The organism is Nocardia sp. bgisy134 (assembly GCF_965341865.1).
Lineage (GTDB): Bacteria > Actinomycetota > Actinomycetes > Mycobacteriales > Mycobacteriaceae > Nocardia.
Map to the genome: position 1 here is coordinate 1 of NZ_CBDQZP010000025.1, position 57,671 is coordinate 57,671.

The 57,671-nt window shown below is 67.1% G+C and carries 47 protein-coding genes and 3 pseudogenes (1 of these 50 running past the window's edge); 29 read left to right on the top strand and 21 right to left on the bottom strand.

The window, feature by feature from the left end:
• Positions 1-44 precede the first annotated feature (44 nt).
• The 4 genes and pseudogenes from ACRWNM_RS32340 to ACRWNM_RS32355 all read right to left on the bottom strand — a co-directional run bounded on the left by ACRWNM_RS32340 (position 45) and on the right by ACRWNM_RS32355 (position 2,831).
• Positions 45-1,676 carry a DUF4331 domain-containing protein gene (locus tag ACRWNM_RS32340; protein WP_431971949.1) on the bottom strand — a complete coding sequence of 544 codons (1,632 nt, stop codon included), beginning with the start codon at positions 1,674-1,676 and terminating at the stop codon, positions 45-47.
• A 181-nt stretch (positions 1,677-1,857) separates the two neighbouring features.
• On the bottom strand, positions 1,858-2,040 hold the full coding sequence (locus ACRWNM_RS32345) for a hypothetical protein (protein ID WP_431971950.1): 183 nt from the start codon (positions 2,038-2,040) through the stop codon (positions 1,858-1,860).
• A 37-nt stretch (positions 2,041-2,077) separates the two neighbouring features.
• Positions 2,078-2,281: pseudogene (locus tag ACRWNM_RS32350) on the bottom strand (hypothetical protein); the annotation flags it as partial.
• Positions 2,199-2,831, bottom strand: a complete 633-nt coding sequence (locus ACRWNM_RS32355) for an MMPL family transporter (protein ID WP_431971951.1) — start codon at positions 2,829-2,831, stop codon at positions 2,199-2,201. The gene ACRWNM_RS32355 and the pseudogene ACRWNM_RS32350, both read right to left, overlap by 83 nt.
• 1,211 nt (positions 2,832-4,042) lie before the next feature.
• On the opposite strand from ACRWNM_RS32355, the gene ACRWNM_RS32360 reads away from it, so the two are divergent.
• The 11 genes from ACRWNM_RS32360 to ACRWNM_RS32410 all read left to right on the top strand — a co-directional run bounded on the left by ACRWNM_RS32360 (position 4,043) and on the right by ACRWNM_RS32410 (position 16,633).
• The gene (locus tag ACRWNM_RS32360; protein WP_431971952.1) at positions 4,043-5,200 is read left to right on the top strand and encodes a polyprenyl synthetase family protein; all 1,158 of its coding nucleotides are present in this window, start codon (positions 4,043-4,045) and stop codon (positions 5,198-5,200) included.
• Positions 5,197-6,462, top strand: a complete 1,266-nt coding sequence (locus ACRWNM_RS32365; RefSeq protein ID WP_431971953.1) for a hypothetical protein — start codon at positions 5,197-5,199, stop codon at positions 6,460-6,462. Before ACRWNM_RS32360 ends, ACRWNM_RS32365 begins: the two co-directional genes overlap by 4 nt.
• A 58-nt stretch (positions 6,463-6,520) precedes the next feature.
• The gene (locus tag ACRWNM_RS32370) at positions 6,521-7,534 is read left to right on the top strand and encodes a fatty acid desaturase (protein WP_431971954.1); all 1,014 of its coding nucleotides are present in this window, start codon (positions 6,521-6,523) and stop codon (positions 7,532-7,534) included.
• Entirely contained in the window at positions 7,525-8,361 is an 837-nt protein-coding gene (locus ACRWNM_RS32375) for a methyltransferase family protein (protein ID WP_431971955.1), read from the top strand. Before ACRWNM_RS32370 ends, ACRWNM_RS32375 begins: the two co-directional genes overlap by 10 nt.
• A gap of 161 nt (positions 8,362-8,522) precedes the next feature.
• Entirely contained in the window at positions 8,523-9,530 is a 1,008-nt protein-coding gene (gene mvk / locus ACRWNM_RS32380) for a mevalonate kinase (RefSeq protein WP_431971956.1), read from the top strand.
• Between the two features lie 43 nt (positions 9,531-9,573).
• Complete coding sequence (mvaD, locus tag ACRWNM_RS32385) at positions 9,574-10,623, top strand: diphosphomevalonate decarboxylase (protein ID WP_431971957.1); 1,050 nt, start codon at positions 9,574-9,576, stop codon at positions 10,621-10,623.
• Positions 10,620-11,720, top strand: coding sequence for a phosphomevalonate kinase (locus ACRWNM_RS32390; RefSeq protein WP_431971958.1), 1,101 nt, complete (start codon positions 10,620-10,622; stop codon positions 11,718-11,720). Before mvaD ends, ACRWNM_RS32390 begins: the two co-directional genes overlap by 4 nt.
• Positions 11,717-12,802 carry a type 2 isopentenyl-diphosphate Delta-isomerase gene (fni, locus tag ACRWNM_RS32395; RefSeq protein WP_431971959.1) on the top strand — a complete coding sequence of 362 codons (1,086 nt, stop codon included), beginning with the start codon at positions 11,717-11,719 and terminating at the stop codon, positions 12,800-12,802. The genes ACRWNM_RS32390 and fni overlap by 4 nt, the downstream gene beginning before the upstream one ends.
• A complete protein-coding gene (locus ACRWNM_RS32400; RefSeq protein WP_431971960.1) occupies positions 12,799-13,857 on the top strand; it encodes a hydroxymethylglutaryl-CoA reductase in 1,059 nt (352 codons plus the stop codon). Before fni ends, ACRWNM_RS32400 begins: the two co-directional genes overlap by 4 nt.
• Positions 13,858-13,859: 2 nt before the next feature.
• The gene (locus ACRWNM_RS32405; RefSeq protein WP_431972025.1) at positions 13,860-15,026 is read left to right on the top strand and encodes a hydroxymethylglutaryl-CoA synthase; all 1,167 of its coding nucleotides are present in this window, start codon (positions 13,860-13,862) and stop codon (positions 15,024-15,026) included.
• A gap of 8 nt (positions 15,027-15,034) precedes the next feature.
• Positions 15,035-16,633: a flavin-containing monooxygenase gene (locus ACRWNM_RS32410; RefSeq protein WP_431971961.1), complete on the top strand. Its 1,599-nt coding sequence runs from the start codon at positions 15,035-15,037 to the stop codon at positions 16,631-16,633.
• A gap of 119 nt (positions 16,634-16,752) precedes the next feature.
• Here ACRWNM_RS32410 and ACRWNM_RS32415 read toward each other — a convergent pair whose 3' ends face one another.
• Together ACRWNM_RS32415 and ACRWNM_RS32420 are read right to left on the bottom strand one after the other, a co-directional pair.
• Positions 16,753-16,974 carry a hypothetical protein gene (locus ACRWNM_RS32415; protein ID WP_431971962.1) on the bottom strand — a complete coding sequence of 74 codons (222 nt, stop codon included), beginning with the start codon at positions 16,972-16,974 and terminating at the stop codon, positions 16,753-16,755.
• 220 nt (positions 16,975-17,194) lie between these two features.
• On the bottom strand, positions 17,195-18,016 hold the full coding sequence (locus ACRWNM_RS32420) for a class I SAM-dependent methyltransferase (protein ID WP_431971963.1): 822 nt from the start codon (positions 18,014-18,016) through the stop codon (positions 17,195-17,197).
• A gap of 273 nt (positions 18,017-18,289) precedes the next feature.
• On the opposite strand from ACRWNM_RS32420, the gene ACRWNM_RS32425 reads away from it, so the two are divergent.
• Positions 18,290-18,691, top strand: a complete 402-nt coding sequence (locus tag ACRWNM_RS32425; RefSeq protein WP_431971964.1) for a hypothetical protein — start codon at positions 18,290-18,292, stop codon at positions 18,689-18,691.
• 43 nt (positions 18,692-18,734) lie between these two features.
• Here ACRWNM_RS32425 and ACRWNM_RS32430 read toward each other — a convergent pair whose 3' ends face one another.
• Positions 18,735-19,328 carry an RDD family protein gene (locus ACRWNM_RS32430; protein ID WP_431971965.1) on the bottom strand — a complete coding sequence of 198 codons (594 nt, stop codon included), beginning with the start codon at positions 19,326-19,328 and terminating at the stop codon, positions 18,735-18,737.
• A gap of 95 nt (positions 19,329-19,423) precedes the next feature.
• Entirely contained in the window at positions 19,424-20,224 is an 801-nt protein-coding gene (locus ACRWNM_RS32435) for a response regulator transcription factor (RefSeq protein WP_431971966.1), read from the bottom strand.
• Positions 20,225-20,401: 177 nt separating this feature from the next.
• Here ACRWNM_RS32435 and ACRWNM_RS32440 point away from each other — a divergent pair, with 177 nt between their 5' ends.
• Positions 20,402-20,950, top strand: coding sequence for a hypothetical protein (locus tag ACRWNM_RS32440; RefSeq protein ID WP_431971967.1), 549 nt, complete (start codon positions 20,402-20,404; stop codon positions 20,948-20,950).
• Positions 20,951-21,426: 476 nt separating this feature from the next.
• Positions 21,427-23,166, top strand: coding sequence for an N-acyl-D-amino-acid deacylase family protein (locus ACRWNM_RS32445; protein ID WP_431971968.1), 1,740 nt, complete (start codon positions 21,427-21,429; stop codon positions 23,164-23,166).
• Between the two features lie 13 nt (positions 23,167-23,179).
• On the opposite strand, the gene ACRWNM_RS32450 is transcribed toward ACRWNM_RS32445, so the two are convergent.
• A complete protein-coding gene (locus tag ACRWNM_RS32450) occupies positions 23,180-24,136 on the bottom strand; it encodes a LysR family transcriptional regulator (RefSeq protein ID WP_431971969.1) in 957 nt (318 codons plus the stop codon).
• Positions 24,137-24,200: 64 nt separating this feature from the next.
• On the opposite strand from ACRWNM_RS32450, the gene ACRWNM_RS32455 reads away from it, so the two are divergent.
• From ACRWNM_RS32455 to ACRWNM_RS32505, 11 genes and pseudogenes are all read left to right on the top strand, one after another.
• Entirely contained in the window at positions 24,201-25,340 is a 1,140-nt protein-coding gene (locus ACRWNM_RS32455) for an XdhC family protein (protein ID WP_431971970.1), read from the top strand.
• 76 nt (positions 25,341-25,416) lie between these two features.
• The gene (locus ACRWNM_RS32460) at positions 25,417-26,307 is read left to right on the top strand and encodes an FAD binding domain-containing protein (RefSeq protein ID WP_431971971.1); all 891 of its coding nucleotides are present in this window, start codon (positions 25,417-25,419) and stop codon (positions 26,305-26,307) included.
• A gap of 2 nt (positions 26,308-26,309) precedes the next feature.
• Positions 26,310-26,828 (top strand): (2Fe-2S)-binding protein, encoded by a 519-nt coding sequence (locus ACRWNM_RS32465; RefSeq protein ID WP_431971972.1) that lies wholly within the window; start codon positions 26,310-26,312, stop codon positions 26,826-26,828.
• Positions 26,825-29,215, top strand: coding sequence for an aerobic carbon-monoxide dehydrogenase large subunit (locus ACRWNM_RS32470; RefSeq protein WP_431971973.1), 2,391 nt, complete (start codon positions 26,825-26,827; stop codon positions 29,213-29,215). Before ACRWNM_RS32465 ends, ACRWNM_RS32470 begins: the two co-directional genes overlap by 4 nt.
• Positions 29,216-29,240: 25 nt before the next feature.
• On the top strand, positions 29,241-30,134 hold the full coding sequence (locus tag ACRWNM_RS32475) for an XdhC family protein (protein ID WP_431972026.1): 894 nt from the start codon (positions 29,241-29,243) through the stop codon (positions 30,132-30,134).
• Positions 30,131-30,727 carry a nucleotidyltransferase family protein gene (locus ACRWNM_RS32480; RefSeq protein ID WP_431971974.1) on the top strand — a complete coding sequence of 199 codons (597 nt, stop codon included), beginning with the start codon at positions 30,131-30,133 and terminating at the stop codon, positions 30,725-30,727. Before ACRWNM_RS32475 ends, ACRWNM_RS32480 begins: the two co-directional genes overlap by 4 nt.
• Positions 30,724-31,611 (top strand): AAA family ATPase, encoded by an 888-nt coding sequence (locus tag ACRWNM_RS32485; RefSeq protein WP_431971975.1) that lies wholly within the window; start codon positions 30,724-30,726, stop codon positions 31,609-31,611. Before ACRWNM_RS32480 ends, ACRWNM_RS32485 begins: the two co-directional genes overlap by 4 nt.
• A 13-nt stretch (positions 31,612-31,624) precedes the next feature.
• Positions 31,625-32,266, top strand: a complete 642-nt coding sequence (locus ACRWNM_RS32490; RefSeq protein WP_431971976.1) for an SRPBCC family protein — start codon at positions 31,625-31,627, stop codon at positions 32,264-32,266.
• Entirely contained in the window at positions 32,266-33,465 is a 1,200-nt protein-coding gene (locus tag ACRWNM_RS32495) for a vWA domain-containing protein (protein ID WP_431971977.1), read from the top strand. Before ACRWNM_RS32490 ends, ACRWNM_RS32495 begins: the two co-directional genes overlap by 1 nt.
• A gap of 286 nt (positions 33,466-33,751) precedes the next feature.
• A pseudogene (locus ACRWNM_RS32500) lies at positions 33,752-33,945 on the top strand (LLM class flavin-dependent oxidoreductase); the annotation flags it as partial.
• A gap of 479 nt (positions 33,946-34,424) precedes the next feature.
• On the top strand, positions 34,425-42,905 hold the full coding sequence (locus tag ACRWNM_RS32505) for an amino acid adenylation domain-containing protein (RefSeq protein ID WP_431971978.1): 8,481 nt from the start codon (positions 34,425-34,427) through the stop codon (positions 42,903-42,905).
• 49 nt (positions 42,906-42,954) lie between these two features.
• On the opposite strand, the gene ACRWNM_RS32510 is transcribed toward ACRWNM_RS32505, so the two are convergent.
• Genes ACRWNM_RS32510 through ACRWNM_RS32520 form a run of 3 tightly spaced genes read right to left on the bottom strand, consistent with a single transcriptional unit; the run spans position 42,955 to position 47,503 of the window.
• Positions 42,955-44,667, bottom strand: coding sequence for an ABC transporter ATP-binding protein (locus ACRWNM_RS32510; RefSeq protein WP_431971979.1), 1,713 nt, complete (start codon positions 44,665-44,667; stop codon positions 42,955-42,957).
• Positions 44,664-46,502: an ABC transporter ATP-binding protein gene (locus ACRWNM_RS32515; RefSeq protein WP_431971980.1), complete on the bottom strand. Its 1,839-nt coding sequence runs from the start codon at positions 46,500-46,502 to the stop codon at positions 44,664-44,666. Before ACRWNM_RS32515 ends, ACRWNM_RS32510 begins: the two co-directional genes overlap by 4 nt.
• Positions 46,499-47,503: an alpha/beta hydrolase fold domain-containing protein gene (locus tag ACRWNM_RS32520; RefSeq protein WP_431971981.1), complete on the bottom strand. Its 1,005-nt coding sequence runs from the start codon at positions 47,501-47,503 to the stop codon at positions 46,499-46,501. Before ACRWNM_RS32520 ends, ACRWNM_RS32515 begins: the two co-directional genes overlap by 4 nt.
• Positions 47,504-47,566: 63 nt before the next feature.
• On the opposite strand from ACRWNM_RS32520, the gene ACRWNM_RS32525 reads away from it, so the two are divergent.
• The 3 genes and pseudogenes from ACRWNM_RS32525 to ACRWNM_RS32535 all read left to right on the top strand — a co-directional run bounded on the left by ACRWNM_RS32525 (position 47,567) and on the right by ACRWNM_RS32535 (position 49,514).
• Entirely contained in the window at positions 47,567-48,346 is a 780-nt protein-coding gene (locus ACRWNM_RS32525; RefSeq protein ID WP_431971982.1) for a helix-turn-helix domain-containing protein, read from the top strand.
• A gap of 293 nt (positions 48,347-48,639) precedes the next feature.
• A pseudogene (locus tag ACRWNM_RS32530) lies at positions 48,640-48,857 on the top strand (ATP-binding protein); the annotation flags it as partial.
• A gap of 204 nt (positions 48,858-49,061) precedes the next feature.
• Positions 49,062-49,514, top strand: coding sequence for a nitroreductase/quinone reductase family protein (locus ACRWNM_RS32535; protein WP_431971983.1), 453 nt, complete (start codon positions 49,062-49,064; stop codon positions 49,512-49,514).
• A gap of 493 nt (positions 49,515-50,007) precedes the next feature.
• Here ACRWNM_RS32535 and ACRWNM_RS32540 read toward each other — a convergent pair whose 3' ends face one another.
• From ACRWNM_RS32540 to ACRWNM_RS32570, 7 genes are all read right to left on the bottom strand, one after another.
• Entirely contained in the window at positions 50,008-50,880 is an 873-nt protein-coding gene (locus ACRWNM_RS32540) for a TIGR03621 family F420-dependent LLM class oxidoreductase (RefSeq protein WP_431971984.1), read from the bottom strand.
• A 227-nt stretch (positions 50,881-51,107) separates the two neighbouring features.
• Positions 51,108-52,034 carry an alpha/beta hydrolase family protein gene (locus tag ACRWNM_RS32545; RefSeq protein WP_431971985.1) on the bottom strand — a complete coding sequence of 309 codons (927 nt, stop codon included), beginning with the start codon at positions 52,032-52,034 and terminating at the stop codon, positions 51,108-51,110.
• Positions 52,035-52,063: 29 nt separating this feature from the next.
• Positions 52,064-52,417, bottom strand: a complete 354-nt coding sequence (gene frdD, locus ACRWNM_RS32550; protein WP_431971986.1) for a fumarate reductase subunit FrdD — start codon at positions 52,415-52,417, stop codon at positions 52,064-52,066.
• Complete coding sequence (locus ACRWNM_RS32555) at positions 52,414-52,806, bottom strand: fumarate reductase subunit C (RefSeq protein WP_431971987.1); 393 nt, start codon at positions 52,804-52,806, stop codon at positions 52,414-52,416. Before ACRWNM_RS32555 ends, frdD begins: the two co-directional genes overlap by 4 nt.
• Positions 52,803-53,546 carry a succinate dehydrogenase/fumarate reductase iron-sulfur subunit gene (locus ACRWNM_RS32560; protein WP_431971988.1) on the bottom strand — a complete coding sequence of 248 codons (744 nt, stop codon included), beginning with the start codon at positions 53,544-53,546 and terminating at the stop codon, positions 52,803-52,805. The genes ACRWNM_RS32555 and ACRWNM_RS32560 overlap by 4 nt, the downstream gene beginning before the upstream one ends.
• A 5-nt stretch (positions 53,547-53,551) precedes the next feature.
• Entirely contained in the window at positions 53,552-55,294 is a 1,743-nt protein-coding gene (frdA, locus tag ACRWNM_RS32565) for a fumarate reductase (quinol) flavoprotein subunit (RefSeq protein ID WP_431971989.1), read from the bottom strand.
• Positions 55,295-55,320: 26 nt separating this feature from the next.
• Complete coding sequence (locus ACRWNM_RS32570) at positions 55,321-55,554, bottom strand: hypothetical protein (protein WP_431971990.1); 234 nt, start codon at positions 55,552-55,554, stop codon at positions 55,321-55,323.
• 323 nt (positions 55,555-55,877) lie between these two features.
• Between ACRWNM_RS32570 and ACRWNM_RS32575 the strand changes: the two genes are divergently transcribed.
• Positions 55,878-56,426: a hypothetical protein gene (locus ACRWNM_RS32575; RefSeq protein WP_431971991.1), complete on the top strand. Its 549-nt coding sequence runs from the start codon at positions 55,878-55,880 to the stop codon at positions 56,424-56,426.
• A 225-nt stretch (positions 56,427-56,651) separates the two neighbouring features.
• Here ACRWNM_RS32575 and ACRWNM_RS32580 read toward each other — a convergent pair whose 3' ends face one another.
• Together ACRWNM_RS32580 and ACRWNM_RS32585 are read right to left on the bottom strand one after the other, a co-directional pair.
• Entirely contained in the window at positions 56,652-57,230 is a 579-nt protein-coding gene (locus ACRWNM_RS32580) for an ABC transporter permease (protein WP_431971992.1), read from the bottom strand.
• Between the two features lie 34 nt (positions 57,231-57,264).
• Positions 57,265-57,671: the 3' portion of a medium chain dehydrogenase/reductase family protein gene (locus tag ACRWNM_RS32585; RefSeq protein ID WP_431971993.1), read on the bottom strand. Its footprint extends 631 nt past the window's final position; 407 of the gene's 1,038 nt are visible here — the last part of the coding sequence; the start codon falls outside the window, past its right edge; the stop codon is at positions 57,265-57,267.

Genomic DNA, 57,671 nt, shown 5'->3' on the forward strand with positions numbered 1-57,671 from the left:
TTCCAGGGGGGGGGACCGCTCGCCCCCACCACCGGAACGAGATGTCAGGAGCTCGGCGGCGAGCTGGACGCCGATGCCCTGCGCGCCCGGCGGCGGATCAAGAGCCATCCGCCGCCCGCGACCACCGCACCCACACCGACACCGGCCGCGACGAGCAGCACCGAAGACGTGCGGTCGTCGGCGTCCTGCGGCACCGTGACGGCCACGTTGGTTGTCGCGTTCGTCGCCTTTGCCTGGACCGTGGTCTTGCCCGACGACGGCAGCGCGACGTACGGGAAACTGCTGGAGAACGACGCGTCGTTGACATCGACCGCGTCACCGGCAGCGAGCGCCTCGACCGGTTTGCCAGTCTGCGCCGCGCCCACCATCGCCTGCAGCGCGATGTCGACCACGTCGTCGCTCAGCCGCCGGCCGTTCGGGAATCCCTGGAGATCGCCGCCGATCACGCCGAGCCGGTTGGGCTGGGCGGTCACCGGCACCGACATGTTCAAACGCAACATCTCCGAGGGCTGGAACGCGGCCGCCTGCGCGTCGGCGTTGAGGATCTGCGAGTTCAGGTCGGCCTGGATGGGCGGGGCGCTGCCGTCCAGGGTCGGCGCCTTCTTCGCGATCCCGGTCAGGAAGATCTCCACGAGGTCGTTGCGCGGGGCCGTGGGTGCGGGCACCTTGTACAGCGACTCGATCAACTTCGGCAGCTCGGGATCGGTGACCCGCTGGACGACCTCTGGAATCGTCGCGTCCCTGCTCGGTGACAACCCGTTGAACGCGTCCTTCAGCCCGACCGGGACGACAACTTCGTTCACCAGCGGGTTGCCCAGCCGCGACACCTGCACGAAGTCACCGACCGAGGTCGCGGCGCCCGGGCTCAGTTGCAGCGAGCGGCGCTCGGTGTCGCTCCACACCCCGACCACAGGGTTGCGCGCCGGGTCGCCACGCAGCGCGAGATCGCGCTTCGGCACCTGGAGGACGACGGTGTTGACGTTGTACCCGGCGAGCGTGTCGGTACCGACCTCGGACAGATCACCGCCGTAGAGCAGGTCGAAAACCCGCAGATCGAGGAAGAAGGGGTCCTCCGCGGCGCCGACGTAGACCGAGCCGCCGCCCGGCAGATTCGCGGTCGCCTCCTTGCGCAGCCGACCGTAGTCCGGCATCGAAGCCGGACCGGTGAACGACGGAGCCGCCTGACCGTGCGCGATCGGCCGCCAGTCGTTCACGCCCTGACTCACCGACACCGTGTAGTTCTGCCGGAACAGCAGGTTCTCGTCCTTCAGTCCGGTGACCGGGCCGTTGTTGAACAGGAACGTGCTGCCACCGCGCCGATCCTCGGTCGCGAAGGTGATCCGATAGGTGATGTCCGGCTTTCCGTTGCCGTCGTTGTCGATGTTGATGTCGTAGTTGGCGTCGGTGGCCCACGGGTAGAAGTTCGGGCCACCGTTGGGCTCCTGTAACCCGAACCAGTTGGCGACGAGCGTCACCGTGTCCGGATTGTCGGGGCTGACGAACGCGTAGACGTCCGTGTTGTCCACCGCCGGATCGGCGGCGACCAGGGGAGCCTCGCGGTGGCTGGAGGCGCCCGCGGATTGCAGCGCGGGGCCTGCGGCCGTGCTGAGCGCGATAGCACCTACACCCACGAGAATGCCTGCGGCACGAGCGCCGCGGCGGAGTGGACGGGACATGAGTTTCCTTCGACGAGTGCGATGATGCTGCGCCGGAGCGCAATCGGACACGGCTCGACGATGAATCGGCAGTCGAGGCAACGCATTTCACGTGAACCGCCGATGACCGGTGTTCGTGTTCGTCAAGACCGTGCCGTCAATGGTGCGCGCCGACCCGTCCGGGCCACATCGGTCGATCGACCTATCTCGGATGGCCTCGCCTGCGTCCGGCCGCCGAAGCAGAACCGCCACTGCGCCGCGACCGACCGGCCAGTTCGGCGCTGCCCGCGCGCAGGGGCTCGGTCCCGGTGTCCAGCTGGGCCGCCCCGGCCACCAGCTGATCGATGTCGGTGGCCAGGGCGCGGGAGCCGTCGACGAGTTGCACGGCTCCCTGCCCGGGCCTGTGCGGAACCGGCGGCGAGACCGTCGAGTCCGGTGGCCAAGGCCCGAGCCCCGTCGTTCAGCTGCGTCGCGCCGCCGGACAGCCGTTGCACGTCGGGTCGCGCCGCGCGAGCTGCCCTGCCGCCGAGCCGAGCCGGTCGCTCAGGATGCCGAGCTGCCCGTTGACCGAGGCTTCCTGGATGGGGCGCCCAGCGAACGGGAGATCGACCGGACCGAAGCCACACCGGGGAGCCGGGAGATCCCGGTGGCGAGCGTTTCCAGCCCGGCGTAGTCGCGAGAGCTGCGCATGTCGTGGTCGGACCGGATGTACACGGAGATCGGCAGCAGCTCGTTTGCCGGGCAATGCCCCGCAGTGGCGGCATAGCCGCGGTCGCTCGGAGTGTCGGACGGCTGGGTGGCGCGCTCGTCGTAGCTGATGGCCAGTCGGCACCATCGCGACTCGTCGGCGAACGTGGCGCTCGGCTCGGTTAGGTCGGCTGAAAGCCCCTGCGGTCGTGAAATATTCGCCACAGTGGCACGCAAGGCGTCCACCGAGCGCGTGTCCTGGGTGGTGCCGGTGTCGCCGACCAACCGGACCTGCCTGCTCATGTCGAGCAGCGCCCTGGACACGGGGGTATCCTGCGGGACCATCGGGTACGAATGCTCGAAGATTGCTAATTCCAGCTGCGGCACAGCGAGATTCAGGATGCCAGCAGTTAGCAGCCAGATCGCCGCCACAGGGTGGCGGCAGCGCAGCACCAGTGCGCCGAGTCGGTCGAGTAGGCCGGTTCGCATCCGACTCTCTCCACACATCCGCGACGACCATGTGTCGAGCTGGCTCGAGAACGAGAGTCTCGTATTACCAACCCTTTTGAAAGCCATTGCGAATTCGATAGTACGCCTGGAGTTAGAACATCCTGGACCGCAGGCCAATTGGCGGACGATAGCGGCAGCGAACGAGCCGCGCAGAGGATTAAGGGCGACAAGCCAACTCTCCTCATCTCGAGGAGAGTTCACAAGACTTGAAGAACGTGCATGTAGCACTTAAAAGCTCTGTGCTACTTAGAGATTCATGTTAGGTCCGTCCCAGCCAGCAAGAACCCTCGCCGGGAGATCGCTCCACCAGCTCGGAGGCGATCCCCGCCCGCCCAGACGCGCGATCAACCAGTGTCTGTCTGGGTTGCGTTGTCTTTCAAGCTGTTACATACTTGCCCACCTGTATCGATCGCCATGAAAAGTTCCTGTCATTTTCAACGAGCGCTCAGTTGTGTTGTGGGGTAGCCTCTTCCGCTATGTCGAGGGATGAAGATCTGGTTGCGTTGATGGGAAAGCTGAACGACGGACGGGACGCATCGGCGGTGGGGCAAGACTGTGTGGGACGACTACGTATTGCGTGACGATCCACGCGCGTACGCGGACGAGCACCCGAGCGATCCGGACGGGATGCTGGTTGTGGATGGGACCGGATACTCGAAGAACGGAATGAAATCACCTGGGGCGCAACCGTCTACCTCAGGAAGAGCCTCCATGCGCGTCGAGTACTGTCGGCTCGACGTTCTGCGCACAGGAGGCGTGGCCGCTACGCCGCGCAACCGGCCCAACTCGACGATCACCGGCTGCCCATGCGATGATTACCGTGTCGCACACACCGTTTCACACGCATCGACACAGCTCGGCCGCGGTTTCGGAGCCGAACGACCGCGGATGTCCGAATGGGCGGTAACCCCGCCACCGACCGGCCCGTGGACCACTCCCGGCGGCTGGAGCCGCCCGCAACTCGCTCGGCGCGCACTGACGCCGAATCTCAATGGCGAGCACGAAATCGCTACTACCTTCGCTGCACATCCGCCCGGACAAGCGACGACGACCGCACGGCGTCACGGTGGCAGTGTCGCCGCACGCTGCCGGACAGCCACCTCGTAAGTAACTCGACGCCCGCCAGGCCGCTGGTGCCTGTCGCATGCCCGACTCCGCCGCCGTTACGACACCGAAGGAGCCCTCCGCCCATGGATAATCCCACGTCACCGTCAGGACATCAGCAGGAAGAGCGCTTGGTGGCGGCCGTGTCCGGACGGTCCGGCACCACGCACGCGGTCGTGGACAGCCGGGCGCGTGGCACCGCCCCGGCGTCGAACGGACATGCCGGCACCACCGACACCGTGGCCCAGGATGTGGCGGTGGACCAGGTCGACGCCCAGCTCATCGCGCCGACCTATCAGCCAGCGATGGTCACCGAGCGCATGCGCGAAATCCTGGTTACCGGAAGCGATTTCGACGATATCTACCGTCATGTCCTGGCCGCTCCCGGTAAACGGGTCCGCGCCCGCCTGGTGCTGGACTGCCACCGCCTGTTGCCCTCGGCCGAGTCCACATCCGTGCCCGACGCCGTCGACCTGGCCTGCGCGATGGAGATGTTCCACGAGTCGTCGCTGATCCACGACGACATCTGCGACAGTTCTCTGCTGCGCCGCGATTCCCCCTCGGTACCGGCATTGTTCGGCATCCGGACCGCCGCCCGCGCCGGATTCCATATGGCGGGCACCGCATTACAAGTGTTGGCGCGGGTACTCGAGGACAATCCCGTGGTCTGCGCACACCTCGGTGAGGCTCCCGGCGTCACCTATCTGGACCGCATCTCGGATCTCTCGGCCGGGCAGCTCGTGGAGATCATGGCGCCCGACGTCGACGATGCCGCGCTGCGCAGGCACTACGAGGTCGTCGCGGGCGCGAAGACCGGCACGCTGTTCCGGCTGGCCTGCACGTACGGCGGCACGGCGGGCGGCGTCGACCACGACCGGCTGCGGGTCCTGATGCAGTACGCCGAGCAGTTCTCGCTGGCCTTCCAGATCATGGACGACGTGCGCGACGTCGAGGGCGATCCCGCGCTGGGCAAGGAGGCCTGCGGCGACCTCGACCGCCGTGTGCCGACCTGGCCGGTGATCGAATGGCTGGCGATCCGGCCCGATGCTCGCGAAATGTGGCTCTCCGAAGAGACTTCCAGCGCCGAACTGCAAGCCGACCTGGTGCGCAGCGGAGCGACCAAGGCCGCGCACGACGCCGCGATCCGTGCCGCCGAGACGGCGTGCGAAGCCCTCGAAGTGTTCCCGCCCACCCCCGCGCGGGACGACCTGCGCGACCTAGCGCTACAGGTGGTGTCCCGATGATCGGACGACGACTCGGCATTCTCGCCCACGGGCTGCGGAATCTGCGCCGCGCACCCGACCTCGCCGCGCTGCGGGCAGCAGGCTCACCGGACGAACTGGCCCGGCTGGCACTGATTCCTGCGGCCAGGAACATGGGCATCGCCATCGGTTTCCTCACCCCGGAGCTGCGGGCCGAGGCCACCGCGGCCCTGCTGGCCTGCCGGGTGCTCGACGCCTACGAGGACCTGATCGACCGTCCGCTGGCAGGCAGCGCGGTGCGGACCGCGGCCGAGTATCTCACCGGCAGCACCGACACCCCGCCGCCACCGCCGGACCGGGTCACGGTGCGCGACAGCGAAGCCGTGGATTTGGTACTGGCAGAACGTATTCGGGACATTCGGGCGCTGGTGGCGGCGCTTCCCGTCGCGGGACGAGAACGGGTGGGCAGGCTGCTGCTCGATATCGGCGATGTCATGGCCCGCAACCTCGATTCCCCCCTGTCGCGGGTGGTCTACGGCGAAGGCGTGCTCGGCCGGGTGACGCACTACGCGTGTTCGCTGGCCGCCCCGGAGGCCTGTGCCGAGGACGATTTGCGCGAACTGGCCGCCTGCGTCGGTGTCATCGCCCAGTCCGCCAACGACCTGCGCGACAACGAAATGGCGCTCTACGGTGTCGCCGACCGCAAGGAACTGACCCAAGTGGTGATGCTGCGGCTGCTGGCGCCCGCGCTGGGTGGGTTCGCCCTGCTGGCCCGGCTCGGTCCGCACACCCCGAGCGCGGGCGCCCGGGCGGCGATGGCGTACATGACCATCACCACAACCGGTTTCCTCTGCACCGCCGTCGGCGCCCCGGTGCCCTACCGGCGGCCGGTCGGCGCGACCGCGCTGGCCGCCTGCTCACCCGCCTACTGGACCAAGATGGTCGAGCGGGTGCAGCGAGCCGCCGACGAGGCGATCCACCGGGTGCTCGACGCCTCGCCCGAACTCGGTACCGGTTCCGACGCCGCGGCGGAGTTGCTCGGCTCGGTCGACCCGCGTTCGCTGTCGCCCTCGATGGTGCCGCTGATCGTCGACACCACCTTCGCTCTCGTCCGGTCGCTGCCGGAAGAACCGCTGACGGGCAGGCTTTCCGCCGCCGACATCCGCACCATGATGATCGCCGACCACTTGGCCTTCGGCGCACTGGAGCGGCTGCCACCCCACAGCGCCGACGCGATGCGGGCGCTCGCCACGAATTTCCAACTCGCCGCCCTCGAAACGACAACCCCTGGAGATCGCCCGTGACCAGCGCGTCAACCCATTCCGCAGGAACGCCCGACACCGATACCCGAGGAGATCGACTATGACCACCGTGCCCACCCGTCCCGGCGACGGAACGCCAGCGGCGTCCGACCAACCGCCGTTCAGCCGCCGGGTGCTGAAACTCGAGCACCCGGCGAATGTCGGCCCGCTGCTGCACATCGTGGCCTGGGTCGTGCTGCTGTCCTTCGGCCTGTTCGTCCCCGCCGCCACGAACTGGTACCTCGCCGTCCCGCTGATCATCCTGCTGACCCTGCTGAACTTCTCGCTCACCATCGGCGTGATGCACATGCACACGCACCGTGCGCTGTTCGTGTCGCGCAGGATGAACCGGTTCGTGGACATCATGTGCTGTCTGCCCGCCACGCTGACCTCGGCGGAGATGCGTGAGGTGCACGTGCTCAACCATCACCGGTTCAACGACGGACCGGGTGATGTGACCTCCACCGAGGGCATGGAGCGCGGGCTGGGCGCCGTCTGGTACTGGATCAGATACGGCACCATCGTCAAGAACCACACGATGCGAATGATCTTCGCCGCCAACCCGTCCGAAGGCAGGCGCAAGCGCCGCCACCAGTTCGTCTTCGACCTCACGCTGGCCTTGGTGCTGCCGGTGGGCATCTGGTACGCCGCGGGCTTCGAACGCTTCGCGCTGTTCTGGGCCCTTCCGTTCCTCATCACCCAGGTGAACTCCGGATACTTCGCCTGGCTGACGCACGCCCCGGCGCGGGTGTTCGAGGACGACCCGAGCAAGTCGCTGAACACGGCGGGTAACTGGCTGAACTTCTTCATCTTCAACCAGGGCTACCACAGCGTGCACCACCGTTACCCGGGCGTGCACTGGAGCCAGATCCCCGACAAGCTCGACTTCATGCGGCAGGTCGACGCCGCCGTCATCGTGCCCTACTGGATGACGATCAACTCGGCGTGGCGCCTGGCGCGCACTGATGGCTTCCTGACCGCGCCTTACGGTGAGCGGTGGAAGACCAAGCTGGACAAGCGGATGGAGGAGGGCACGGTCCGCATGCGGTTCCTGCCCTGGTTCGCATGGATCTGACCACCACGCGGCATTCGGTTCGGGGCGCGCTGACGGACCGCCGCCGGCTCGTCCCGTTCCTGCTGGCCTTCGGCGTGTACGGCGTCGCAGGGGTGACCGTGCCCCTGATGCTGCTGTTCGCCGGAGGCTGGTGGCTGCCGAAGACCGTCGACGACGGACCGCACCTGGCGACCGGTCCCGCGCTCGCGATCGACGTCCTGCTGATCGCGCTGTTCGGCTTGCAGCACTCGGGCATGTCGCGGCCCGCGTTCAAGGCGTTCATCACCCGCTGGGTGCCGGAGGCTTTGGAGCGGACCGTCTACATCGTGATGGTCTGCCTGGTCATGTGGTTGCTCTGCCTGGCTTGGCAGCCGCTGCCGCAACGGATCTGGTCGGCCGACGGCGTCGTCGGGATCGCGCTCGACGCCGGATTCTGGCTCGGCTTCGTGCTGGTCTACGCGGCCACCCTGCTGCTCAACCACTTTCACCTGCTCGGCATCAGCCAGGCATACCGCCACTACGTGATCCAGGTGCCCGACGCGACCATGGACCGCCTGCAGGTGCACGGGCCCTACCGCCTGGTGCGCCATCCGCTGATGACCGGCCTGCTGCTCTCCTTCTGGTGCGCGAGCGACATGACGGCCGGGCATCTGCTGTGGGCGGTGGGAATGACCGGCTACATCCTGCTGGGCACCTTCCTGGAGGAGCGCGACCTCGTCGCTCGCTTCGGCGCGGCGTACCGTGCCTACGCCGCACAGGTACCCGCCTTCTTCCCCTCGCCGCTCGGCCCCTCGGCGCGGGCAAGTCTCCGCCAGACCCTTTTCCGCCGTTCGGATCAGCAGCTGTGACGGCCGATTCGCCCTCGGCCTGAACGGATTTCGCACTACAGCGCAGACCGTCCACTGTCGCCGCACGCCGAAGTGTCCAGCGGCTGCGCACCGTCCGCCACCGCGTGTCCCCATCCGGGAACACGCCGGTGGGCCCTGCTCGAGTTTGGAGATGAACCGACGTGAACAGCGATCGCGTTCGCGAGGACAGCAGACCCACGGCCGCGGGGCCGGGGGGAGGGCGCGGCACCGGTCGCGCCCATGGCAAGGCGATCCTGCTCGGCGAGCACACGGTGGTGCACGGCACGCCCGCCATCGCGTTTCCCTTGCCCGCGCTGTCGGCGCGCGCGGTCGCTCGCCGGGCGGATGCGTCGCAGGAGGGCGAATCCTCTGCGGGACAGCACTTTCGATTCGTCGCGGGTGACGTCGTCACCCCGGAGCGCGCGTCGTCCGGTGCGCACGTCGCGGTCGAGGAGGCGTTGCGGCGGTGGGGTCTGGCCGGTGCGGCGGTCGAGGTCGCGCTCGACTGCGAGATCCCGCCCGCACGCGGCCTTGGATCCAGTGCCGCGTGCGCGGCGGCCGCGGTGCGGGCGGTCGCCGACCTCTACGACCGGACCATCGACTCCGAAGCGCTCTACGAGTTGGTGCAGTGCGGCGAGCAGTTCGCACACGGCCGGGCCAGCGGCGTGGACGCCAGCACCGCGGTGGCGACCGGACCGATCTGGTTCCGGGCGGGTGCGGCGCGCGGGCTGGCCGTCGGACTGGACGCCACCCTGGTGATCGCCGACACCGGGGTGCGGGGCGCCACGCAGCATGCGGTCGCGGCCGTCCGCGGCAAGCTGGAGGCCGATCCACCGGCGGCCCGGCGGCTGCTGGAACGCGCGACGGACCTGGTCGAGTCGGCCACGGCGGATCTCGCGGCCGGTGACGCCGCGTCGCTGGGCAAGGCGCTGCTCGAATTCCAGGATCTGCTGGCCGAACTCGGCGTCAGCACACCCGAGATCGACACCCTCGTCTCCGCGGCACACGATGCGGGCGCGTACGGCGCGAAACTCACCGGCGGCGGCCTCGGCGGATGCGTCCTCGCCCTCACCGACACCGGCGACGCCGCCGCGACAGTGCGTGCGGCGCTGCGCCGGGCCGGCGCGGCGAAGACCTGGATCGTCCCGGTCCGAGACGCACAGCAATGACCGATTCCCGATTCCCCTCGATACCGGAGTTCGAGACACGCCAATGACATTCACACCTGGAGCAGAGCTGGCCGATCCGCTCGCGGATCGACGCGGCGACGACGCGGCGACCGCTGTCGCGCATCCGAACATCGCCTTGGTGAAGTACTGGGGCAAGCGGGACGAGTCGTATTTCCTTCCCGTCACGGGAAGCCTGTCGATGACACTCGACATCTACCCGACCACGACAACGGTGCAGTTGAGTGCGGAACCTGCCGACACGGTCGTGCTCAACGGCCGCCAGGCGGTCGGCGAGGCGTACACCAGGGTGGCGCGCTTCATGGATCTGGTGCGCGCGCGGGCAGGCCGCGAAGAACACGCCGCGGTCGTCTCCACCAACGCCGGGCCGACGGGCGCGGGTCTGGCCTCCTCCGCGAGCGGCTTCGCGGCGCTGGCCGTCGCGGCGGCCGCCGCCTACGGGCTCGACGCGGATCCCCGTGCGCTGTCGCGGCTGGCTCGACGGGGGTCGGGATCGGCCTGCCGGTCCCTCTTCGGGGGCTTCGTGGTGTGGCATGCGGGGGAGGGCGACGGCGACGCGGGGGATGCGACTTCCTACGCCGAACCGATCGACGGCGACGCGCTCGATCCGGCTCTGGTGGTCGCCGTGGTCGACAACGCGTCGAAGGCCGTGTCGAGCCGGGAGGCGATGCGGCGGACCTGCGACACCTCGCCCTTCTACCTGCCGTGGGCCGAGGCGTCCAGGGTCGACCTCGAGGAGATGCGCAAGGCGATCGAGCGCCGCGATCTGCCCGCGGTCGGGGAGATCGCCGAGCGCAACGCCCTGGGGATGCACGCCAGCATGCTGCTGGCCAGGCCGTCGGTCCGATACCTTTCGCCGCAGTCGGTCGCGATCCTGGATCGTGTGCTGGCGCTGCGCGCGGACGGCATCGCCGCGTACGCGACCATCGACGCCGGACCGAACGTCACCGTGCTGTGCGCCCGCGCCGACGAGCAGCGGGTGATCGCCGCCCTGCGGGAAGCAGGCGACGTCATCGACCTTCCGGTGGCGCATCTCGGTCCCGGCGCGGCCCTCGTCCCGGATGGCGAACGATGATCATCTGTCGGGCCCCGGGCAAACTGTTCATCGCAGGCGAGTACGCCGTCGTCGAGCCGGGGCGCCACGCGGTGCTCACCGCGGTCGACCGCTACGCCACCGCCGCGGTGGTGGCGGCCGGCGCCGAGGGCACGACGCTGCATTCGGATCTCGACGGTGGCGTGACGCTGTCCTGCGGGCGCGTCGGCGGCCGACTGGTCCCGTCGACCGCCGATGGCATTGTGCCGCCGAACTTCACCTACGTTTTCGCGGCGGCCGCGATCATCGAACAACTGCTCGTCGAGCGCGGTATCGGGGCGCGTTCCTACCGGCTGAGCATCGGCACCGACCTCGCCGACGAGGATGGCAGAAAGCTCGGCCTCGGTTCCAGCGCGGCCGTCACGGTGGCCACCGTCGCGGCGCTGGGGCGGTTTCACCGGCTCGATCTGAGCCCGATGGACCGCTACCGACTGGCGATGCTTGCCACCGTTTCGATCAACCCGCGCGCCTCCGGTGGCGACGTCGCGGCGAGCACCTGGGGCGGCTGGATCGCCTACTGTTCCCCCGACCGGCAACGGGTCTCCGAGCTGGCGAGGGAGAGCGGGGTGGACGCCGCACTCCGTGCGCCATGGCCCGGGCTGTCGGTGCGCCCGCTGCCCACGCCGACGGGACTCGCGATGCAGGTCGGCTGGACCGCCAAGCCCGCGTCGACACCGACAATGGTCGCCGGGCTCGGCGACAGCCGCCGGAAGCTCGGCGCGCACGCCGATTTCGTGTCGCGCAGCGACCATTGCGTCCAACGGCTCACCGCCGCGCTGGAGGCCGACGACTCGCTCGGCATTCGAACCGAAATCGACTGTGCCCGACAGCTTCTCCTCGACCTCGACGCAACAGCCCAGTTGGGCATCATGACGCCGTCGTTGCGTGCGCTGTGCGAGGCGGGCGAGGCGGTCGGCGCTGCGGCCAAACCCTCCGGCGCGGGCGGCGGCGACTGCGGCATCGCGCTCATCGACCGCACCCGCCGCGCGGCGATCACCGAACTCACCGGCCGCTGGGTCGCCGCGGGCATCCGGCCGCTGTCGCTGCGGACACATCCATTCGAAGGGGATCGCCGATGACCGCGAGCCGCAAGGACGATCACGTTCGCCACGCCGTGAGTCAGCAGCGCGACGCGGGCCGCAACGACTTCGACTCGGTGACCTTCGTGCACCACGCCCTCGCGGGCATCGACGGCGGCGACGTGTCATTGGCCGTCGACGTCATCGGCAAGCGGTGGGACACACCGCTGTTCGTCAACGGCATGACCGGAGGCAGTCAGCACACCGGAGAGATCAACCGGCAGCTGGCCATCGCCGCCCGGGAGACCGGAATTCCCATCGCGTCCGGGTCGATGAGCGCCTACTTCCGCGATCCCTCGGTCGCCGACACCTTCCGTGTGCTGCGTCAGGAGAATCCGCACGGCTTCGTCATGGCGAACGTCAACGCCACCGCGACGCTGGACGAGGTGCGGCGAGCGATCGATCTGCTGGAAGCCGACGCGCTCCAGATCCACCTCAACGCGGTCCAGGAGATCGTGATGCCCGAAGGGGACCGGTCTTTCCGGTCATGGGGGCGCCAGATCGAGCGGATCACCGCCAATACTCCCGTGCCGGTGATCGTCAAAGAAGTCGGGTTCGGTCTCAGCAGGCCCACCGTCGCCTGGCTGCGTGAGGCGGGCGTGGCCGTGGCCGATGTCGGCGGCCGCGGCGGCACCAATTTCGCGCGCATCGAGAACGATCGGCGGCCCACGGCGGACTTCTCCTTCCTGGAGAATTGGGGTCAGTCCACGCCCAACTGCCTGGTGGATTGCGCGGGCATCACCGGCATCGATCTCTTCGCCTCGGGCGGCATCCGCTCACCGCTCGACATCGCCCGCGCATTGGCGTTGGGCGCCAACGCGACCGGGGTGGCGGGCCGCTTCCTCGAGACGCTCGTCAGCCACGGCACCGACGCCTTGGTGGCGATGATTCGCACCTGGCTCGATCAGCTGCGGCAGATCCTCACCGTGCTCGGCGCATCCACGCCTGCGGACCTGGTCGGTAGCGATCTGCTGATCACCGGCGACGTGGCCGCGTTCTGCCGGCTGCGCGGTATCGACCCGGCCTCCTATGCCCACCGGAACCTCTGGTGGAACGAATCGGACAGAAGGAGTCACCCATGAACGACTCGGAATTCGCGGCGGTGCCGCTGCGGTGGGTCGGCCCCCTGCGCATTACGGGCAACACCGTCGACGACAGTGTCGACGTCCCGCTGGCCACCTACGAATCGCCGCTGTGGCCGTCGGTCGGTCGCGGCGCGCGGATTTCCACGCTGACCGAGAAGGGCGTGGTGGCGACCCTCGTCGACGACCGCATGACGCGCTCGATCCTGCTCGAGGCCGACGACGCCTACACCGCCCACACCACCGTCACGCAGATCGAAGCCCGCTTCCCCGAACTACAGGAGGTGGCCGCGGGCAGCAGCCGGTTCGCCCACCTCATCGACCTGCACCACCAGATCACCGGCAACCTGCTGTTCCTGCGCTTCGAATTCACCACCGGCGACGCCTCCGGCCACAACATGGTCACTCTCGCCTGCGACCACCTGATGAACCACATCCTGGTCACGCAGCCCGGCATGCGGTATGTCTCGATCTCCGGAAACTACTGCACGGACAAGAAGGCGACCGCGGTCAACGGGATCCTCGGCCGCGGCAAGAACGTCGTCACCGAACTGCTCATCCCCCGTGAAGTGGTCGAGAAGCGACTGCACACCACCGCTCGCCAGGTGGTGGAGCTGAACATCCGCAAGAATCTCATCGGAACCCTGCTTGCGGGCGGAATCCGTTCCGCCAACGCGCATTACGCCAATATGCTGCTGGCCTTCTACCTGGCCACCGGCCAGGACGCCGCGAACATCGTGGAAGGGTCCCAGGGCATCACCCACGCCGAGGACCGCGAGGGCGACCTGTACTTCTCGTGCACACTGCCCAATCTCATTCTCGGGACGGTGGGCAACGGCAAGCACCAGAGCTTCGTCGACGAGAACCTGACCCGCCTGGGTTGCCGCGCGGATCGCGATCCCGGCGACAACGCTCGGCGGCTCGCCGTCATCGCCGCGGCCACGGTGCTGTGCGGCGAACTGTCGCTGATGGCGGCACAGACCAACAGCGGCGAATTGATGCGCGCCCATACCCAATTCGAACGGTCCACCGTAAGCAACGGAGTACAGCCATGACCATGACGCCGGTAGGAATCCACGACCTTTCCTTCGCGACCACTCACTACGCACTCGACCACGGGGTGCTCGCCGAGCGCCTCGGCGTCGATCCCGACAAGTTCTACCTCGGCATCGGCCAGGAGAAGATGAGCGTCGCCGCCGCCGACGAGGACATCGTCACCATCGCCGCGGCCGCTGCCAAGCCCATCCTCGACCGCCACGGCATCGACAACATCCGCACCGTGCTGCTGGCCACCGAAAGCGGTGTCGACCAATCCAAGGCGGCAGGCCTCTACCTCCACCCGCTGATCGGCCTGCCGAACACCGCCCGCGTCGTCGAGCTCAAGCAGGCCTGCTACGGCGGCACGGCCGGGCTGCAATTCGCCGCCGGGCTGATCGCCCGCGATCCGTCGCAGCGAGTGCTCGTCATCGCCGCCGACGTCGCCAAATACGAGCTCGACACCCCCGGTGAACCGACCCAGGGCGCCGCCGCGGTCGCGATGCTCGTCAGCGCGAATCCGGCGATCCTGCAACTGGAACCGCAGTCCGGGATCTACAGCGCCGACATCATGGATTTCTGGCGGCCGAACTATCGCACCGCCGCCATGGTCGACGGCAAGACCTCCGTCAACGCCTACCAGAAGGCCACCCAGGAAGCCTGGACCGACTACCGGCGCAATGGGGGACGCGATCTGACCGAGTTCGCCGCGTTCTGCTATCACCAGCCGTTCACCAAGATGGCCTTCAAGGCGCATCGCCACCTCCTGGAAAGCCAGGGGCACACCGCCGAACCCGCCGAGATCGACGCCGCGATCAACGCCACGACCATCTACAACCGCACGGTCGGCAACAGCTACACCGCGTCGCTCTACCTCGGTCTGGCCTCGCTGCTCGACCACGCCGACGACCTGACCGGGCAGCCGCTCGCCTTCATCAGCTACGGATCGGGCAGCGTCGCCGAATTCTTCAGCGGCACAGTGCAGCCCGGCTACCGCGACCACCTGCGCACCGACGCCAACCGGGACGCCATCGACACGCGCATCGCGCTCGACTACGACCGCTACCGGGTGCTGCACGAAACCGAGTCGCCGTCGGACGGGATGTATCACGCCATTCCGGAGGAGACGGGTCGCCCGTTCCGGCTGGCCGCGATCTCCGGCCACAAGCGCATCTACGAAGCCCGATGAGGTCCGGTATGAGTCAGAGCATCACCAATGGGCACACCCAGGACACTTCTCGGCGGCACGCACGTGTCGTCATCATCGGCAGCGGGCTGTCCGGGCTCGGCACGGCCGTGCGGCTGAGCCAGGAGGGATACACCGATTTCCTGGTCCTCGAGCGTGGCGAAGACGTGGGCGGCACCTGGCGGGTCAACACGTATCCCGGTGCGGGCTGCGATGTTCCGTCCCAGCTGTACTCGTACTCGTTCGCGCTGAATCCGGAGTGGTCGCGGTCGTTCTCGCCGCAGCCGGAGATCCAGCGGTACATCCAGGGCATCGCCGACCGGTACGGGGTGCGCGACAAGCACATCTTCGACTGTGCGATGACGGCCGCCCGGTGGAACGACGCGGACAGCCGATGGGAGATCGACACCACGCGCGGCGCGTTCACGGCCGACATCGTCGTCTCCGCGGCCGGGGTGCTCGCGGAGCCGAAACTCCCGGACATCAAGGGAATTCACACCTTCGAGGGAGAGATCTTCCATTCGGCGCAGTGGGATCACGACGCCGATCTGGCGGGTAAGCGGGTCGCCGTCATCGGCACGGGCGCCTCGGCCGTGCAGGTCGTGCCGTCCATCGCGCCAGAGGTCGCGCACCTCGACGTGTACCAGCGCAGCGCCGCATGGGTATTCCCGCATCTCACCCGCACGTACCTGGCGCCGGAGCGATTCGCCTTCAAACACGTTCCTGGGCTACAGCGGTTGATCCGTGGGCTGATCTACGCGAACCGCGAACTGTTCGTCATCACCCAAGCCAAGTACCCGGCGACGGCGCGGCTGCTCGAGGTGATCGCGCGCGTGAAGTTGTGGTGGGAGGTCCGTGATCCCGCGCTGCGCAAGCGGCTCACCCCCACCTTCCGCGCGGGATGCAAGCGCCTGCTGGTCTCGAACAAGTTCTATCCGGCGCTGACGCGCGACAATGTCGACCTCGTCACCGACGGCATCGAAGAGATCCGCGGGCGCTCGATCGTGTCGAACGACGGCACCGAACGCGAGGTCGACGCGATCGTGCTGTGCACCGGCTTCCACGTCGCCGATTCGCCGACATACAGCATGTTCACCGGCCGGGACGGGCGCACCCTGTTCGAGGAGTTCGAAACCGACGGACTGCAGGCATACAAAGGCACGACCGTCGCAGGCTTCCCGAACGCCTTCACCATGCTCGGCGCCAACTCCGGGCTGAACTACACCTCGCTGATCTATGTCATCGAATCCCAGATCGCCTATGTCATCGACGCTCTCGCGACGATGGACAAGCAGGGCCTGCGGACGTTCGAGGTTCGGCAGGACGTGCAGGACGAGTACAACCGCGCTGTGCAGCGGAAGATGGCCCGCGGCGTGTGGCTCACCGGCGGTTGCACCAGCTGGTTCCTGGACCGGCACGGAAACAACCCTGTGCTGTGGCCGGATTTCAGCTTCCGGTTGCGGCAGTTGCTGCGGAAGTTCGATGTGGAGAACTACGAGACGACTGATCGCGTTGCGGCACAGGATGCTTCGACAGTCGTCACCGCGCCCGCAGAGATTTCCGCCAACGGGAACGGTGTCCACGATCCGGCGGGTCAGAAGCTGGCGTAGTGACGCCGCGGTTCGCCGAGCGCGCCTGCCCGTAGGTTTTTCGATACGGGCGGCCGCGAGGTGAGTCGACGTGGGGTCGGCTCCGACCGTGTGCGTGCGATCGGCGGGAAGTCGCGCGGTCAGTGCTTGGACTTCTTCGGCTTCTTCTTGTACTTCGGCTTGTCGTGGTCCGGTTCCCACTCGTAGCCCGGCACACCCTGTTCGCAGTACGAGTTCTCGACGACCACGTCACCTCGGTCCAGCTCGCACCAGCGTTCGGTGCGTGAGCAGGCGGTGGCGCTCGCGCCGGCGAGCACGGTGAGCGCGAGAACAGCGGCGGCGGTGGAAGTTCGGGTGGTCATTCGTCCTCGTATCCACAGGTCGGGGTGTGCATGGTCCGTGGTTGCCCTCGGCGCCGATCAGCCGGCGCCGGTCGAGCACGTTCCTCACGGTATTCGATCGGCCGGACTTGCACCCTTCGCGTTGCCTGATTCGCTGAGCAGATAGGCGCGAAATACGCGCGGGGCGTAGTAGACGGCGCTTTGCTCGGTGCGCCGATGCCGAGCCGCCCGACGGCGTCACTCAGAACGCGAAACGGTTCAGCACGTCGTAATTTCTGGCCGATGTCGCGGACATCAGCCGGTACAGCAGCCGCAGCGGCGCGGAGGGGATCCTTGTGTAGTTCGCCAGCGCGGCGGTCTGTTCGAGGAAGCGAAGTCGCGGGCTCCAGCGCTCCAATTCGCGGACGTCACGGATGCCCCAGGTGACGATGCCTTTGCTGAACACCTTCGACAGGCGTGGGCCTGCCGACGACAGTGTGTCGAAAAGGAGCTCTCCGTTCGAGAATCGATCCGTCAGGCGCTTGATCAGCGCGCGCACCTCGTCCTCGTGCAGGTACATGAGCAAGCCTTCGGCGACGATCAACGCGGGCCGGTCGGGCGGAGTCTCGTCGAGCCAGCCGGGGTCCGTCACCGAAGAGCCGATCATCCGGTAGCCGTCGCGATCGTCGTACAGCTTGCGCCGCAGCTCGATGACCTTCGGCTGGTCCACGTCGAACCACTGCACGTCCTGCGGCGGATGCAGCCGGAACGCCCTGGTGTCCATTCCGCACCCGAGATGCAGCACCACGGCGTTCGGATGGCGGCCGAGGAAGTCCGCGCTCCAGTCGTCCAGCGTGGCCGCTCGCAGGGCGACCAGCCACTGGTTCGCCCACGGCTGCATGTACCGGCGCATCTTGGCCCAGTCGTAGTCGATTCGGTCCACCGCCTCCGCCGCCGCGTCGTCACCGAGAATTGTTCGCGACGAACGACTTTCGCAGGCTCGCAGATAGAGTGTGGCGAGGTTCGTCCACTCCACCGACCCCCACCGCACGTCGCCGAAATCGAGCTTGCCCTCCTGCGTCATCAATGCCTCCTTGGTGTGCTGTACTCGATCGTGTCCTGACCTGTCGTGAACGAGCTGATGTTTCGACCGAAGGGTTCTTCCACATGAGCATTACCACCTGTTCCCTTCACCCTGCCGGACCGGCGCGGCACAAGGTCACCGGCGATGTTCATCTGTTGCTGTGCGTAGAGAACGGTTGCGTCGGTAAATCGAGTGACGACTTGCCCGTAGGGTCCTAGCCTTACCGGCATCGGACCGTGCCACGGTCCGGTCGTACCGTTGAGGACACACCGAATGATCACCGAAACGATTCCCATGTGGACCTCCCAGCGAACGCTGGTGTCCCTGCGCGATGTACTCCAGTTGTTCCCGCCGAACAACTGGCGGTGGACGGTCGAGGACTTCGACGGGGTGTTCGGATTCCCCACTGACATCACCCGGGCCCAGTTCCAGGAGATGGTGGCCGCCGGGGCAGTGGCATTCGACTGGAACGGAATCCAACAATTCGCCGACGGCGTAGATCAGATGATCGATGGCCGGATCGTCGCGACCGATGAGAACGACACCGCCGTGGTACAGCTGGACGCGTTCGACAGCACCGAATACGAGATCGTCATCGATCCTGCCTGGAGCGGCGCGGCTGCGCTGGTTTCCGCTGTCCGTTCCGGACTGGTGCCCCACCGCCGAACACCGTAGGGCGTGCCTCAGCCCGCGACCCGAACCCCCACAACGCCGTGGCCTATGGGCGTTTTCGCAGGTCCACACGACCCGGCAGCACCATGGGGATGTCGTTCTTCCAGTCGATCTTCCGCTTGGCGGCGCGCACCACGCGACTGCGGGCAGCCAGATCATGCACAGCACGGCGCTTTCCGACAGGAACCGCCGCGAGGAAGAAGCTCGCGATCAGCGTGAGCAGGCCGAGCACGGAGATCACCTCGAGGATGTCCGATTCGGGATTCGACCCGGACAAGGACATGAAAACGAACGGCAGGAAGATGATCAGCATGCGAGACGCCGCTGGCAGCAACTCCAGCCTAGGCCGAGCCCACTCCCCAGCAGGTACCACCCGCAGCCCGAGAAGCCCCTTGCCCAGAGTCTGCCCTTCGCGGCGGATCAGCAGGAAGACCTCCAATCCGACATAGGCGATGAAGTAGCACAACCACGCCGCTGCCCCATAGATCACCCCTTCGTTGGCTTCGGTCGTCACCAAGGTAATCGGGATCAGCAGAATCCCGACCGGTATCGCAATGACGAACGTGAGTAGCAGGCAGAATGCAAGGTCGAGCAGCCTGGCGACGAAGCGCCGGAAGAATGGTGCGGATTCGTAGGGCACGTGACCTCCTCTGCGAGGTTTCGCCGACGGCGAGCTGCTCTCGGCAAGGTCGGCTTCGGGTACTGTGGCGCAAATCGCCAAGCGCGTTCTGCGCGTTACTCATACGGGGAGGGCGGCTCGGCGTTCGGATTCGGTCGGGGTGGTGTGGGGACGAGACCGAGACTGTGTGCTTTCCGCAGTGCCGAGACGCGGTCGTGCACGCCGAGCTTGCGGTAGAGGTTCTCGGTGTGCTTGGTCACGGTCGCCGGCGTGATCACGAGTCTGGTGGCGATGGCGCGAGCGGTCAGGCCTTCGCACAGCAGGGTCAGTACCGCCAGCTCGCGCGGAGTGATCTTGTATTCGGCGGGGTCGCTTGCTCCCCGGTAGGCGAATATCGCTGTCTCGTGGGCTTCGACGGTATCGAGCAGGGATCTGGCGAGCGCGGCGTATTCGAGGTCGCGATCGTTGAAACCGAGACCGCTGCGGCTCATGATGACACCGCGAATTCGTCCCGGCCCAGCGGACAGCGGCAGGGCGAGCTGGCGGTCGATGCCGATGGCTTCCTTGCCCGCTCGGTAGGCTTCGCCTTTCCACCAGCGGTCGTCGGCGACCTCGTCCATGGTCAGCGGTGTCTTGTCCCGGGAGTGCGCGTAGTGCCGCAGCAGGGGATGGGATCGCATGTGCGCGTGGATGAGTGCGTCCAGCGGGGCCTCGTGCAACCAGTCGGGGGACCCGGTCAGCGCGTGGCCGGTGCCCGCGTTCCAGTCGAGGTCGATCAGGACGGCCAGGTCACACGGTAGGTCGGCGGTCAACCTCGCCATCAGCAGCGGCCACACCCGCACCGGCTGCTTCTCGGTGATGATCTCGAGCGCGAGATCGTGGATCCTCTTGGCGTCGCCCCCTGGCAAACCCTGCACTCCAGCATTGTGCCCCAACGGATTCCGCATATCAGCCGAAAGACCGGACCGCCATACGAGGTTCTGCGTATGGCAGCCGATGCGGCGTGAAATCTACCGTTGATCTGCATGTAAGCAGTTGGCCGACAAACACTTTCGAAGCAGAGGCGGGTCGGCCACTACCACGGAGGGTGTCTCATGTCCGAAAACGCACGTTTCCGTCGCCAGCGGGGCAAGGGGTGGGTAGCTGCGCTGCTCGCCGCTGCCGGATTCGCAGGCGCGATCATCGCTGCCACACCCGCCGCGCACGCGGACATACCGGTCCTGTACCCGCTCTACACCTGGTGGAATCCGGACCGCGGCGACAACTTCACCACCGGCAACCTCAACGACGAGAACAGCGCCGTAGCGGCCGCCTATCTGCCCATCCGCAAGGAGGCGTTCGTCTACGAGACCCAGCAGCCGGGCACCGTGCCGCTGCATCTGTTCTGGAACAACGCCCGCCAGGACAACTTCAGCACAGCGACACCGGTGGGAATCGACTCCGCCTACAGCGCCGGCTACACCTACATCGGCGTCCAGGGATACGTCCACACCGCCCAGGCGCCCGGCACCCGCCCGCTCTACCTGTTCTGGAGCGAAGCGCGCCAGGACAACGTCCTCGCCGTCGATCAGACCACCATCGACTCTGCCTACAGTGCGGGCTACGTCCTCATCCGCACGGAAGGCTACGCGCCGTACGCCTGACGCACAGCTGGACGGCATCCAGCCGCGCAAGCCCGATCGGTCGTCGCGACAGAGCCCACCCGATGTCCGGCTCTGTCGCACGAGTTCTCCTTCGAATCATTCCCCGCCCGACACCGAACGCCAGGACGAACAGTTGGCGCGCCGCCTTCGCGATGCGTGCACGGGTCAACCGCTTCTGCCCGGGCGGGCAGTGAGCGGCGGCGGACTCGTTCTCCAGGGACGCCGTCACACGCTAGACAAGCAGTCACTCACTAGACACGGTGTCAAGCCAGTGCTAGCGTGTGCCACATCACGCCCGGCCCGGTCCTCGTCGACCGTCAGCCCTACAGGAGAGTGACCCCCGCATGCCGGGCAATCACAGTGAAACCGCTGCCGCGCAAGACAACCGGCCGCCTCGCCCGGGGCGAGATTCCGATTCGCGGCGTGGCCAGCGCGGTGACCGCAGGCTGTGACCGAGGGGAGTAAGGAGAAATCCCATGTACGACGGCATCATCAAAGGTGGCCGCTGGTTCGACGGAACCGGCGCACCCTCGGCGATTCGTCACATCGGCATCCGCGACGGGCGGGTGGCGATCGTCTCGGCCGAGCCGCTCGACGAAACCGGGTGTGGCACCGTCGTGGACGCCAACGACAAGTGGGTGATCCCCGGCATGGTCGACATCCACACCCACTACGACGTGGAGGTGCTCCTGGACCCGGCGCTGTCGGAGTCGGTGCGACACGGTGTCACCACCGTTCTGCTCGGCTCCTGCTCACTGTCGGCGGTGCATGTCGACCCGGAGACGGCAGGCGATCTGTTCGGCCGGGTAGAGGCTATTCCGCGCCCGTACGTCATCGAGGCCGTGGCCGATCACAAGACCTGGCGCAGCGCCCAGGAATACGTCGAGGCGCTGGAGCGGTTGCCGCTGGGCGCGAATATTGCCAGCTTCCTGGGACATTCGGACATCCGGGCTGCCGAACTCGGGCTCGACCGCGCCACCCGCCACGACGTGCGGCCCGAGGCCGGCGAACTGGCGGCGATCGAACGCAGGCTGGTCGAGGCGCTCGACGCGGGATTCGTCGGAATGTCCTCCCAGCAGTTGCTGTTCGACAAGCTCGACGGAGAGCTGTGCAGGTCCCGAACGCTACCGTCGACCTTCGCTACCAGCCAGGAACGGAAGCGGCTCAACGCGATCCTGCGCGAACGCCATCGTGCCCTCCAGGGCGGCCCCGACGTGGCCCGACCGCAGAGCCTGGTCTCCATGGCGGCCGCCACGCTGGGCATCTGGCGCAAGCCGCTGAAGACGAGTCTGCTCTCGGCGGCCGACATCAAGGCGATTCCCGCGATCGCCACCCTCTTCCCAGTGGTCGCGCGGTTGCTCAACGCGCTGGGCGGCGACTTTCGCTGGCAACACCTGCCGGTCCCGTTCGAGGTGTACTCCGACGGCATCGACTTGCCCGTGTTCGAGGAATTCGGGTCCGGCGCTGCCGCATTGCACCTGTCGAATCAGCTGGACGAACGCGGGCAGCTGATGCGCAGCGAAAGTTACCGACGGCAGTTCCGGAAGGACTACGACAAGAAGTATGGGCCGAGGGTGTGGCATCGCGACTTCTTCGACGCCGAGATCGTCGAATGCCCCGATCGGGCGGTGATCGGCAAGACCTTCGGGCAGGTCGGGAGGGAGCGCGGCGGCGTGCATCCGGTGGATGCGTTCCTGGACTTGGTCGTCGAGCACGGTGGCAAGGTGCGCTGGCGCACCACGATCTCCAACCACCGTCCCCACGTGCTGGACCGGTTCGCCGCCGATCCTGGTGTGCAACTGGGATTCTCGGATGCCGGCGCGCACCTGCGCAACATGGCTTTCTACAACTTCGGCCTGCGGTTGCTGCGCCGGGTGTACGAGGCCGAGCTGGCGGGCCGGCCGTTCATGACGGTAGAGCACGCGGTGCACCGAGTGACCGGCGAACTCGCCGACTGGTACGGACTGGAAGCCGGGCACCTGCGCGTCGGCGATCGGGCCGACGCGGTCGTCATCGACCCCGCTCACCTGGATGGCAGCCTCGACGCCTACGCCGAGCATCCGGCACCGTACTTCGGCAACCTGGCGCGGATGGTGAACCGCAACGACGACACCGTCACCGCGGTATTCATCGGAGGCGCCTACGTATTCGGCAACGGAAAGGCTGCCCCGATCCTCGGCGACCGGCGCACCGGCCAATTCCTCCGCGCCGCCTGATCGGCTCGTTCGTTCAACTCCACAGTGTCACATGCACTTTCGGTCGGAACCGGGTGACGCCCACGCCGGAGCCGCGGATCATCGCTTGAATGCATCGAGGGGTGGTGATGAACCGCAGCAGTTCCGACGCCGCGGGCTGGCGGGAATCGGGCGGCAATGTGGTGGCGCACCATTCGTCGGATACCTGAAGCCTGGGTCCCTTGATATGGATCAACCGACCGGCCGCGAGGTCGGAGGAGACGGCGAAACCGATCGTCAGGGTGATGCCTCCGACCCGGCGGACCTCTTCCAGGGCGGCAGCGTCGCTCTGGAAGATCCGCTGGTGTGATTCGGGAACGGCCAACTCGCGCAGCATCGTCGCGATGTGCCCGTCGACACTGCCCGCGCCGGGGCCCAGCATCCACTGTTGCTCCCGCAGCAGCGCCGGATGTGGCGCGGCGCTCGCCAGCGGGGTGTCCGGGCGCGCGACCGCAATGATCTGATACTTCAGGAACGGCCGGGCGGCGAGGGCCGTGTCGGCGCCGTCCGGCCCCGGTCCCAGTGCGATGTCCACCGCACGGGTCTCGATCAGACCGCGGAATTGGCTGGTGGGATGCACACTCAGCTCGACGGACAGATCCTTCGCACGCGCCGCGAACAAATCGATGAGGCCGGGCGCGGCGTGTTCGGCGAACGCGCTCGACGCCGCGATGCGGAGCAGCCGCCTGCCGTGCGCCGCCTCGCTGACCTCGACAGCGGTTTGATGTTGCAGTCCGAGAATCTCGATAGCCCGGCTCGCCAGGCGCAATCCGCCGGGAGTGAAGGCCAGCCCCGCCGCCGCGCGGACGAACAGCGGGTCGTCGAGCTCCTTGCGCAGCTGGGCGATGTGCAGCGAGACACCGGCGTCGGACATCCCCAGCTCTCTGGCCGCCGCATGGACGGAGCCGAGCCGTACCACGGTCGAGTAGGCCCTAAGCTGGGCGGGCGTCACGATCCGAGTCTAGTTTGGTGGTGGACGCAGTGCCTACAGTCGCATCGCGCCTGGAGGACGCATCATGCGGGACGTGCTCACGGATCTGATGACAACCTGGAAGGGCGGGGGTACGGCTGGGGTCGCGACGGTCGTGCGGACCTTCCGTTCGGCACCGCGACCGCCTGGCGCGTCCATGGTCGTCGCGCCGGACGGGACGGTCGGCGGTTCGGTTTCCGGTGGCTGCGTCGAAGGCGCGGTCTACGAACTCGCCACCGACGTGATGCGGACCGGTCGCCCGGTGCTGCAGCGGTTCGGCTTCTCCGACGACGACGCCTTCGCCATCGGCCTCACCTGCGGCGGCATCATCGACATCTTCGTCGAATCGATCTCGCGGGAGACGTTTCCGGAACTCGGCGAGGTCGCCGCGGATATCGCCGCGGATCGTCCGGTCGCGATCGCGACCGTCATCGAGCACCCCGACACCGCCAGGGTGGGGCGACGGCTGCTGATCCGGCCGAGCGCCGCGCACGGCACGCTGGGGTCGGCGCGCGCCGACGACGCGGTGATCGACGACGGACGCGGCCTGCTCGCGACGGGCCGCAGCGAGGTGCTGTCCTACGGCCCGGACGGGCAGCGCCGCGGTGAGGGCATGGCGGTTTTCGTCGCCAGTCATGCCAGGCAGCCGCGGATGCTGGTGTTCGGGGCCATCGATTTCGCCGCCGCCGTCGCCCAGCAGGGATCGTTCCTCGGGTATCGGGTCACGGTGTGCGACGCGCGGCCGGTCTTCGCCACCTCCGCCCGGTTCCCGACCGCCGACGAGGTCGTCGTCGACTGGCCGCATCGCTATCTGGCCGCGCAGATCGCGGAGGGCGCGGTCGATGCGCAGACCGTCGTCTGCGTGCTGACCCACGATCCCAAGTTCGACGTTCCGCTGCTCGAGGTGGCGCTGCGCGCGCCGGAGATCGGCTATGTCGGCGCCATGGGGTCGCGCCGCACGCACGACGAGCGCCTGTCTCGGCTGCGCCAGGCAGGCCTCACCGACGAGCAGCTCGCCCGGCTCGCCAGCCCGATCGGGCTCGATCTGGGCGGCCGGACGCCCGAGGAGACGGCGGTGTCCATCGCGGCCGAGATCATCGCGCGGCGCTGGGGCGGACACGGCCGCTCGCTGACCCGAACCGGCGGCAGGATCCACCACGACGGGGGCGAACAGCGAATTAAGTGATTCCTTAATCCGGTCTTGACGGCGGCGTCAGCGGGGCAGAGGCTTGGTTTCTCCCCAATGATGTGAGGTAGATCACATGCAAGTCCCTGGGCCATTCGAATACGAGCGCGCGACGGGCGTGGATCACGCCATCGGACTGCTGGACCGGCTGGGGGAGGAGGCGCGCATCATCGCGGGCGGGCACAGCCTCCTGCCGATGATGAAGCTGCGGCTGGCCAATCCGGAATATCTCATCGACATCAACGACCTGGCCGCCGAACTGGGCTACATCGTCACCGATCCGACCCTAGTGCGCATCGGTGCGATGGTCCGGCATCGGAACCTGCTCGAATCGGACCGCCTCGCCGCGGTGTGCCCGATCTTCCGTGACGCCGAGCGCGTGATCGCCGATCCGGTCGTGCGCAACCGCGGCACGATCGGCGGCTCGCTGTGCCAGGCCGATCCCGCCGAAGATCTCACCACGGTGTGCACGGTCCTCGGCGCCACCTGTCTGGTGCGCGGACCGTCCGGCGAACGGGAGATCGCGATGGACGACTTCCTGGTCGGTCCGTACGAAACCGCCATGTCGCGCAACGAACTTCTGATCGAGCTCCGAATTCCCTTGCGGCATCGGACCTCGAGCGCCTACGCGAAGGTGGAGCGGCGGGTCGGCGACTGGGCGATCGCGGCGGCAGGCGCGACCGTGACAGTGCACGGCGGGACGATAGCGGCCGCGCGAATCGGTCTGACGGCGGTCAACCCCGATCCGTCGGCGGTCACCGCCGCGGCGGACGCGCTCGTCGGTCAGCCGCACACCGAAGAGGTCTTCGCGGAGGCGGGCCGCCAGGTGAGCGCAGCGTGCTCACCTGTCTCCGATGCGCGCGGTAGCGCGGACTACAAGCTCCATCTCGCGTCCGAACTGACGATTCGCGCGCTGCGCACGTCGGTCGAGCGCGTACTGAACGAATCTGCCCTGAAAGGGAATTAGCCATGCAGGTCACCATGACCGTCAACGGCGAGCCGGTCACCGCGGAAGTCGAGCCGCGTACCCTGCTCGTGCACTTCCTGCGAGATCAATTGCGGCTCACCGGAACCCACTGGGGCTGCGACACCAGCAACTGCGGCACCTGCGTGGTGGAGGTCGACGGCGAACCGGTGAAGTCGTGCACGATGCTGGCCGTGATGGCCGGCGGCCATTCGGTGCGCACCGTCGAGGGACTCGAAGTGGACGGCAAGCTCGATCCCGTGCAGGAGGGCTTCATGCAGTGCCACGGGTTGCAGTGCGGATTCTGCACGCCCGGAATGATGATCACCGCCCGCGCGCTGCTCGACCGCAACCCGAATCCCGACGAGCAGACCATCCGGGAGGCGATCTCGGGCCAGATCTGCCGCTGCACCGGATATACCACCATTGTGCGGTCGATCCAGTGGGCCGCGGCGAAGCAACGCGGCGAAGCGGCGGAGCCCGAACCCGCTGCCAGCCCGACGCCGGTGGGGAGCACATCATGACCGCCGTCGAGTCCCGGCCCGAAGACCGGGTCGACAACGACCACAAGCCCTGCGGTCACGGCAGGATGCTCCGGAAAGAGGATCCGCGGTTCATTCGCGGACGCGGCAACTACGTCGACGACGTGCAACTGCCCGGCATGCTGCATATGGCGATCCTGCGTTCGCCGTTCGCGCACGCGCGGATCGTGAGCATCGATGTCTCCGCGGCACAGGCGCATCCGAAGGTCAAGGCGGTCGTCACCGGCGCGGATCTCGCGGCGAAGGGACTGGCCTGGATGCCGACGCTGTCCAACGATGTGCAGGCGGTGCTGGCGACGGACAAGGTCCGGTTCCAGGGGCAGGAGGTGGCCTTCGTCGTCGCCGAGGATCGCTACTCCGCGCGTGATGCGTTGGAGCTGATCAACGTCGAGTACGAGATGCTCGATCCGGTGATCGACGCCCGCACCGCGCTGGCGCCCGACATGCCGGTGATCCGCGATGATCTCGAGGGCAAGCGGGACAACCAGTGCTTCGAATGGGAGACCGGCGACGCCGCCGCGACCGAGGCGGTGTTCGCGCGCGCCGACGTCGTCGTCAAGCAGGAGATGGTCTATCCGCGAGTGCATCCCGCCCCGATGGAGACCTGCGGCGCCGTCGCGGATCTCGATCCCGTGACGGGGAAGCTCACGCTGTGGTCGACGAGCCAGGCGCCGCATGCCCACCGCACGCTCTACGCGTTGGTGGCAGGACTGCCCGAGCACAAGATCCGGGTGGTCTCACCCGATATCGGCGGCGGGTTCGGCAACAAGGTGCCCATCTATCCGGGATACGTCTGTGCCATCGTCGGGTCGTTGTTGCTGGGCAAACCGGTGAAGTGGATGGAGGATCGCAGCGAGAATCTCACCAGCACCGGGTTCGCCCGCGACTACATCATGGTCGGTGAGATCGCCGCCGACGCCGACGGCAAGATCCTGGCCATCCGGTCGACCGTGCTCGCCGATCACGGCGCCTTCAATGGCCAGGCCGCGCCGTTGAAGTATCCGGCAGGCTTCTTCGGAGTCTTCACCGGTAGCTACGACATCGAGGCCGCCTACTGCAAGATGACCGCGGTCTACACGAACAAGGCCCCCGGCGGCGTAGCCTACGCGTGCTCGTTCCGGATCACCGAGGCCGTGTACTTCGTCGAGCGGTTGGTGGATTGCCTCGCCTACGAACTGAAGGTGGATCCCGCCGAGCTACGGCTGCGGAATCTGCTTCGCCCTGAACAGTTCCCGTACACGAGCAAGACCGGCTGGGTCTACGACTCCGGCGACTACGAGAAGACCATGCGCCTGGCGATGGACATGATCGGCTACGACGCCTTGCGAAAAGAGCAGCAGGACAAGCGCGCCCGCGGCGAGTTGATGGGCATCGGGATGTCCTTCTTCACCGAGGCGGTCGGCGCGGGTCCGCGCAAGGATATGGACATCCTCGGACTCGGCATGGCCGACGGGTGCGAGCTGCGTATCCATCCGACCGGCAAGGCCGTGGTGCGCATCTCGGTTCAGACCCAGGGGCAAGGGCACGAGACGACGTTCGCCCAGATCGTCGCCGAGGAACTCGGCATACCGCCGGACGACATCGACGTCGTGCACGGCGACACCGATCAGACTCCGTTCGGTCTCGGCACCTACGGCACCCGGTCGACACCGGTCTCGGGCGCCGCTGCCGCACTGGTGGCGCGGAAGGTGCGCGACAAGGCGCGGATCATCGCCTCCGGCATGCTCGAGGTCTCCGTCGCCGACCTCGAGTGGGAGAAGGGCTCGTTCCACGTCAAGGGCGATCCGTCCGCGGCCGTGACGATCCAGCAGATCGCGATGCGCGCACACGGCACCGGTGACCTGCCCGAGGGCATCGAGGGCGGACTCGACGCGCAGATCTGCTACAACCCGGAGAATCTCACCTACCCGTATGGTGCGTACTTCTGCGTCGTCGACATCGACCCGGGGACGGCCGTGGTCAAGGTCCGGCGCTTCCTGGCGGTCGACGACTGCGGCACCCGTATCAATCCGATGATCATCGAGGGCCAGGTGCACGGCGGTCTCACCGACGGCATCGGCATGGCCCTGATGGAGATCATGGCCTTCGACGAGGACGGCAACTGCCTCGGCGGATCCCTGATGGACTACCTCATCCCGACGGCACTCGAGGTTCCGCACTTCGAGACCGGGTACACGGTCACCCCGTCGCCGCACCACCCGATCGGCGCGAAAGGCATCGGTGAATCGGCCACGGTCGGATCACCGCCTGCCGTGGTCAATGCGGTGGTGGATGCGTTGGCGCCGTTCGGAGTTCGGCACGCCGACATGCCGCTGACGCCGTCGCGGGTCTGGGAAGCGATGCAGGGGCGGGCCACACCACCCATCTGAGCAGGTGCGAGCGATGGGATCATCGATGAAGATGACCGAGCGTGCACAGCAGTTGGTCCGCACCAGGACGCCGTTCGTGCACGCGACCGTCGTACGCGCGCAGCAGCCGACCTCGGCGCACGCCGGGGACGAGGCGATTCTCTTGCAGGACGGGACGATCGAAGGATTCGTCGGCGGCCAGTGCGCGCAGAACTCGGTCCGCAAGGCGGCGCTGGGCGCCCTGCAATCGAACGAGAGCGTGCTGCTGCGTGTGCTACCCGACGGCGATCTGCACTTTCCCGAGGCGCCCGGCGCGGCGGTGGTGGTGAATCCCTGTCTGTCCGGCGGCGCGCTGGAGATCTTCCTCGAGCCGCAGATCCCGCCGCCGCTGGTGCACATCTGCGGCGCGACGCCTATCGCGGACGCCCTGGCCGACTTGTGCGAACTGGTGGGATTCACGGTGCGGCGCAGTGTAGCCGGAGCCGACCCGCTGGAGTCACCGTCCGACACGACGGCGATGGTGATCGCGAGCCATGGCGGCCCGGAAGCCGAGATGATCCGCGTCGCGCTCGATGCGGGCGTGGGGTATATCGGGTTGGTTGCCAGCAGGATTCGGGGCGCGTCGATTCTCGACGAACTCGAATTGACCGACGCCGAGCGGGCTCGCGTGCACACCCCGGTGGGATTGCCGATCGGCGCCAAGACGTCCGCGGAGATCGCCGTCTCGATTGTCGCGGAAGTGATCCAGGCGATCCGCAAGGGTGGCTTGGCCGTCCCGGCCCGCCCGGCGAGCGTTGTCTTCGAGGCGCTCGATCCGGTGTGCGGTATGACCGTGACGGTCGGGCCGGACACACCACACCTCACCGTCGACGATGTCGACTACTGGTTCTGCGGCTCCAGCTGCCGCAATTCCTTCGCGGCGGCGAAGGCGGGCTCATGACCATCGGATTCGTCACCGGAGTCGTACTCGCCGCGGGATCCTCGCGGCGCCTCGGCACCGCGAAACAGGTACTGCCGTATCGAGATACGACGGTTCTCGGCGCCACCCTCGACGTGGTTCGATCCTGCGCCCTCGATCAGATCATCGTCACGCTCGGGGGTGCCGCGGAAGCGGTGCGCAGGCAGGTCGACCTCACCGGGGTGGAGGTGGTCATGGCCGACGACTTCGGTTCGGGCTGTTCGTCGTCGTTGCGTTCGGCCCTGAGCGCGGTGCATCCGCGGGCCGCCGGAATAGTACTGATGCTCGGTGACCAACCGGGACTGTCGGCGGCAACCGTCGACCGGCTGGTCGCCGAGGGGACAACCGCCGCTCCGATCACCGTCTGCCGCTACCGCGACGGTGTCGGGCATCCGTTCTGGCTGAACCGCAGCACATTCGGCGAGCTGGCCCGGTTGCACGGCGACAAGGCCGTGTGGAAGCTCATCGAGTCCGGCCGCGTCGCGGTGTCGCGACTCGACGTCGACGCACCGGCGCCCTTGGACGTCGACACCTGGGACGACTACGAGCGCCTGCGCGCCTCGACGTTGCCATGATCGCGCCGTTCGACGATGTCGAGGAGGTGGTCCGGCGATTCGACGCCGACGACTACCTGCTCGATACCGGGACCGCCGCCGCCTTCTATCTGGCCACCACGTTGGGTCGGCCGCTGCTGCTGGAAGGCGAACCCGGAGTGGGCAAGACGACGGCGGCGAAGACCCTGGCCACGGTGCTGGATGCACCGCTGATCCGCCTGCAATGCTACGAGGGCCTCACCGTGAGCGAAGCGCTGTACGACTGGAACTACCAACGTCAGCTGCTCAGCATCCGGCTCGCCGAGGCGCGCGGCGCCGACCTCACCGAGGCGGACCTGTTCACCGAGGCCTACCTGGTCGACCGCCCCATCCTGCGCTGTGTGCGATATCGCGGTCCGACGCCCCCGGTGCTGCTCGTCGACGAAATCGACCGTGCCGATGACGAATTCGAGGCACTGCTGCTCGAATTCCTCGGTGAGGCCACGGTGACGGTTCCCGAACTCGGGACTTTCGTCGCCGAGCACCCGCCGCTCACGGTGCTGACCTCGAATCGCAGTCGCGACCTGCACGACGCGTTGCGGCGGCGTTGCCTCTACCACTGGATCGACTACCCGGATCCGGCCCGCGCGGTCGCGATCGTGCGACGCACCGTGCCCGGGGCAACCGATGTGCTGATCGAGCACGCCACCCGATTCGTCGGCCGCGCCCGCGATCTGGATCTCGACAAACCGCCCGGCGTCGCCGAGACCATCGACTGGATCGCCGCGTTGGCGACGCTCGACGTCGCCGATCTGACCGCGCCGGAAGCGGTCGCCGCGCTCAGCGCACTGGCGAAGACACCCGACGACCGTGCCACCTTGCACGGGGAATTCGTCGAATACACCCAAGGCATGGCTACCGGATGAGAGGGATACTCCGATGAAGATCGCCAATGAGTTCACCGTCAACGCCCCGGTCGAGCAGGCATGGGAGGTGCTGTCCGACCTCGAACAGGTGGTCCCGCTCCTGCCCGGCGCACAGATGGTCGGCTGGGAGGGAGACGATTTCCTCGGCAAACTGAAGGTCAAAGTCGGCCCGGTGACAAGCGAATTCACCGGAAAAGCGAACTTCGTCGAGCGCGACGAACACGACCATCGCGCCGTCATCGACGGCCGCGGCCGGGACACCCGCGGATCCGGAAACGCGGCGGCGACCATCACCACCCAACTGCGCGAGGAAGGCGATCGGACCCGGGTCATCGTGGACACCGACCTCAAGATCGTCGGCAAGCTCGCCCAGTTCGGCAGCGGGATGCTGCAGCAGGTGTCCGAGAAGATGATCAGTCAATTCGTCACGTCTCTGGAAGCGAAACTCGCAGAAGGGGATTCGGCCGCCGCGCAGCCGGTGGCCGGGCCGGACAGCCGAGCGGTGCAACCCGTTGCCCAATCCGAGCCCGCGCCGCTCGACCTCGTCGATCTCGTGGGGCCCGCGATGATCAAAAGGTATGGCCCCGCGATCGCCTTCGTGCTCGCGGCCGTGCTCGCAATCATTCTGGTACGCAGGCGGATGCGCGAGCGGTGATGACGGGAACGGTGCTGCTGCGCGGCATCGATCTGGCCGCATTCGCCGTCGCGGTGGTCGCGCGGCTGCGGCGCGGTGGCGTCGCCGTGGCGCCGAGCGGACCCGCCCTGTTCGTACAAGCTTTGCGGCGCATGGCGCCGCGGTCACGCACCGAGCTCTACTGGGCCATGCGACTCACGCTCGTCGATCGCATGCAAGATCTCGCCGCCTTCGACACGGTCTTCGCGACGGTGTTCGCCGACGCGACGCTGGGTGTGGACCCGCCGAGCCGGACGCACGGGCTGCCCACCGAACGCGCGTCGACGCCGGGCACCGGCGGTCAGGGTCAGTCTCGAAACGGTGGTGAAGTCCCTTGGGCGACACTGCAATCGGCAACCGGCTCCGACCGATCCACCGACAAGAGCGTGGCGCTCCCGGACGTGCTGCCGAGCCGGTTCGCGGCACGGGAACAAGAACCGTTCGCTCGCTTCGATCCGGACGACCTGCGGACAGTCGGCGCCTGGCTGGAGCAGACGTCGGCGCTGTGGCCGCAGCGCAACAGCAGGCGCTACGAAAACCATTCGCACGGCAAGCGGATCGACTTCCGGGCGACGATGCACAACTCCCGCCGCACGGGCTGGGAGCCTGCGGTGCTGGTTCGCACTCGTCCCCGGCGCCGACCGCGCCGAATCGTCATGATCTGCGACGTCAGCCGCTCGATGCAGCCGTACTCGACGATCTACCTGCACCTGATGCGGGCCGCGATGCAGCACCGTTCGCCCGGCCGACCGGAGGTTTTCGCCTTCTCGACCTCGCTGACCAGGCTGACTTCGGTACTGGCGCACCGTTCCCCGGATATCGCGGTAGCCAGGGCCAACGAGAAGGTCGCCGACCGCTACGGCGGCACGCACATCGGGCGATCCCTCACCGCGCTGCTCACAACCCCGTCCGGCAACGCGGTGCGCGGCGCCGTCGTCGTCATCGCATCGGACGGCTGGGACAGCGACACCCCCGATGTCCTCGCCCGCGCGATGGCCCGCATCCGCCGCCGGGCTTGGCGCGTCATCTGGCTCAATCCCCGTGCGGGCGAATCCCGATTCCAGCCCGCCACCGGTGCGATGGCGGCGGCCCTGCCGTTCTGCGACATCATGATGCCCGCGCACACACTGGCGGGGATCCACGCGTTCGTGCAAGTTCTGGCATCGTCGGTCGTCACCTGACGCGCGACCGGCTTCCGGCCGACGGGTAGCGATTCCGACTCGGCTACCTACGTCTCAGCCGAACCGACAAATATCGCCGCAGATGCGGCAAGAATTGCAGCCACTACTTCACCTCTTGTGGGAAACCGCCAACTGTGCGCGGCTCGAGGCTCCGGCGGAGCATGCTCTATTCCCGATTCGAATGCCAGCAGGGCACTTTGCGCCAAGAGGACGAAGGTACCGACGCCCACGATGACCCAACCGACCGCGGGGGAGATATGAGCGGCTGGATCCGTATTGGGAAGCGATACCGACCAGGGCCGACCACAACAGCCTGGCGACGCTGACCGACCATGCGAAGGCGCTCGAGGATCACGGCTGGAAGGGTGCATTGCTCGGCACCGGTTGGGGTCGCCCCGACACATTCACCGTCGCCGCGGCGCTCGCCGCCAGGACGACGACCTTCGAACCGCTCAGCGCGATCCGACCCGCTATTGGCATTCGTCCTCGAGGATGCGCAACTGTTGTTTTCGCCGCCGGTCCCGGTTCACGATCATCGGCCCCGGCAAGGGTCGAGGAAATGCTTACGATCAGGGCGATTTTGTGCAGGACTGCTTGCCTGATCGATCAGAAGCCGGCCGGACACCGCGCCGCTCCGGAAGCGGAGGCAGAGGCTGGTCGCGGATGGATCGGGGGCGGCCAGCAAGAACCGCCGCACACCTAGCAGCGCTAGAAAACTGACACCGGCCACACCGCGTATGACGTGAGTCGTAGCCCCATCGATTCGCTCGGTGGCCTGGTGAAAGAGATTCGCAACTACGCCGGCGAGCGCTTCGGAGTTATCGTGGAAGTCCTGCCGGACGCCGTGGTGGCCTCAGGGGACACGATATGCACACGCTGATCGAGTCGCTCACCGAGAACCTCCGCATGCTGCTTTCGAAGCCGCTCGCGGCGGCCGATGGCAGCGCGATGGTGTGCCCATGACGGCCGGAGCGGATGGCGCGTTCCCGCTGTCGGCGGCGCAGCGCGGAATCTGGTTCGCCCAGCACATCGCGGGCGACATCCCGATCTCCATCGCCCAGTATGTCGACCTGGCCGGGCCGATCGATGTCGACCGGCTGGCGCCGGCGGCGCGTCAGGCCGGGCGCGAGTTCGGCACCGGCTATCTGCGCTTGATCGAAAGCGACGGGTATCCACTTCAGTGCGTCGACACCACCCTGGACGACAGTGCGCGCATCGTCGACTTCCGCCATGAGCGTGATCCGGTGGCCGCCGCGCACGCCTGGATGCGCGACGAATACTCGGCACCTCTCGATCTGCTGAACGATCGGTTGGCCTGTGCGGTCATGCTGCGGATCGCCGACGACCACTGGTTCTCCTACTGGCGGATGCATCACATCGCGCTCGACGGCATGGGTGTCTCGGTGATGGCCCGGCGTACCGGCGAGCTCTACACCGCGGCGATCGAGGGAAGGCCGCCGCCCGCCTCCCGAGCCGAGAACCTCAGGAAGATCGTGGCCGCCGATCTGGCGTACCGCGGCTCCGACCGTTTCGCGGCCGACCGGGAGTACTGGCTGCGGCACCTCGACGGGATGGCCGACCCGGTGAGCCTCGCCGGCCGCACCGCCGACATCGACGCCCACCCGCGGCGCGTCGAGGGCGTGCTGGCGCAGGAAACAGCGGAATTGCTGGAGACGGTCGCCACGGCGGCGGCCTCCGGTGTGGCACCCACGGTGGTCGCGGCGTTCGGCGCCTATCTCGCCGCGACGACCGGTGCGCCGGAGGTGGTATTGAGTCTGCCGGTCTCGGCGCGCACGACGGCAGCCATGCGACGTTCCGGCGGCATGATCGCCAACGTCGTCCCGGTGCGACTCCGGGTGGCTCCGACCATGACCGTCGGTGAGCTGATCAGCGCCGCGCAGGGCGAGCTGACCGGTGCGCTGCGGCGGCAGCGTTACCGTCAGGAGGACATCTTCCGTGACCTCGGCTGGCCGATGGACGAGGTCGCGACATTCGGCCCCTCCGTGAACTTGATGATGCTGGACACCAGGGTTCAGCTCGGCCCGGTCACCGGACGAGTGCATGTGCTGACCCCCGGGCCGATCGAGGACCTGTACCTCAATCTGTATCCCGGTGTGGGCGGCGAGAGCACCCACATCGACTTCCAGGGCAATGCGAACCTGTACAGCGACACCGAATTGGTCACCCACCACAGCCGATTCCTGCGGTTCCTGCGGAAACTTCTCGCCGCAGGCCCGGACGCGGCCCTGTCCACGGTGCCTGTCGTATCCGACGACGAGCTTGCCGAGCTGGCACCGGCACGAGGACCGGCGAGCGTCACGCCTCGTACGCTCCCCGAAATACTCTCCGCGGGTGCGGAAATCAACCCTGATGGGATCGCTGTTCGCGACGGTGCCGCCTGTCTGACCTACCGCCAGGTCGACGAATACACCAATCGGCTTGCGCGCGTAGCGATCGCCTCGGGTGCGGGCCCGGAATCCAGTGTGGCGATATCGATTCCGCGTTCGATCGATTCGGTGCTCGGGATGCTCGCGGTGGCCAAGACCGGTGCCGCCTTCGTGCCGATCGACCCGGACTACCCTGCCGACCGGATCGCGTACATGATCGACGACAGTGGAGTCGTCGCCGGGATTACCGTATCGACCGCGCGAAGCCTGTTGCCGGACAGGGTGAACTGGCTGGTTCTCGATGAGGACAGGACCGGTCGGCGGATCGCCGAGCAGGACTCGGCAGCGGTGGATGACAGTGTGCGGCATGCCCCGGTGCACCTGGATCAGGTCGCGTACATCATCTACACCTCGGGATCGACCGGATCGCCCAAAGGCGTGCTGGTCACCCATCGGGGTTTGGCGAACATGGTCGCGAGTTTGGCGCATGCCTTCGGTGTCGGTGCCGATTCCGTCATGGCACATGCGGTTTCGTCGAGTTTCGACCTCTCGGTCGAGGAGATCCTGGTGACCTTCGCCGCCGGAGCGATGCTCTCCGTTGTCCCGCCGTCGGCGTACGCCGGCGAGGAGATGGCGGACAGTCTTCGCGTGCAAGGTGTTTCCCATCTGGATGCCACGTCGGCAGTGGTGGGGTCCCTCGACCCGGCGACGCTGCCCGGCCTGCGCACTGTCATCGTCGGTGGCGACGCCTGCCCTGCCGAACTGGCGGCCAGGTGGTCCGGCCATGCTGTCCTCAACGGGTACGGACCCACCGAAACCACCGTCACGGCGACGTTGAGCGACGCGTTGACACCCGCTGCGCCGGTCACGATCGGTGGCCCCATCCGCGGTGTCTCCGCAGTCCTGCTCGATTCATGGTTGCGACCGGTCGCTCCGGGCACGATCGGTGAGCTGTACCTCGCGGGTGGGGGAGTAGCGCGCGGCTATCACCGGCGCACGGGCCTCACCGCGGGCCGATTCGTCGCGAACCCGTACGCGTGCGGCGAGCGGATGTACCGCACCGGGGATCTGGCGCGCTGGACCAAGAGTTCCGGTACGTTGGAGCTGGACTATCAAGGCCGCAACGACTTCCAGGTGAAGGTGCGCGGCTTCCGGGCCGAGCTCGGCGAGATCGACGCCGTCCTGCAACGGCACCCGGACATCGACTTCGCGATCACCCTCGGGATCGATACCGATTCGGGCACCACTGTCCTGGTCTCCTATGTGCTGCCCGAACCGGGCATCGAGGTGAGCGTAGAAGCACTGAAAGCGGCTGCTGGCGAATCGCTTCCGGCGTACATGGTGCCCGCCGCGATCATGCCTCTGGAGAGCGTTCCGCTGACACCGCTGGGCAAGATCGATCGTACGGCGCTGCCCGAACCCGATTTCGCTTCCCACGCACTCATGAGCCGACCACCCTCGACCCCGCGCGAGGAGGCGCTGGCCGCGTTGTTCGCCGAAGTTCTCGGGCTGGATTCGGTGGGCGTCGAGGAGAGCTTCTTCGCGCTCGGCGGCGACAGCATTTCCTCTATTCAACTGGTCTCCAGGGCGAAGAACGCCGGGATCGGCTTCAGCGCACGCGAGGTATTCGAACGCAAAACCGTTGCCGGGCTGGCGGCGGTGGCCACCGAGGCGCGCGCCGAAGTTGTGCACGAGTTACCCGGCGGGGGAGTGGGCGCCGTCGAACTCACGCCGATCGTGCGCGCGATGCTGGACCAAGGAGATACCTGGCGCCGGTTCGGCCAGGCCGTCTTGATCGGTCTTCCGGCCGGCGTCGACGGCGCTCGGCTGATCGCTGCCGTCCAAGCGCTCCTCGACCATCACGATCTGCTGCGCTGTTCGTTGCGAAGCACCGATCACGGCTGGGAATGGAACGTCGCCCGCCAGGGTTCGGTCGTGGCAGGCACTCTGGTGGACGTCGTGACCGCGCGCCCCGATCGGGACCATAGCGGCGAATTCGAATTGCAACGTGCCGCAGACCAACTCGACCCGGAGGCGGGAATCGTCGCGCGCTTCGTGCTGATCGAGCGCGCCGACGCTGCTCCACTGTGCTGGATCGTGCTGCACCACCTCGTGACCGACGCCGTCTCGTGGCGGATCCTGCTGCAAGATCTGGCGACCGCCGCCTCTGGCGGCGCCCTCGCTCCGGTCGGCACATCGTTCCGACGTTGGGCGCGTGGACAGTTCGAGCACGCGACTGACCGAAATGTCGAACTGCAGGTCTGGCAACGCATCCTGGCCACACCCGACCCGCCGATCGGCACGGGCACCTTGGATCCGGCCGTCGATGTCGCCGCCACGAGGGCGATCTACCGGACCGCTATCGCCCCCGACGTCGCGCACGCAGTGCTCACCACGGTGCCCGACCGATTCCATTGTGGCGCTGATGATGTCCTGCTGACCGCGTTCGCGATGGCGGTGAGCCGTTGGCGCGGTCGAAGGTCCTCACTCTTCACGCTGGAGGGCCATGGTCGCGAGGAGGCCATCCTGCCCGGCGCCGATATCGCGCGCACGCTGGGCTGGTTCACCGCGGTGCATCCGGTGGCCATCGACCTGACGGGCATCGATCTCGGTGACGCGTTCGACGGCGGCCCCGCGGCGGGCGCCGCGATCAAGACTACGAAGCAGCAGCTGCGCGCGATGCCCGACAAGGGAATCGGTTTCGGCATGCTTCGCTATCCGAACGCCGGCACCACCGATCCGTTCGCGGATGCGCCGACACCGCAGCTGAGCTTCAACTATCTCGGCCGAGCGCCGACCGGCGGCGAGACCGGAGCCTGGCTGCCGCAACGCTTCGCGGCAACGCAGGACGACCGAGCGCCGTTGGCCGCGGTCATCGATCTCAACGCCGTGCTGACCGAGAATGGCTTGGAAGCGGCCTGGGCCTACGCTTCTCGGCTGCTCGATGCGGCCGAGGTCGGCGAACTCGCCGGTCTCTGGGCGCACGCACTGCGGGCGCTCGTCGACCATGCCACGACCGCGGGAGCGGGCGGGCACGCGCCCTGCGACTTCGACCTCGTCGCGGTCACCCAGCCGCAGATCGAGGCTTGGGAGCACGACTATCCGAATCTGGTCGACATATGGCCGCTTTCACCGCTCCAGTCCGGCCTGTTCTTCCATGCGATCTACGACCCTGATGCCGCCGACGGCTACACAGTGCAATCGGTGTTCACGCTGGCGGGCACGATCGACGACGCGCGACTGCGCGCTGCCGCGGAGGCGGTGGTGGCACGGCACGACATCCTGCGGGCCGCGTTCGTGGCGACCGACGACGGGCCTCGCCAAATCGTGCTGTCGGACGCCGACATCCGCTGGCGGGAGGTCGACCTGAGCGGAGTCGCCGATCCCGAGGAACGGGAGCGGGAGCTCGATCGAGTGATCGCCCTGGACGCAAGAACCCGATTCGAGCTGACTCGTCCGCCGCTGATGCGCTGCACACTCATACGCAGCGGCCCCAACCACTACCGGTTCGTGCTGACCAACCATCACCTCGTGCTGGACGGCTGGTCGACCTCGCTGCTCGTGCGCGAGTTTCTGACGCTGTACGCCACGGGCGACGCGTCCGCGCTATCGCCCGCGCACTCCTACCGCGAGCTTCTTTCGTGGCTGCGCGAGCAGGACCACGCCGCGTCGACCACGGTATGGAAGCAATACCTCGCGGGCATCGATACCCCGACACGGGCCGTCCCGGCACTGGCCGGTATCGAAACGACCGAGGCCGGGACGGTTTCCGTCGACCTGGTCCGGGACACGGTCGACCAGCTGGAAACGACCGCCCGCAGTTCCGGCACCACGGTGAACACGATGATGCAGGCGAGCTGGGCGATGCTGCTGGCCGTACTGACGGGCCGAACCGATGTGGTGTTCGGCGCAACGGTGTCCGGCAGGCCACCGGAACTGGCCGGTGTCGAGGAGATGGTCGGGCTCTTCATCGACACGCTGCCGGTGCGAGTGCGGCTCGATCCCTCGGAGACAGCGGCCGACCTGCTGGCCCGCCTGCAGAGCGAGCAGGCGCGGCTGATGGACCACCAGCACGTCGGCCTTGCTGCGATCCACAAGGCTGTGGGCCTCGCCGAATTGTTCGACACCCTCACCGTTTTCGAGTCCTACCCGATTGACCGTGAGGCTTTGGCGGCAGCAACGGACATCGCGGGCATGCGTGTGCTGGACGTCGAGGGCACCGACGCGACGCCGTATCCGTTGAATCTCGTGGTTGTTCCACTCCGCGGCAGCGATGGGCACAACACGCTGCGCATCACCCTGAAGTTCGCGGCCGACCAGGTCGCGCCGGAGGCGATGCGACCGCTGCTGGATCGCTTGGTCGGGTTGCTGACCCAGCTCGCGAACAACCCGCATGCCCTGGTGTCCCAGCTCCAGTACTGCGACGACGTCGAACGCGCCGAGCTGCTTCCGGTTCGTGGCGCGGAGTCGGTGCCGCCGCGGACTCTTCCCGAGATCCTCTACGCCGGAGCGCAGATCGATCCCGGCGCCATCGCGGTGAGCGCGGGCGAGCTCACGATGTCCTACGAGGAGCTCGACGCCTGGTCCAACCGCCTCGCCCGGGTGTTGCTGCGCCGAGGTGTCCGGCGGGAGATGTGCGTCGCGCTCGCCCTCGGTCGATCGCTGGAGTCGGTGGTGGCGGTGTGGGCGGTGGCCAAGACAGGGGCGGCTTTCGTGCCGCTGGATCCCCGCAATCCGATCGCGCGGATCGAGCACATGCTCGCCGACTCGAAGGCGCCGATCGGCCTGACAATGACCGCGGCCCGCGAGGCGCTGCCCAGCACCATCGACTGGCTGCTGCTGGACGATCTCGAGACGATCCGCCGGGTCGAGAAGGTCGCCGACGCGCCGATCACCGACGAGGAGCGTCGCGGTCCCATCGACATCGATCAGGCGGCCTACCTGATCTACACCTCGGGATCCACCGGCACACCGAAAGCGGTGCTGCTCGGTCATCGCGGCATGGCGAATCTGGTTGCGGACCTGAAGAATTCATTGGATCTGGATTCGACCGCCAGCGTGTTGCAGGTAGCCTCCCCGAGCTTCGACGCGTCGGTGTTCGAGCTGCTCGCCGCGCTGAGCGTGGGCGGCAGGCTCGTGATCTCGCCACCGGATGTCTGCGGTGGCGCCGACCTGACTCGCCTGCTGCGCACCGAACGGGTCACTCACGTGGCGATCACGCCGTCGGTGCTGGCCACGATGGAATCCGCGGGCCTCGATCGCTTGCGAGTGCTTGCTGTCGAGGGTGAGGCCGCGACACCGAAGCTGATCGAGCAGTGGTCGGGCGGGCGGCGGATGGTGAACCTGTATGGTCCGGCGGAGTTCAGCATCTGGGCAACCTGTCGCGGCGAACTCGAAGCGGACGATCCGATCACTATCGGCGGGCCGATCCGTGGGGCCGCGGCCATGGTGCTCGACACCTGGCTGCGTCCGGTGCCGATCGGCGTCGCCGGTGAACTGTATGTGGCCGGTCCCGCACTGGCCCGCGGCTATTTCAACCACTCCGCGACGACCGCGGGACGGTTCGTCGCCAACCCCTGCGGCGAGCCGGGGGAGCGGATGTACCGGACCGGCGACATGGTGCGCTGGGTCATCGGGAGCGACAACACGTACGAGCTGGAGTATCTGGGCCGCAGCGACTTTCAAGTCGAGATTCGCGGCGTGCGGATCGAGCTCGGCGAGATCGATACCGTGCTGTCTCGCGACGAACTGGTCGACCATGCGGTGACGATCGGCCGCACCGGACCGGCGGGGACGACCGTGCTGGTGTCGTACATAGTGCCCGCCGAGGGCGCCGAGGTCGACGGCGAGCATCTGCGCGCGGTAGCGGCCGACGCCCTGCCCGCGTACATGATCCCCTCCGCCTTCGTCGTGCTGGATGCGATCCCGCTCACCGCGGTCGGCAAACTCGACCGGGCAGCGTTGCCGACACCGAAATTCACCGACGGGCAGACCGAGTACCGAACACCCTCGACACCGACCGAAGAAAGTCTCGCCGATATCTACGCGGAGTTGCTCGGCCTCGACAAGGTCGGCGCCGACGATTCCTTCTTCACCCTCGGCGGCGACAGCATCACCGCCATCCAGCTCGTGTCCAGGGCGAAGCAGCGGGGCGTGCACTGCACCCCGCTGCAAGTGTTCGAGCATCGCACCGTCGCCGCGCTGGCCGCGGCCGCCGACACCGCGCGGGCGACGCTGCTTCCCGGCGAGCTGCCGGTGGTCGACCGCGGACCTGCGCTCGACGTCGTGTTGCCGATCCGGCTCGGCGGCGACGAACCCGCGCTGTTCTGCGTCCACCCCTCATCCGGATTGTCCTGGACCTACCTGGGATTCGCGGATGTGCTGGCCCCCGGCAGGCCGATCTATGGACTACAAGCGCCGGACCTGCGCGGTGCCGAAGCGCCGGCACGCTCGATCGAGGAGCTGGCCGATAGGTACATCCGCGAGATCCGCGCCGTGCAGCCCGCAGGGCCCTACCACCTCCTCGGGTATTCGTTCGGCGGACTCATCGCCCACGCGATCGCCACGAAGCTCGAGAACGCCGGTGCCACGGTCGGCGTCCTCGCGTTGCTCGACGCCGATTGCGCTGATATCGACGGTGGCAGTATCGAGCAGCTGTCCGCCGGCGCTTTCGTCAGTACCTTCGGCCCGATCGTCGGCATCCACGATGTGCCCGCCGATGCGTCCGCCCAGGAGGCCGCCGATCTGATCCGAGCACGGCTGGGCGGCGCTTCGCCGATCGACGCGGGCGCCATCGAGCGGATGGCCCGGTCGTACAACGCGACGGCGCGGACCCGAACGGGATACCATCGTCCCGTATTCGACGGTGACATGGTGTATTTCAGCGCCACGGTCGATACTTCCGACCTCTTCGGCCCGGTCGGCTGGCAGCCCTATGTGACCGGCGAAGTCGTCAACCACGACGTAGCGGCCACCCATGACGAACTGACCTCGCGACACGTGCTGCCGACCATCGCTCGTCTACTCGACGAGCATTTGGCAGGTCGGCGATGAGTATCGCAGCGATGCGAACGTCCGCCGAACGTCACGCGGAGATCCTGCTCTAGCTCGCTGTCGGTGTCAGGGAGAGGTTCCACATATCGGCGTAGCGGCCACCGCGGCGCAGCAGCTCGTCGTGGCTGCCCGCTTCCACGACGCGGCCGCGGTCGACGAAGACGATGCGATCGGCTCGTCGCACGGTCCGCAACCGGTGCGCGACCATCACCACCGTCCGGCCCGCCATCAAGTGCTCGACACCCTGGTGGACGGCCGCCTCGTTCACCGGGTCCAATGCGGAGGTGATCTCGTCCAGCAGGACGATGGGCGCGTCCTTCAGCAGTGCCCGTGCGATCGAAACACGTTGTCGCTCACCGCCGGACAGCAATGCGCCACCCTCGCCGACTTTTGTCGCCCAACCGTCGGGTAGCCGCTCGATCACCTCGTCCAATCGCGCCGCGGTGGCTGCTGCCCGCACCTCGGCGTCACCGGCGTCGGGACGGCCGAGGCGCACGTTCTCCTCGATGGTTCCGTCGAAGAGATAGACGTCCTGGAAGACGATGGCGATCTGCGCCATCAACTCCTCGTCGCTGATCCCGCGCACGTCCACACCGCCGATGCGCACCGCTCCCGCGTCCGCGTCGTAGAACCGCGCGAGCAGTTGCAGCACTGTGCTTTTGCCCGCACCCGACGGACCGACGATGGCGAGCCGCTGTCCCTGCGGCACGGACAACGACACGTCGTCGATCACGACGCGACCGCCGTGCCGGAAGGTGACGCAGTCGAACTCGAGGTCGTGGCGTTCCGGCCGGATCGATTCGCGAGGTTCGGGCAGCGGCTCGGTGCGCAAGACCGCATCCAGTCTCGCCAGCACCGAACGCGCGCCGCGAAGTTTGCCGCCGATATCGGCCAGCGACAGTAGCGGATCGGCGCAGCGAGCGGCCAGCACCAGGATCGCCAAAACCTCTGCCGCGCCGGTATTCCCGCCGAGCGTAAGGTAGGCGCCGAGGGCCAGCAGCGCGCTGAACATCGCCTGCACCGTGAGGGTCAGGCCCACCACGCCGGGTAGTGCGGACACGGTCGAACGGCGGGACGCGCGCTCGAGCTCACGCAGCGAGTCGTCGAGCAACCGGAAGCGCTCCGTGGTCCGGCCACCGGCCCGTAGCACCGGCTGCGCTTGGAGATACTCGATGACCCGCCCGGTGGCCTCCTGTGCGCGTTCGGCGCTTTCGGCGTCGCTTGCGGCCGTCGACCGTCGCGTCCGGACTTGAACCGCCGCCACGAGCGGGACGGCGAGCACCGCGGCCAAGCCCATCTGCCAGTTGAAGGCCAGCATGACGACAACGATCGTCAGCGGAGTCACCGCGGCGGCGATGAACGGCGCCAGCAGATGCGCGATCACGCTCATCGCCTCCAGCACACCGCGACTGGCCAGGACGGACACTTCCCCGGTCCGGCTCGCGCTGTACCAGCCGAGGGGCAAGCGGGCCAGGTGATCGCCGAGCCGGTGATACATGCCGCGCAGCAGCGTGGTCCCGGCGCGGAAACCGGACAGGTCGCTGAGATAGCGCAGCACCGCGAAGACCGCGACCGCGACCCCGAACGCGATCAGCCAGGGCCGGGCCTCCGCGGGCGTGCTCCCGAACAGGGCCCGCAGCACCGGAACCAGCAGTGCGTAGGACAGACCCTCGGCGACGGCGGTCGTCGTCATCAGCGCCACGGTGCGGCGCACCGGACGGGCGTACTGGGGCCCCAGCACGCGCAGCAGCATTCGAATCATCGGTACTCGTCTCCTTGCAACGCACCGGAACGGGTTTCGACCTCGTCCGCGATCGCCGATCGATGGGATTGCCAGAACGCGGCGAACTTTCCGCCGCGTGCCACTAGTTCGGCGGGCCTGCCGCGCTCGACGATCGACCCGTTCTCCAGCACCACGACGGTGTCGGCGTCGGCAACCGTCTCGAGTCGATGGGCGATGACCAGGATCGTGCGATCAGCTGCCAGCGTCGAAAGGGCTTGGCGCACCGCCTGTTCGGTCTGCGGGTCGGCGAAGGCGGTCGCCTCGTCGAGCACGAGCACCGGAGTGTCGGCAAGCAGTGCTCGGGCGAGCGAAATCCGTTGTGCTTCACCACCGGACAGTCCGGCATCCGCACCGATCACCGAATCGTATCCGCGTGGCAGCTCGAGGATTCGATCGTGAATATTCGCCAGGCGGGCGGCGCGAACCACGTCGTCGAGGCCGGCATGCGGTACCGCCAGCGCGATATTGTCCGCGACCGACGCGCGCAGCAGTCGAACGTCCTGGAAGACGAAGGACACCATCCGGTAGAGCTCCCGGCTGCCGAGCTCGCGCAGATCGATGCCGCCCACGGCCACCGAACCGTGGGTCGGGTCGAAGAACCGCGGCAACAGCTGCACCAGCGTGGACTTGCCACTTCCCGAAGGACCCACGAGCGCGGTGACGGTGCCGGGCTCCAGCACCAGGTCGATTCCGCGCAGCACCTCGCGCCCTGTGTCGTAGCCGAATCGGACGCCACGCAGTTCCACCCGGTGACCCTCTGGTGTGCGCGGATGCTCGGGCTCCGGCAGCGACGGCACGGCCAGCACATCCCGGATCCGGTCGACCGCGCGCCGGGCGGCCTGCATCTCGTCGAAGCCGTGGCCCAGCGCCGCCACCGGAGCGGTCAGGCCGAGTCCCAGCAGCAGAAACGGGAGCAGATCCGTCGGGGCCAGCGAACCGTTCGTGATGAGAACCGCGCCACCGACCAGCACGATCAGCAGCACGAACGGCGGCGACAGCACCAGCTGCATCCCCGCGGCGATCGGGGCGAGACCGCGCACCCACCGGAAGAAGGTGCCGACGAAATCGTCCACGGCCGTGCGGAATGCGCGATGGGCGCGCCCGGACCCGCCGAACGCCTTGACCACCGCGATCCCCTGCACGAACTCGACGACCGAACTCGCGACCCGCCCCATCGCGACGTCGAACTCCTCCTGCTCACGAAGCCGGGTCGGGGTCATCATCAGCGGAACCAGCGCCACTGCCAGCACCACCGGAATCAGCGTGATCAGCGTCAGCCGCCAGTCGACGGTGAACAAGTAGATCAGCGACACCAGCGGCACCACGAAAGCCGAGACCAGCTCGCCAGGGGTGTGGGCGATGAACGGGTGCACGGCGCTCACATCGTCGCCCACCAACTGCGCCAGCTCACCCGTTCTGCGGCGGGAGAACCAGCCGATCGGTACACGCCCCAGCTGCGCGGCCAGTTGCCGACGTAACGACAGTTGCACCCGGCCGTCGAGTAGATGCCCGATCCCGGACGACGCGGCGGTGAACAGCAACCGGACGAACAAGCCGCCCGCGCCCGCGAACACGACAGTCCAGACATGGCCGTCATCGATGGGACCGGCCGACACCAGGGTTCGCCCCAATTCGACAACCGCCAGCAACGGGGCCAACCCCGCGACAGCGCCGATGACTTGCAGGATCACCACGGCGGCGAAGCTGCCCAGATAGGGGCGCAGGAGTCGGGAAATGCTCTGTCCAGCAGCGGAATCCGCCTCAGGGCGCAGCGGGGGCAGCACCCTCGCCTCGGCGATTTCGGTGGTAGTCATGGCCGCCGCGCCTTAGCCGTCCCCGTCGCCACACTGTCCGAGCGCTCCAGCAGGTGGCGGCGCAGAAAGGCGAGGATCTCGGCGCGGGCGGGCCGGGCCGCCGGGACCAGTCCGGGCATACTCAGGAAGGCGTGCACCGCTTCCGGATAGCGAGTCAGCGTCGCCTCGACTCCCGCGTGCCGCAACCGCTCGGCGTAGGCCGGTGCCTGATCTTCCAGCGGGTCGGTACCTACGGCTTGGACGAGGGTAGGGGCGAGTCCCGCGAGGTCGTCGCTGTGCACTGGTGAAATCGCACGAGGGTCGAAGGATTCGGGAAGCGCGATGCGTTGCACCGCACGGCAATTGGCCGGTGTCGCGGTTGGACTGTCCGCGTTCTCGGTGAACGAGGGGTATTCGAAGACGCGCTCGGTCCAATCCAGCTGCGGATTGATCAGCACTTGGGCGCGCACCGGCAGTCCCAGTTCGACCGCCCGGATCGCGGTGAGTGCCGCGAGCGTAGCTCCCGCGCTGGCGCCCAGCAGGGCGATCCGAGTGGGATCGGCTTCCCACCGCGCGGCCTCGTCGACGATGTGCGATACGGAGTCATAGGCGTCCTCCACGGGCGCGGGCACGGGGTGCTCGGGCGCCAGCCGATAGTCGACCGAGACGACCACGGCCGGACATTCGGCCGCGAGGTGACTGAGAAGCCAATCGTCCTGGTCCGGTGCGCCGAGAATCAATCCGCCGCCGTGGAACGCGACGATCAGCGGCAGCGCCGAGCCACCCTGCGCGGGCCGGTACACGCGCGCACTCAGCCGACGCCCTGGCAGGGGGAGAGTGTGTGTCGTGATCAGCGCGCCACGGTCGGGCCTGCCGGTGACGATTTTGCCCAGCGCGGACCGGCGCTTGCGGTGCTGCGCTTCACGCACCTCGATGACCTGGGCCGGGGTGATCGAATCCCAATCCGGTTCGGTCGAGAGCGCGGACAGAATCCGCACCCCCAGGGGAACTTTACCTCGCATGACTGTCTCCAGACTCCTCGTCGACCGCCGGGTTCCAGCGGCCGTACCGATACCCTGGCAAGCGTGACCATCGACGCGCTTTCGGAAATCTGCGGTCCGGCACGGACGCCGGTGGCGTGGGTGCGGCCCGGTCACGTCGGCTACATCGGGCCGGATCTCGGCGTCGACCCGCATTCCCCCTCGGTCGCGATGCTCAGCGTCGGCCTGGACGCGCCGCTCGTCCTGCACACCGCGCACGGGCCGAGACACACCGGCAGTTCATTCGCCCCCGCCCGCACGACGCAGCGCATCGTCGCCACCCGGGGATGGATTCTGGTGCTGTTCGTCGACCCTGCGGGTGCGCCCGCCACGGCTATCGCCGACGAGATGACCACTGCCGCAGGCCCTTTCGGCCTCAATCATCGCCGAGAGCGTGAGCTCGTCGAGCTGTGCCGTAGCCCCATCGTGGACCCGGACCGCATCTACGCCCGCGCCATCGCAGGCCCCGCACCCGTCACCGATCCACGCATCGAGCAGATCGCCGCCACCATCCGCAGCGACCCTGCCCGCCCCTTCCGCGCCGACCACATCGCCGCGAACCTGGGCCTGTCCACCACCCATTTCCTCCGCCTGTTCACCCAGCAGTGCGGCACCACATTCCGCGGCTATCAGCGGTGGAACCGCATGATCCACACCGTCCGCGGCGCCGTCGGCGGCCACGACCTCACCCGATCCGCCCTGGACGCCGGCTTCGCCACCCCTTCCCACTTCAGCGAAACCTTCCGCGACATGATCGGCCTGTCCGCCACCAAAATGCTGCGCGCCGGCATCCACTTCGATCTCGGAACCTCGCCCGCGCCATAGGATTCGCGATCTCCCGGCTGGCCACAACGCCCTGATGTGGTTGGAGCAGGTCCGGTTCGACGGACTGCGTTGGGAAACAATCAGCAGATCTCGCTGCGCACCAACGAGTATTCGGTCCCGGTCCGGTTCATCGACCGTCAGGTCCGGTCCTGCTGCGCGCCTCGGGACTGGTCGTCTACGACGGAAAGACCGAGATCGCCCGCGACGAACGGCTGCTGGCCAAAGGTGGATCCCGGCTGGAACTGGATCACTATCTGGAAGGGTCGCTGCGCAAACCCGGAGCCCTGCCCGGGGCAATCACCGAGCGCGAGGAGAAGAACAGTGTCGCCATCGCATCCAACGACAGCTACTCCGGATGGACGAAACCTTCACCGACCCGCGGCTCTGCGCGGCGATCATCGACAGGTTGACCTTCGGCGGGCACATCATCGAAACCGGCACCGACTCCTACCGGCTCGCCCATACGCGCGCTGGCAAAGCTGATCCCTCAGTGCCGCCGGTGATTCCGTGAACAGGATCCGACGCCATTGGAATACGAACCGCCACAAGCTCTCGAGCCGCAACAGGTAACAGTTGAGATCCGCGGAGCGACAGCATCGTCGGCGGGTGGAGCGGCATCACTGGATGATGCTGGCGACGTTGTTCGCGTTGGGTCTACCGATCAGCCGAGGTGAGCAGTCCAGACCAGGATGGTCTGGCGGGGAGGACAACAGTTATGGCGCAGGACACCGATGCATGGCTTCGCAAGGTCAAGAGGTTCAACAAGGTGATCATCTGGCTGCAGAAAATGGGGATCGCCCTTGGCCCTCACCACTTGATCACCACGACCGGACACCGCACCGGCCAGCCCCGGATCGCGGCGATCGGGGTGATTCCTATTGCGGGGCAACGCTACATTTTCCAGGCATACCCGAAGGCCGCGTGGGTCGCGAACGTTCGCGCAGCGCAGACTGTCACCCTCTCTCGCGGCCGCCGATCCTCGGTCGTGAAGTTGGTCGAGTTGCCCGTCGAGGAACGCCGGCCAATACTGCGTGACCACATCGCGAACAGTCATGCACGAGTCGGCAATCTGTTCGTCACGACCGGCTTGGTCGAGGATCCGACCCCACAGGCTGTTGCCGACGCCGCGGATCGGATCGCCGTATTCCGCATCGCGGCCCAGCCCTAGTTCGAACTCGACGGCGCTGGGCGCCAGAATCCGCACACGCACGTCACTGCGACACAAACAGCACCGTTCGGCCGACACGCTGGCCGAACGGTGTTCATTTTCGCGACCAGAATCCGACGCCAAGCCGTCCGACTGATTCCAGGTTTCACGACCAACCGGCACCACAATTCGGTTCTGGCCCACTTTCCGTGACGAAAGGTGTTGTGCCGCAGAACCCCAGATCTGGCGTCATCGTTGCGCGGCCGTGGGAAGCACGCGTTTTCGTAGCAGTGGAAGGCCAGCCCTGCCGAACATCTGCCTCTTGATCATTTTGATGTGATTGACCGGGCCCTCGACCGGACCGGAGTTCCAGCGCATGGTCAGACCGGCACCGTGCGCCGGTGTCGGAGCGAGGCGGGCGCAACCGGCCAACGCGCGCTATTCGAACCAGTGAGACCGTGATCCGGCTGGATGTCGTCCTGCTGGCGGCCCTGCTGCAACCGCTCGGGCCGGGCTACTTCAGTAGTTCGATGACCGGTGCGAATCTCTCCATAGCCGGTTCCTGCACAGTGAAATACGTGATTCCGTGGCGCTCGCGGAATTCGCGCACGTTTTCGGCGATCTGCCGAGGAGTGCCGATCATGACCGTGGGGGTGGCATCGATCTGGTCGTCGGTGAATCCGGGCAGAAACGCGCGCACCTGTTGGCCAAGGGTGTCGCGTTCGGACGGGGAGGCCACGCCCCAGATGGCGACGTTGATTTCCACCTGATCGCGACGCTCACCGAGCAAGCCGCGCACGTACTCGGCGCGTTCGGCGAGCGTGTCCGGGTCGGCGGCGGTCGGCAGCCCGGATTTCGCGGGCACGGCACCGGACAGACTCACCACATCGGCGTGCTGAGCGGCCATGCGCAGCAACCGTTTTCCCCATCCGGCGATCAGCACCGCCGGGCCTTCCGGACGCGTGGGCGCCGGCCGGTAGCCGGGGTCGGCGTAGAGCTTGCGCATGGTGAGCACAGTCTGCTCGACATGGTCGATGCGGGCGCCTGCGCCCGCGAACGGTATTGCGGCGGCGTCGAATTCGCCTTCTACGTATCCCGCGCCCAGCCCCAGCTCGACCCTGCCTCCACTGAACTGGTCGAGTGCGGCGATATCGCGAGCGAGCAGCACCGGATTGTAGAACGGCGTGTTCAACACGAAGGTGCCCAGCCGAATTCGCTCGGTAGCCTGCGCCGCCAGCAGTAACGTCGGCAACGGAGCCAGCACACCGAGGTGATCGGGCACCGCGAGTACGTCGTAACCGAGCATCTCCGCACGGCGAGCTTGACTTACCCACTTCGAAGGCGAATTCGGGAACGCAATGTTGACCCCGAAGCGAAAACCAACCATGTTTCGTTTCTACCACCACCCGCGCAGTCGACACTGCACCAGCGTCTCGTCGGCAGCGGACCCGGACCACTCGGCAAGGCGGACACCACGACGCACTGCCATGCCGCTGGGCGCTCGTTGGTCGACTGTCCGAAATCTGGCTCGGATCGATTGGGTGGCAAGGACCTTCGCTCGCAGCCATGGGGTTGCGGCGGGTACTCGCACGGGGGCCGCGGCTCCAGACCTGATCACGGAAAGTGGGCCAGAACCCAAAATTCCACGACCAAAGCCACCTGCTGATCGCAGAAGGACATCTGCTCGGTCCCCGAGACTCGAAGCGGCAGTTTCAGCCCGGTGTTGGCCGTCCAATACGGCTCCCAGCCGGGTTGGCCGTACCAGGGCGAGGACTCACTGGCGAGCAACAGCAGGGGCCGGTCTGTCCCCTCGACAGCGACCGAGCCCAGGACGGGGCCGTCCAGGTTCACGCCCGCACTGATGCGGGAGTCATCATGCAGGGCTTGGATTGTGGTCGAACCGCCTAGCGAGTGGCCGAACATCCCGACCCGCGACAGGTCCATGCTCTCTGCCAGACGGGCCGGCAGGACGCGACCGTCTCGAGTTGTGGGCGCGGCGAGTCGATCCAGCACGAACCGGGTGTCGGCCACGCGTGTCGGCAGGAGGAGATCCCGCAGAACCTCCTGGGGTGAATCCAGCGGAACCACCGTGTTCTCGACCCTGCCGTCGGGGAATTCGACGGCGAAGGCTTCGTGTGTGTGATTGAGTGCGACCACGATATAGCCGTGGCTGGCCAGATCTTCGGTCTGGGCGGTACTCCAGCCGGTGGTGTCGCCCATGCCGGGTGAATTCAACAGGACCGGAAAACGACCGCCGTCTGTGCGGGCGGGTTGATCCCGGTAGCTGTGGCTCGGCGCGAGTTCCCAATGCTCGGAAACACCGAGACTGGTGAGATAGGTGTGCTGGGCCTGCCTGCCACCGTGCGGCATCCAGGGATCGACGGGCACCCCGGTCGCCATATCGGCCGGATACCAGATCTGCACCATCAACTCGCGTCGGCGACTGGTGTCCCACGGGTCGACGCGGCTCGGGTCGACCCTGTGCAGGTCGGTGACTCCGACCGGATATGGGCCGGTCGGGGCCGGAATCGAGAGTGTCACTCAGCATCGCCTAGCGCCACTGCGGTCGTTCAGACGCGCAGCAGGAGGTAAGCGGCGGTTCCCGAGCCGATGACGGCGGCTCCGTAGCAGACCAGGATGATCAATGTACTGAACTGCTCGAGCCGCAAGCCGTGCTGCAGCGCGTACCGGAAGCGGTGTGCCCAATGGAACAGAGCCAGCGCACAGAGTCCGAAAAGGACCAGCCGGGTGACAGGATGACGCAACACCGAGAGCAGGTGTGCGTGGTCCGGCACAGAAAGCCAGTCCAACGGGAAGGCGAGGCCGAACAGAAACAGCAGCACCGGTATGAGCAGCGCGGCGGCCATCCCACCGACGCCGAACAGTATCCACGCGAACGGTTCCAGGGATCTCTTGTTCGTCATCGCAGCACCACCACCAGCACGAGCGCCGTCAGCAGACCCCACAACAAATAGTGCAGTCCGACGATCACGACCGGTGCGACGCGCCGGTTCCGTACCCGCACCGCCATCGCTTTGGGCGCGAGGTCGAACCAGGTGACCGTGTGCAGCAGCACGAACAGCAGGGCGACCGTGTTCAGTGCAACGACCCACCAGTTGGCGCTCCAGCTCAGAAACCGTTGGTATTCCTCGCTTCCGGAACTGACCGCATGGATCAGAAGCAGGAAATACACCACGAACCAGGCGACGAACACGCTGCTGAGTTCGCGCAGGGCGAAGAACAGGTATGAGCGGCGTCGCGCCCACCAGAAGGTGGAGACCGGCTTTCGGTACAACTGGGGTGTCGTGGTCATCGTGCCCGCCAAGGCATGAGGAGATCTCGGAGCGATTGGGTGGCCGCCGTCAGCTTGTAGCGCTGGATCGCACCGGCCGGGTCGACCCCCTTGGGGCAGGCGGTGGTGCACTCGCCGACGAACGTGCAGGACCATACGCCCTCGGCGGAGGCGAGCACGTCCCGCCGATCCTCGGCTCCTTCGTCGCGCGAGTCGAGGTTGTAGCGCTGGCCCAGCGCGATCGCCGCCGGACCGATGAACTCGGGCTCGAGCGCGAAGACGGGACAGGCCGAGTAGCAGAGCATGCAATTGATGCACATGCTGAATTGCTTGTAATCGTCCATTTCGGACGGTGTTTGCAAATACTCGCCGTCATCGAGTGGCCGGTGTTCCTCCCTGATCAGCCATGGCTTGACCGCGGTCAGCTTGTGCATGAAGTCGCTGATCTCTACGACGAGATCCCGGATCACCGGGAAGTTGCGCAGTGGCTCGACCCGCACCGGCCCCGGTGCGTAGTCGGTCAGGAAAGTGGCGCAGCTCAGTTGTGGGTCGCCGTTGACGGTCATGCCGCAGCTGCCGCAGATGCCCATCCGGCACGACCACCGATACGACACGGTTCCGTCGAGATAGTCCTTGATGTAGTTGAGGCCGTCGAGCACCGTCCATTCCTTGCGCAGCGGAACCTCGTACGACTGCGGTACCGGTTCGTCATCTCGATCCGGTCGGTAGCGTGCGACCTGCAGGGTTATCCGGTCCGCCATCGCCATCACCTCCCATATACGCGTTCGCCCGGAGGCCAGCGAGTAATCGTCACCGGGAGGTACGAGACGCGGCTCGAACCGTCCGGCTGCCGATGGATCATCGAATGGGCCAGGAACCGCTCGTCGTTCCTGGCGGGGAAATCGGTCCGCTGGTGCGCGCCCCGGGATTCCTCCCGTGCCAGCGCGCAGGCGATGATGCATTCCGCCACGTCGAGCATGCACGAGAGTTCCAGCACCGCAACCAGTTCGGTGTTGAACGCCCGGCTGTGGTCATCGAGGCAAGCCCTGCCGAACCGATCGCGAAGCTCGCGCACCTTGTCGGCTCCCTTGGCGAGGGAGTCGCCGTCCCGGTAGATCCCGGCACTGGTCTCCAGCGTCTCTTGCATTTCGGTGCGGATATGCGCGATGCGTTCGGATCCCTCGGTATGTCGCGTGAGATCCCGTTCCAGCCGGTCCTGTTCGGCGCGGCCGAGCGCGAGAACCGCCTGCGTCTCGCGGGCAGTGGCCGAGCTCGCGTACTCGGCGGCGGCGCGACCGGCTCGCGCACCGAAGACCAGCAACTCGGGCAAGGAGTTCGACCCGAGCCGGTTCGCGCCGTTGATACTGACGCAGGCGACCTCGCCGACGGCGTACAGGCCCTCCAGCGGTGTCGCGCCGTGGATGTCGGTATGAATACCGCCCATCATGTAGTGGACTACGGGACGTACCGGGATCAGCTCCCGTACCGGGTCGATGTTCTGGTACTTCGTGCACAGCTCGCGTACGAACGGCAGTTTCGTGTCGATGAGATCCGCACCGAGGTGGCGTATGTCGAGATGGACGACGTGCCCGTACGGTGTGCCGATGGTCCGGCCCTTGTCGAATTCGTGCACGAAGGCCTGCGAAAGCCGGTCGCGTGGCCCGAGTTCCATACTTCGCATCACCGGCTTCGGTGAGGGGGTCCCGAGGTCGTAATCCTGCAGGTAGCGATAACCGTCCTTGTTGAGCAGCCAGCCGCCCTCCGCGCGCGCTGCCTCGGTGATCAGGATGCCCGTGAACGGGAGGCCGGTCGGGTGGTACTGAACGAACTCCATGTCCTTGAGCGGCGCGCCTGCCCGGTACGCCAACGCCATTCCGTCGCCGGTGTTGATATTGGCGTTGGTGGTGAACGGATACACCCGGCCGCAGCCGCCGGTGCACACGATGACTGCGCTGGCGAGAATGGTTTCGACACGGCCGGTGGCGAGTTCGATGGCAACGACGCCGCGTACCCTGCCGTCGTCGACGAGCAAGGTTGTGGCGAACCACTCGTCGTACCTGACGATGTCCCGATACGACAGTGCGGTCTGGAACAGGGTGTGCAGCAAGTGGAAGCCGGTCTTGTCGGCTGCGAACCACGTGCGGTTGTTGGTCATACCGCCGAACGCCCGTACCGCGATGTGCCCGTCCGGCCGACGGCTCCATGGGCAGCCCCAATGCTCCAGTTGGAGCAGCTCCCGCGGCGCCTCCTCGACGAAGGCCTCGACGGCGTCTTGGTCACAGAGCCAATCGCTGCCGGAGACCGTGTCGTAGGCGTGCTCGTCGAGGCTGTCGCCTGGACCGGCGACAGCGGCAGCCCCACCTTCAGCGGAGACGGTGTGGCTGCGCATCGGGTAGACCTTGGAGACGATCGCGATACTCAGGCGCGGGTTGTGTTCCGCGATGGCGATGGCCGCACGCAGGCCCGCGCCGCCCCCGCCAACGATCACGACATCGTGAGAAGCGGTCATGGTGGCACCACCCGGGCGTCGTCGGTTCAGGCCTCGAAGTCGGCGCTGTGCTCGTCCATCAGGACCTTGCCGTCATGGCGGACCGTTTTGATCCGAACGCTGCCGTCGTGGTATTCGTGCCGAATCCGGCGGCAGCCGCAGTCGTAACGCAGATCGTCGATCACCAGGCCCGCTTCGTCGTCTTCGCGGTGGCGAGCCCCGCCCCGCTGTTTCCCGCATGGGGCGCGTTCGGTGCTGAACTGCTCGGTGATGCTGAGCACGTCCACCTCCCGGCTAACCGGTGGCACACCTTACTGATCGGTGTAAGACACCTAAGCGTACGCGCCTTGCGCCGAGGCCGCAGGAGGCGTTCTGGGTCTCGCGAAGGTGCTCACCTGCGACGATGCGTTGTCGACGAACCGATTCGGGTTCCGGCCCCATCTGCTCGACGTGACAATTTCGCGACCATTTCGTAATGTATCGGTGATCATCTTCCCGACAGTAGCCGGTAACCGACATCATGCCTGGTCAACATCGAAAACAGACCGCAGCCTGGAAGCGCACCGCCCTGGCTGTGTGTGGCGCTGTGGCGACTGTCGCCGTCGTGCTGTGGGTGGCGATCCGACTGAGCCCGGCCGCCCAGCCCGCCGCCTCGGTCGATTCGCCGCCGTCGTCCGCCGCCGCAACCCCGGTCCCGACCGCTGTGCCACCGCCAGCTCAGATAGCGGCGGCGGCGGTCGCCGCCGAGCCGCCACTCCCGTCGGAAAAGACGGCCCAACAGCACCCGCCCTCCCTCCCGTGCTCGACGGAACTCGCCGGCGCGCAACCGCATGTGGCCCAGGTGGGCAACCTGCTCAAGAAGACGTTCGGCCTCACCGATATCGGCGGCGCCATCGGCCGGGGCGACGGCGACCACGGCGCCGGGCTGGCGCTCGATTTGATGACATCCGATTCCGCCCGCGGCGACGCGATCGCCGAATTCGTGCTGGCCAACAAACAGCGCTTCGGTGTGACCTATGTGATCTGGCGGCAGCGGTACAACGACGGCAACGGTTGGTCGTATATGGAAAACCGCGGCAGCCCGACCGCCAATCACTATGACCATGTGCATGTGTCGTTCGCTCAGGCTGCCCATGTGGACGTGACTTGCTGATTGCGCGCCATGCCGATACCTTCCCGGATCGAGCATCGGCGTGGGGGAGTCCGGCCCCTCTGCCGGACGCAGACTTGTTTACTTGCCGTGCATTTGAAGCATCGCGCCATGCCAGCCCTCGCCTGGACTGCCGCTAGCCGTCGAGACGAGGTCACAGCGCGAAGGAGCGCCGCTTCGGACGATGACGTTCGAAGCAGCGCTCTTGCCGCGGCAGTCGGCGTGTGATCAGGCGTGCGCTGCTGCCAGGCGGCGTGGCTCGAGGATCGCGGCGAGCAGGTAGCTGCCTCCGCCGGCCAGTGCCAGCAGCCAATACAGGTTGGCGCCGTGGAAGAACAACGCGGCGCCCGACATCAGGGCGAGCCACGCGCCGAGGGAGTACTGCAGGACATCGCGGTAGGCGACGCCGCCAGCGAGGTGGAGCAGACCGACAACCACACCGGAACCGGTGGGCCAGAGCAGAGTCTGGATCGCCGGGTCGCCGATGACCGAACTCAGCGCTGTGATGACGACGAAGAGCGCGCCGAAGCCGATCACCCACGACGCAGCGAGCAGGCCGGAGACAAGGGGGTCGGCCGTGGCAGTGCGACGTGCCCGCCCGGCGGCGGCGCCGGTGATGGCCAACGCCGCGAGCAGACCCCCTCCCAGCAACAGCATCGGCACAGGACCGGGCAGGTCGACGAGCGGGTCGTCGCCGTGGGCCAGGGCGAAGGCGCCGTGGCCGACGAACCAGGCCGCACCGAAGCTCAGATAGGAGGAGCGGTTGTCCAGGATGGTGCGCGCGGACGCCGCGATGAGGTGGGACATGACAGTTCTCCAATGATGTGGGACGAAGACGGTTTCAGGCTTCGAGGGCGGGAACGAGCACGACCTTGCCGATGACCGTGCCGGATTCGGCCAGTGCCAGCGCACGGGCGGCTTCGGTCAGCGGAATGCGGGCGGCGACCTGTGGACGCACTGTTTCTTGCACGGCGAGCGCGAACACCGATCCCAGGTCTTCGGCGATCCGGTGACGGAAGCGGCCGGCATTGCGCTTGCCCGCCCAGATGTTGAAGAAGTGGGCATGGCGGCGGTTGGGCAGCGCGTTCCACCACAGCAGCCTGGCGAACAGCTTCAGCACCGGCAGGCGCGAGTCTCCCGCGACATCACGAGTCGAGGCGGTGCCATAGGAGACGAGGGTGCCGCCCGGGGCGAGCAGTCCAAACGAGTCCACGATGCCGGAGCCGCCGACATGGTCGAACACGGCAT

Bases quoted from the DNA above. Each gene is read 5' to 3' on its own strand.
- ACRWNM_RS32460 (WP_431971971.1), top strand. From the start codon at position 25,417: ATGCAAGTCCCTGGGCCATTCGAATACGAGCGCGCGACGGGCGTGGAT.
- ACRWNM_RS32425 (WP_431971964.1), top strand. From the start codon at position 18,290: ATGATCACCGAAACGATTCCCATGTGGACCTCCCAGCGAACGCTGGTG.
- ACRWNM_RS32375 (WP_431971955.1), top strand. From the start codon at position 7,525: ATGGATCTGACCACCACGCGGCATTCGGTTCGGGGCGCGCTGACGGAC.
- ACRWNM_RS32455 (WP_431971970.1), top strand. From the start codon at position 24,201: ATGCGGGACGTGCTCACGGATCTGATGACAACCTGGAAGGGCGGGGGT.
- ACRWNM_RS32390 (WP_431971958.1), top strand. From the start codon at position 10,620: ATGATCATCTGTCGGGCCCCGGGCAAACTGTTCATCGCAGGCGAGTAC.
- ACRWNM_RS32510 (WP_431971979.1), bottom strand. From the start codon at position 44,667: ATGATTCGAATGCTGCTGCGCGTGCTGGGGCCCCAGTACGCCCGTCCG.
- ACRWNM_RS32410 (WP_431971961.1), top strand. From the start codon at position 15,035: ATGAGTCAGAGCATCACCAATGGGCACACCCAGGACACTTCTCGGCGG.
- ACRWNM_RS32485 (WP_431971975.1), top strand. From the start codon at position 30,724: ATGATCGCGCCGTTCGACGATGTCGAGGAGGTGGTCCGGCGATTCGAC.
- ACRWNM_RS32400 (WP_431971960.1), top strand. From the start codon at position 12,799: ATGAACGACTCGGAATTCGCGGCGGTGCCGCTGCGGTGGGTCGGCCCC.
- ACRWNM_RS32415 (WP_431971962.1), bottom strand. From the start codon at position 16,974: ATGACCACCCGAACTTCCACCGCCGCCGCTGTTCTCGCGCTCACCGTG.
- ACRWNM_RS32480 (WP_431971974.1), top strand. From the start codon at position 30,131: ATGACCATCGGATTCGTCACCGGAGTCGTACTCGCCGCGGGATCCTCG.
- ACRWNM_RS32360 (WP_431971952.1), top strand. From the start codon at position 4,043: ATGGATAATCCCACGTCACCGTCAGGACATCAGCAGGAAGAGCGCTTG.
- ACRWNM_RS32535 (WP_431971983.1), top strand. From the start codon at position 49,062: ATGGCGCAGGACACCGATGCATGGCTTCGCAAGGTCAAGAGGTTCAAC.
- ACRWNM_RS32475 (WP_431972026.1), top strand. From the start codon at position 29,241: ATGAAGATGACCGAGCGTGCACAGCAGTTGGTCCGCACCAGGACGCCG.
- ACRWNM_RS32560 (WP_431971988.1), bottom strand. From the start codon at position 53,546: ATGGCGGACCGGATAACCCTGCAGGTCGCACGCTACCGACCGGATCGA.
- ACRWNM_RS32445 (WP_431971968.1), top strand. From the start codon at position 21,427: ATGTACGACGGCATCATCAAAGGTGGCCGCTGGTTCGACGGAACCGGC.
- ACRWNM_RS32495 (WP_431971977.1), top strand. From the start codon at position 32,266: ATGACGGGAACGGTGCTGCTGCGCGGCATCGATCTGGCCGCATTCGCC.
- ACRWNM_RS32365 (WP_431971953.1), top strand. From the start codon at position 5,197: ATGATCGGACGACGACTCGGCATTCTCGCCCACGGGCTGCGGAATCTG.
- ACRWNM_RS32520 (WP_431971981.1), bottom strand. From the start codon at position 47,503: ATGCGAGGTAAAGTTCCCCTGGGGGTGCGGATTCTGTCCGCGCTCTCG.
- ACRWNM_RS32465 (WP_431971972.1), top strand. From the start codon at position 26,310: ATGCAGGTCACCATGACCGTCAACGGCGAGCCGGTCACCGCGGAAGTC.
- ACRWNM_RS32370 (WP_431971954.1), top strand. From the start codon at position 6,521: ATGACCACCGTGCCCACCCGTCCCGGCGACGGAACGCCAGCGGCGTCC.
- frdA (WP_431971989.1), bottom strand. From the start codon at position 55,294: ATGACCGCTTCTCACGATGTCGTGATCGTTGGCGGGGGCGGCGCGGGC.
- ACRWNM_RS32490 (WP_431971976.1), top strand. From the start codon at position 31,625: ATGAAGATCGCCAATGAGTTCACCGTCAACGCCCCGGTCGAGCAGGCA.
- frdD (WP_431971986.1), bottom strand. From the start codon at position 52,417: ATGACGAACAAGAGATCCCTGGAACCGTTCGCGTGGATACTGTTCGGC.
- ACRWNM_RS32420 (WP_431971963.1), bottom strand. From the start codon at position 18,016: ATGACGCAGGAGGGCAAGCTCGATTTCGGCGACGTGCGGTGGGGGTCG.
- mvaD (WP_431971957.1), top strand. From the start codon at position 9,574: ATGACATTCACACCTGGAGCAGAGCTGGCCGATCCGCTCGCGGATCGA.
- ACRWNM_RS32440 (WP_431971967.1), top strand. From the start codon at position 20,402: ATGTCCGAAAACGCACGTTTCCGTCGCCAGCGGGGCAAGGGGTGGGTA.
- ACRWNM_RS32470 (WP_431971973.1), top strand. From the start codon at position 26,825: ATGACCGCCGTCGAGTCCCGGCCCGAAGACCGGGTCGACAACGACCAC.
- ACRWNM_RS32355 (WP_431971951.1), bottom strand. From the start codon at position 2,831: ATGCGAACCGGCCTACTCGACCGACTCGGCGCACTGGTGCTGCGCTGC.
- ACRWNM_RS32505 (WP_431971978.1), top strand. From the start codon at position 34,425: ATGACGGCCGGAGCGGATGGCGCGTTCCCGCTGTCGGCGGCGCAGCGC.
- ACRWNM_RS32515 (WP_431971980.1), bottom strand. From the start codon at position 46,502: ATGACTACCACCGAAATCGCCGAGGCGAGGGTGCTGCCCCCGCTGCGC.
- ACRWNM_RS32540 (WP_431971984.1), bottom strand. From the start codon at position 50,880: ATGGTTGGTTTTCGCTTCGGGGTCAACATTGCGTTCCCGAATTCGCCT.
- fni (WP_431971959.1), top strand. From the start codon at position 11,717: ATGACCGCGAGCCGCAAGGACGATCACGTTCGCCACGCCGTGAGTCAG.
- ACRWNM_RS32580 (WP_431971992.1), bottom strand. From the start codon at position 57,230: ATGTCCCACCTCATCGCGGCGTCCGCGCGCACCATCCTGGACAACCGC.
- ACRWNM_RS32340 (WP_431971949.1), bottom strand. From the start codon at position 1,676: ATGTCCCGTCCACTCCGCCGCGGCGCTCGTGCCGCAGGCATTCTCGTG.
- ACRWNM_RS32555 (WP_431971987.1), bottom strand. From the start codon at position 52,806: ATGACCACGACACCCCAGTTGTACCGAAAGCCGGTCTCCACCTTCTGG.
- ACRWNM_RS32405 (WP_431972025.1), top strand. From the start codon at position 13,860: ATGACGCCGGTAGGAATCCACGACCTTTCCTTCGCGACCACTCACTAC.